This is a genomic window from Quadrisphaera granulorum (assembly GCF_003149145.1).
GTDB lineage: Bacteria > Actinomycetota > Actinomycetes > Actinomycetales > Quadrisphaeraceae > Quadrisphaera > Quadrisphaera granulorum.
The window spans coordinates 1-48,517 of the sequence record NZ_QGDQ01000036.1 but is presented as its reverse complement, the minus strand read 5'-3'; the positions used below and the strand labels follow the sequence as shown (position 1 = coordinate 48,517).

The 48,517-nt window shown below is 71.1% G+C and carries 53 protein-coding genes, 1 tRNA gene and 1 pseudogene; 35 read left to right on the top strand and 20 right to left on the bottom strand.

Going from position 1 to position 48,517, the window contains the following annotated elements; genetic code table 11:
• Positions 1-360 precede the first annotated feature (360 nt).
• The 3 genes from BXY45_RS20360 to BXY45_RS20350 form a co-directional block, all read right to left on the bottom strand.
• Positions 361-876 carry a GNAT family N-acetyltransferase gene (locus BXY45_RS20360; protein ID WP_109776359.1) on the bottom strand — a complete coding sequence of 172 codons (516 nt, stop codon included), beginning with the start codon at positions 874-876 and terminating at the stop codon, positions 361-363.
• A 60-nt stretch (positions 877-936) separates the two neighbouring features.
• A complete protein-coding gene (locus BXY45_RS20355) occupies positions 937-1,554 on the bottom strand; it encodes a LysE family translocator (RefSeq protein WP_109776365.1) in 618 nt (205 codons plus the stop codon).
• Positions 1,555-2,200: 646 nt separating this feature from the next.
• Positions 2,201-2,539, bottom strand: coding sequence for an antibiotic biosynthesis monooxygenase family protein (locus BXY45_RS20350; RefSeq protein WP_109776358.1), 339 nt, complete (start codon positions 2,537-2,539; stop codon positions 2,201-2,203).
• Between the two features lie 65 nt (positions 2,540-2,604).
• Here BXY45_RS20350 and BXY45_RS20345 point away from each other — a divergent pair, with 65 nt between their 5' ends.
• The 9 genes and pseudogenes from BXY45_RS20345 to BXY45_RS20305 all read left to right on the top strand — a co-directional run bounded on the left by BXY45_RS20345 (position 2,605) and on the right by BXY45_RS20305 (position 9,096).
• On the top strand, positions 2,605-3,180 hold the full coding sequence (locus tag BXY45_RS20345; RefSeq protein WP_170131646.1) for a MarR family winged helix-turn-helix transcriptional regulator: 576 nt from the start codon (positions 2,605-2,607) through the stop codon (positions 3,178-3,180).
• 21 nt (positions 3,181-3,201) lie between these two features.
• Positions 3,202-3,987 (top strand): TSUP family transporter, encoded by a 786-nt coding sequence (locus BXY45_RS20340; protein ID WP_109776356.1) that lies wholly within the window; start codon positions 3,202-3,204, stop codon positions 3,985-3,987.
• A gap of 143 nt (positions 3,988-4,130) precedes the next feature.
• Positions 4,131-4,781 carry a gamma carbonic anhydrase family protein gene (locus BXY45_RS20335; RefSeq protein WP_109776355.1) on the top strand — a complete coding sequence of 217 codons (651 nt, stop codon included), beginning with the start codon at positions 4,131-4,133 and terminating at the stop codon, positions 4,779-4,781.
• Positions 4,782-4,939: 158 nt separating this feature from the next.
• Positions 4,940-5,209, top strand: a pseudogene (locus BXY45_RS20330) (carboxymuconolactone decarboxylase family protein); the annotation flags it as partial.
• A 99-nt stretch (positions 5,210-5,308) separates the two neighbouring features.
• Positions 5,309-6,028: a dienelactone hydrolase family protein gene (locus BXY45_RS20325; RefSeq protein ID WP_109776353.1), complete on the top strand. Its 720-nt coding sequence runs from the start codon at positions 5,309-5,311 to the stop codon at positions 6,026-6,028.
• Positions 6,029-6,163: 135 nt separating this feature from the next.
• Positions 6,164-6,910, top strand: a complete 747-nt coding sequence (locus tag BXY45_RS20320; protein WP_109776352.1) for a transporter substrate-binding domain-containing protein — start codon at positions 6,164-6,166, stop codon at positions 6,908-6,910.
• Positions 6,907-7,119, top strand: coding sequence for an antibiotic biosynthesis monooxygenase (locus BXY45_RS20315; RefSeq protein WP_109776351.1), 213 nt, complete (start codon positions 6,907-6,909; stop codon positions 7,117-7,119). The genes BXY45_RS20320 and BXY45_RS20315 overlap by 4 nt, the downstream gene beginning before the upstream one ends.
• Positions 7,120-7,417: 298 nt before the next feature.
• Positions 7,418-8,050, top strand: a complete 633-nt coding sequence (locus tag BXY45_RS20310; protein ID WP_170131645.1) for a LysE family translocator — start codon at positions 7,418-7,420, stop codon at positions 8,048-8,050.
• A 131-nt stretch (positions 8,051-8,181) separates the two neighbouring features.
• The gene (locus BXY45_RS20305) at positions 8,182-9,096 is read left to right on the top strand and encodes an arginase family protein (RefSeq protein WP_109776349.1); all 915 of its coding nucleotides are present in this window, start codon (positions 8,182-8,184) and stop codon (positions 9,094-9,096) included.
• Between the two features lie 43 nt (positions 9,097-9,139).
• Here the strand turns inward: BXY45_RS20305 and BXY45_RS24950 are convergent, their stop codons facing one another.
• Complete coding sequence (locus BXY45_RS24950) at positions 9,140-9,586, bottom strand: GDSL-type esterase/lipase family protein (protein WP_484283104.1); 447 nt, start codon at positions 9,584-9,586, stop codon at positions 9,140-9,142.
• Between the two features lie 636 nt (positions 9,587-10,222).
• Between BXY45_RS24950 and BXY45_RS20295 the strand changes: the two genes are divergently transcribed.
• The 4 genes from BXY45_RS20295 (at position 10,223) to BXY45_RS20280 (ending at position 12,576) form a co-directional block, all read left to right on the top strand.
• Positions 10,223-10,669: an OsmC family protein gene (locus BXY45_RS20295; RefSeq protein ID WP_109776347.1), complete on the top strand. Its 447-nt coding sequence runs from the start codon at positions 10,223-10,225 to the stop codon at positions 10,667-10,669.
• On the top strand, positions 10,669-11,040 hold the full coding sequence (locus BXY45_RS20290) for an amino acid-binding ACT domain-containing protein (protein ID WP_109776346.1): 372 nt from the start codon (positions 10,669-10,671) through the stop codon (positions 11,038-11,040). Before BXY45_RS20295 ends, BXY45_RS20290 begins: the two co-directional genes overlap by 1 nt.
• 64 nt (positions 11,041-11,104) lie before the next feature.
• Positions 11,105-11,848, top strand: a complete 744-nt coding sequence (locus BXY45_RS20285; RefSeq protein WP_109776345.1) for an ArsR/SmtB family transcription factor — start codon at positions 11,105-11,107, stop codon at positions 11,846-11,848.
• 482 nt (positions 11,849-12,330) lie between these two features.
• Entirely contained in the window at positions 12,331-12,576 is a 246-nt protein-coding gene (locus BXY45_RS20280) for a helix-turn-helix domain-containing protein (protein WP_109776344.1), read from the top strand.
• An 83-nt stretch (positions 12,577-12,659) separates the two neighbouring features.
• Here the strand turns inward: BXY45_RS20280 and BXY45_RS20275 are convergent, their stop codons facing one another.
• Positions 12,660-14,105 (bottom strand): site-specific integrase, encoded by a 1,446-nt coding sequence (locus BXY45_RS20275; protein WP_109776343.1) that lies wholly within the window; start codon positions 14,103-14,105, stop codon positions 12,660-12,662.
• A gap of 190 nt (positions 14,106-14,295) precedes the next feature.
• Positions 14,296-14,383, bottom strand: a tRNA-Leu gene (locus tag BXY45_RS20270).
• Positions 14,384-14,467: 84 nt separating this feature from the next.
• On the opposite strand from BXY45_RS20270, the gene BXY45_RS20265 reads away from it, so the two are divergent.
• The gene (locus BXY45_RS20265; protein WP_109776342.1) at positions 14,468-15,208 is read left to right on the top strand and encodes a tyrosine-protein phosphatase; all 741 of its coding nucleotides are present in this window, start codon (positions 14,468-14,470) and stop codon (positions 15,206-15,208) included.
• A gap of 95 nt (positions 15,209-15,303) precedes the next feature.
• On the opposite strand, the gene BXY45_RS20260 is transcribed toward BXY45_RS20265, so the two are convergent.
• Positions 15,304-16,395 carry a SpoIIE family protein phosphatase gene (locus BXY45_RS20260; protein ID WP_342799590.1) on the bottom strand — a complete coding sequence of 364 codons (1,092 nt, stop codon included), beginning with the start codon at positions 16,393-16,395 and terminating at the stop codon, positions 15,304-15,306.
• Positions 16,396-17,976, bottom strand: a complete 1,581-nt coding sequence (locus BXY45_RS20255; RefSeq protein WP_170131643.1) for a PAS domain-containing protein — start codon at positions 17,974-17,976, stop codon at positions 16,396-16,398.
• 154 nt (positions 17,977-18,130) lie between these two features.
• Here BXY45_RS20255 and BXY45_RS20250 point away from each other — a divergent pair, with 154 nt between their 5' ends.
• Positions 18,131-19,423 carry an ATP-binding protein gene (locus BXY45_RS20250; RefSeq protein ID WP_109776339.1) on the top strand — a complete coding sequence of 431 codons (1,293 nt, stop codon included), beginning with the start codon at positions 18,131-18,133 and terminating at the stop codon, positions 19,421-19,423.
• 66 nt (positions 19,424-19,489) lie between these two features.
• Here BXY45_RS20250 and BXY45_RS20245 read toward each other — a convergent pair whose 3' ends face one another.
• Positions 19,490-20,179: a hypothetical protein gene (locus BXY45_RS20245; protein WP_146211298.1), complete on the bottom strand. Its 690-nt coding sequence runs from the start codon at positions 20,177-20,179 to the stop codon at positions 19,490-19,492.
• A gap of 120 nt (positions 20,180-20,299) precedes the next feature.
• On the opposite strand from BXY45_RS20245, the gene BXY45_RS20240 reads away from it, so the two are divergent.
• Positions 20,300-21,160 carry a CPBP family intramembrane glutamic endopeptidase gene (locus BXY45_RS20240; protein ID WP_109776337.1) on the top strand — a complete coding sequence of 287 codons (861 nt, stop codon included), beginning with the start codon at positions 20,300-20,302 and terminating at the stop codon, positions 21,158-21,160.
• Positions 21,161-21,260: 100 nt separating this feature from the next.
• Entirely contained in the window at positions 21,261-21,800 is a 540-nt protein-coding gene (locus BXY45_RS20235; RefSeq protein WP_109776336.1) for a CGNR zinc finger domain-containing protein, read from the top strand.
• A 378-nt stretch (positions 21,801-22,178) separates the two neighbouring features.
• Here BXY45_RS20235 and BXY45_RS20230 read toward each other — a convergent pair whose 3' ends face one another.
• Entirely contained in the window at positions 22,179-22,937 is a 759-nt protein-coding gene (locus tag BXY45_RS20230; RefSeq protein WP_109776335.1) for a GntR family transcriptional regulator, read from the bottom strand.
• A 145-nt stretch (positions 22,938-23,082) separates the two neighbouring features.
• On the opposite strand from BXY45_RS20230, the gene BXY45_RS20225 reads away from it, so the two are divergent.
• The 6 genes from BXY45_RS20225 (at position 23,083) to BXY45_RS20200 (ending at position 29,436) form a co-directional block, all read left to right on the top strand.
• Positions 23,083-24,435: an ABC transporter substrate-binding protein gene (locus tag BXY45_RS20225; RefSeq protein ID WP_170131642.1), complete on the top strand. Its 1,353-nt coding sequence runs from the start codon at positions 23,083-23,085 to the stop codon at positions 24,433-24,435.
• 53 nt (positions 24,436-24,488) lie between these two features.
• The gene (locus BXY45_RS20220; protein WP_109776364.1) at positions 24,489-25,388 is read left to right on the top strand and encodes a carbohydrate ABC transporter permease; all 900 of its coding nucleotides are present in this window, start codon (positions 24,489-24,491) and stop codon (positions 25,386-25,388) included.
• 1 nt (position 25,389) lies between these two features.
• The gene (locus BXY45_RS20215) at positions 25,390-26,199 is read left to right on the top strand and encodes a carbohydrate ABC transporter permease (protein WP_109776333.1); all 810 of its coding nucleotides are present in this window, start codon (positions 25,390-25,392) and stop codon (positions 26,197-26,199) included.
• A 67-nt stretch (positions 26,200-26,266) separates the two neighbouring features.
• Positions 26,267-27,046, top strand: coding sequence for a 6-phosphogluconolactonase (locus BXY45_RS20210; RefSeq protein ID WP_170131641.1), 780 nt, complete (start codon positions 26,267-26,269; stop codon positions 27,044-27,046).
• 93 nt (positions 27,047-27,139) lie between these two features.
• Entirely contained in the window at positions 27,140-28,441 is a 1,302-nt protein-coding gene (locus BXY45_RS20205) for a family 4 glycosyl hydrolase (RefSeq protein WP_109776331.1), read from the top strand.
• Positions 28,438-29,436: an N-acetylglucosamine kinase gene (locus tag BXY45_RS20200; RefSeq protein ID WP_109776330.1), complete on the top strand. Its 999-nt coding sequence runs from the start codon at positions 28,438-28,440 to the stop codon at positions 29,434-29,436. The genes BXY45_RS20205 and BXY45_RS20200 overlap by 4 nt, the downstream gene beginning before the upstream one ends.
• A gap of 122 nt (positions 29,437-29,558) precedes the next feature.
• On the opposite strand, the gene BXY45_RS20195 is transcribed toward BXY45_RS20200, so the two are convergent.
• Entirely contained in the window at positions 29,559-31,280 is a 1,722-nt protein-coding gene (locus BXY45_RS20195; protein ID WP_109776329.1) for a hypothetical protein, read from the bottom strand.
• Positions 31,281-31,290: 10 nt separating this feature from the next.
• Here BXY45_RS20195 and BXY45_RS20190 point away from each other — a divergent pair, with 10 nt between their 5' ends.
• Complete coding sequence (locus BXY45_RS20190; protein ID WP_109776328.1) at positions 31,291-32,127, top strand: LysE family transporter; 837 nt, start codon at positions 31,291-31,293, stop codon at positions 32,125-32,127.
• A 72-nt stretch (positions 32,128-32,199) separates the two neighbouring features.
• On the opposite strand, the gene BXY45_RS20185 is transcribed toward BXY45_RS20190, so the two are convergent.
• Positions 32,200-33,831: a methyl-accepting chemotaxis protein gene (locus BXY45_RS20185; RefSeq protein ID WP_245961949.1), complete on the bottom strand. Its 1,632-nt coding sequence runs from the start codon at positions 33,829-33,831 to the stop codon at positions 32,200-32,202.
• 40 nt (positions 33,832-33,871) lie between these two features.
• A complete protein-coding gene (locus BXY45_RS20180) occupies positions 33,872-35,722 on the bottom strand; it encodes a peptidoglycan D,D-transpeptidase FtsI family protein (protein WP_109776327.1) in 1,851 nt (616 codons plus the stop codon).
• 415 nt (positions 35,723-36,137) lie between these two features.
• Here BXY45_RS20180 and BXY45_RS20170 point away from each other — a divergent pair, with 415 nt between their 5' ends.
• Complete coding sequence (locus BXY45_RS20170) at positions 36,138-36,629, top strand: DUF952 domain-containing protein (RefSeq protein WP_211319783.1); 492 nt, start codon at positions 36,138-36,140, stop codon at positions 36,627-36,629.
• A 32-nt stretch (positions 36,630-36,661) separates the two neighbouring features.
• Here the strand turns inward: BXY45_RS20170 and BXY45_RS20165 are convergent, their stop codons facing one another.
• Both BXY45_RS20165 and BXY45_RS20160 read right to left on the bottom strand, forming a co-directional pair.
• A complete protein-coding gene (locus BXY45_RS20165; protein ID WP_146211297.1) occupies positions 36,662-37,228 on the bottom strand; it encodes a DUF402 domain-containing protein in 567 nt (188 codons plus the stop codon).
• Between the two features lie 31 nt (positions 37,229-37,259).
• Positions 37,260-38,684 carry an MFS transporter gene (locus tag BXY45_RS20160; protein WP_109776324.1) on the bottom strand — a complete coding sequence of 475 codons (1,425 nt, stop codon included), beginning with the start codon at positions 38,682-38,684 and terminating at the stop codon, positions 37,260-37,262.
• 119 nt (positions 38,685-38,803) lie between these two features.
• Here BXY45_RS20160 and BXY45_RS20155 point away from each other — a divergent pair, with 119 nt between their 5' ends.
• The 5 genes from BXY45_RS20155 (at position 38,804) to BXY45_RS20135 (ending at position 41,456) form a co-directional block, all read left to right on the top strand.
• Complete coding sequence (locus tag BXY45_RS20155; protein ID WP_109776323.1) at positions 38,804-39,055, top strand: hypothetical protein; 252 nt, start codon at positions 38,804-38,806, stop codon at positions 39,053-39,055.
• A gap of 98 nt (positions 39,056-39,153) precedes the next feature.
• The gene (locus BXY45_RS20150; protein ID WP_109776322.1) at positions 39,154-39,390 is read left to right on the top strand and encodes a FitA-like ribbon-helix-helix domain-containing protein; all 237 of its coding nucleotides are present in this window, start codon (positions 39,154-39,156) and stop codon (positions 39,388-39,390) included.
• The gene (locus tag BXY45_RS20145) at positions 39,387-39,800 is read left to right on the top strand and encodes a type II toxin-antitoxin system VapC family toxin (protein ID WP_109776321.1); all 414 of its coding nucleotides are present in this window, start codon (positions 39,387-39,389) and stop codon (positions 39,798-39,800) included. Before BXY45_RS20150 ends, BXY45_RS20145 begins: the two co-directional genes overlap by 4 nt.
• Positions 39,801-39,842: 42 nt before the next feature.
• A complete protein-coding gene (locus BXY45_RS20140) occupies positions 39,843-40,493 on the top strand; it encodes a class I SAM-dependent methyltransferase (RefSeq protein ID WP_109776320.1) in 651 nt (216 codons plus the stop codon).
• A gap of 84 nt (positions 40,494-40,577) precedes the next feature.
• Positions 40,578-41,456 (top strand): MerR family transcriptional regulator, encoded by an 879-nt coding sequence (locus BXY45_RS20135; RefSeq protein WP_109776319.1) that lies wholly within the window; start codon positions 40,578-40,580, stop codon positions 41,454-41,456.
• An 18-nt stretch (positions 41,457-41,474) separates the two neighbouring features.
• Here BXY45_RS20135 and BXY45_RS20130 read toward each other — a convergent pair whose 3' ends face one another.
• Genes BXY45_RS20130 through BXY45_RS22995 form a run of 5 tightly spaced genes read right to left on the bottom strand, consistent with a single transcriptional unit; the run spans position 41,475 to position 44,022 of the window.
• Positions 41,475-41,756, bottom strand: a complete 282-nt coding sequence (locus BXY45_RS20130; RefSeq protein ID WP_109776318.1) for a hypothetical protein — start codon at positions 41,754-41,756, stop codon at positions 41,475-41,477.
• 46 nt (positions 41,757-41,802) lie between these two features.
• On the bottom strand, positions 41,803-42,342 hold the full coding sequence (locus BXY45_RS20125; RefSeq protein ID WP_109776317.1) for an MFS transporter: 540 nt from the start codon (positions 42,340-42,342) through the stop codon (positions 41,803-41,805).
• The gene (locus BXY45_RS20120) at positions 42,343-43,077 is read right to left on the bottom strand and encodes an MFS transporter (RefSeq protein WP_170131640.1); all 735 of its coding nucleotides are present in this window, start codon (positions 43,075-43,077) and stop codon (positions 42,343-42,345) included. It abuts the gene before it with no gap.
• On the bottom strand, positions 43,074-43,646 hold the full coding sequence (locus BXY45_RS20115; RefSeq protein WP_109776316.1) for an ArsR/SmtB family transcription factor: 573 nt from the start codon (positions 43,644-43,646) through the stop codon (positions 43,074-43,076). Before BXY45_RS20115 ends, BXY45_RS20120 begins: the two co-directional genes overlap by 4 nt.
• Positions 43,647-43,692: 46 nt before the next feature.
• Positions 43,693-44,022 carry a hypothetical protein gene (locus tag BXY45_RS22995; RefSeq protein WP_146211296.1) on the bottom strand — a complete coding sequence of 110 codons (330 nt, stop codon included), beginning with the start codon at positions 44,020-44,022 and terminating at the stop codon, positions 43,693-43,695.
• Between the two features lie 177 nt (positions 44,023-44,199).
• On the opposite strand from BXY45_RS22995, the gene BXY45_RS20110 reads away from it, so the two are divergent.
• From BXY45_RS20110 to BXY45_RS23945, 5 genes are all read left to right on the top strand, one after another.
• Entirely contained in the window at positions 44,200-45,474 is a 1,275-nt protein-coding gene (locus BXY45_RS20110) for an MFS transporter (protein ID WP_211319782.1), read from the top strand.
• A gap of 349 nt (positions 45,475-45,823) precedes the next feature.
• Positions 45,824-46,144 (top strand): hypothetical protein, encoded by a 321-nt coding sequence (locus BXY45_RS20105; protein ID WP_146211295.1) that lies wholly within the window; start codon positions 45,824-45,826, stop codon positions 46,142-46,144.
• Positions 46,145-46,252: 108 nt separating this feature from the next.
• Positions 46,253-47,479 (top strand): L,D-transpeptidase, encoded by a 1,227-nt coding sequence (locus tag BXY45_RS20100; RefSeq protein WP_146211294.1) that lies wholly within the window; start codon positions 46,253-46,255, stop codon positions 47,477-47,479.
• Entirely contained in the window at positions 47,458-47,964 is a 507-nt protein-coding gene (locus BXY45_RS20095) for a hypothetical protein (RefSeq protein ID WP_109776313.1), read from the top strand. The genes BXY45_RS20100 and BXY45_RS20095 overlap by 22 nt, the downstream gene beginning before the upstream one ends.
• Positions 47,965-48,062: 98 nt before the next feature.
• Positions 48,063-48,517: hypothetical protein (locus BXY45_RS23945; RefSeq protein WP_211319781.1), on the top strand; the 455-nt coding region annotated here is incomplete at its 3' end.

The following is a 48,517-nucleotide window of genomic DNA, read 5'->3' as shown; positions in this document are numbered from 1 at the left end:
AACAGCGCTGCAACGCTGATCTTCTTCTCGTTGGGTGTGGAGATCACCGGGAAGGTACGACCCGCCCGGTCATCCACAGGTTCTGATCATTCCTCACGCTCCGCTGCCGCACGCTCTGGGTAGGTGATCTGCGGGGAGGGGTCTGCCGACGTGACCATCCCTCTGCACCGTCACAGCAGCCGCTCAGGGCAACCGCCCGCCGGCGGCGGGCAACCAAACGGGCAACCGCTCCAGGGCCTCGGCCGCTAACCGGCTCAGTCCCGCTTGGCGGCCCATCGCATGCCTCCGCCCACGCCCTCGATCCGCGTCATCAACGACGACGGCCCCTTGGCTGCGTCCGAGCATCTGTGGGAGCAGCCGCTACGCCTCGACGTCCTTGGCGAAGAAGACCAGGCGGCGGCCGTCCTGCTCGGTGCGATGCGTCTCCCGGAATCCGCGGCGGGGGTAGTAGGCGACGTTCTCGTGCATCGCCGCGTTGGTGTAGAGGCGCACCTGACGTACGCCGGCTGCCTGCGCCTGCTGCTCCGCCCATTGCAGAAGTCGGATGCCCAGACCTCGGCCACGGACGCTCTCGTGCACGGCGACGTTCTCGATGAGCAGGTGGTCGGGGGCCCACTCGCAGACCAGGACGCCGACGATGCGCCCCTCATGCTCGGCGACCCAGGCACACGCGGGCTCACACAGCTGGGTGTAGTCAGCCACCATCGGCGCCGGCTCACGCCCGATCCTTTCGACGTACCGCTGATAGGCATCGCGCGTGAGGCGCATCATCGCCTCGGCATCGCGGTCGACGGCCCGCCTGATGTTCACGTTCTTCGCGGCGTCGAGGTCAGCGCGAGACATGACGAGGCTCGCCCTCCTGGATCCGGATGGCATGCCAGCACGTGGGCCGGCCCGTCTTTCGAGCCCACCGCTGCGGCGCGGGGCAGCGAACGTTCAACCCCGTGCTGCTACCGCGACCGCAGCGCCCCCGAGCGCGGTGGCTCCGGCGCGGTTCGCGATGCGCACGGCGCGAGGCGTCCGCAGCAGTGAACGGGCTCGGTGAGCCAGAAGGATCCAGGCGGCATCGACGCTGGCGAGAACGATCATGGTGACCGGGGCGAGGACGGCCCACTGGGACAGCCGCGCACTCGACAGGTCGACCAGCGACGGCAAGAGCGCCACGTAGAAGACCATGATCTTGGGGTTGCCCAGCGTGAGCGCCATTCCGGCTCCGAACATGGACAGTCGCGAACTGCCCTGGGGTAGTGGGGCGCCCTGCTCGACCTCGGTGGGCTGCTTCCACATCTTCACGGCCAGCCAGCACAGGTAGGCGATCCCTGCCCACTTCAAGACCAGGAAGGCCGGTTGGAAGGCCTGTGCGAGAGCTGACAGTCCCGCCATCGCCGTGGTGAGCCAGATGACCTCCCCGATCCACATCGCAGCGACGAAGGGGGCGACGTCGCGCCAGCCGTTCGTGATCACACGAGAGACCAGCGCGGCGATGCTGGGACCCGGTGTACCGGAGTTCAGCAGCAGAGCTCCGGCGAAGATCAGGACTGCGGACAGCTCCACGTGGGCCTCCTGCGGATCGACGGCACTCATGGCCGGTGACGAGCAACGCTCTTGTCGAGCGAACGAGGCGCTGGCGCCCCGCCCAGTGGGCGCCGCCGCGTCGGCTAGGCGGGAGTCAGACCCTCACTCTCGGTGGATCTTGTCAACAGGCCAAGGCGCCGACAACCCCCTCACGTCGCGGTCGCGCATCAGGGAAGGAGTTCTTTGAGTAGCGGGCCGATGCAGGAGGGGGCGCCGACAGCGGGCACCGACGGTCGCAACTCTGGCTCGACGGCGAGGACCCCCGATGTCCAGCCGGTCAGTGTCCGGGCAACCGCGTGATGCTCCATCGACAAGATGCCAGCTAGCGCATCGGTCTGAGGTGCATCGAGGGGCCGGGCTGCCGCCGCTGGTCATCGAATAGGCGATGACCCAGCGATCGGCCTGGGCTCTTGGTGATCAACATGTGGTCGTCCGCGGTGACGGCGACGAAGCGATCACGTTGAGCGACCACCGCGCGACCGTCAGCATGCCGCCGACCGAACGGGGAGGGTGGGCGAAACGCGGTCGCGAGACATGGCGATGACGGTTTCGAGGGCCTCGGATGTGCCGGTGAACAGCGTTCCGGGACATCACCGGATCGAGCTCCGCCTCCCGTACTTGCAGATCAGTGGTCGCCGTGACTACCCGCGGCATTGAAGGCGTAGCGGCGCTCCACGCGAGCCACCTGGATGTCGTAGGAGCTGTACCAGCGCTCCTTGCCCAGCCGCTGTGCCGTCAGGTGCTCAGCGTCAGCCTTCCAGGCCCGGATCGAGGCCTCATCGCGGTAGTAGATGACCGTCAGCTCCGCGCCAGCCTCATCGCTCATCGACGTCCGCCCCAGGTAGCCCGGCTGGGACTGCCCCAGCGTCGCCATCCGAACGGCCATCTCGAAGTAGCCCTCCTGGTCGGCGGAGTACACCGTATTGATGATCACCGCGTAGTACGGCGGCTCAAGATCCAGCATCCCGGGACCGTAACGCCTACCCAGCCTTCTTGACACCCAGTCATATGACTCAGCACGATGATGCCGTGCCACGACGCCCGTCCAACCTCCTCGGCGCCTTCGCCGTCGCCGTCGACGACGCCGTCCGTGACGCCCTCACACGCACCCTGCACCTAGACCACACCGCCGCAGCCGCACTCCTGGTGGTGCGCGAGCGACCAGGGCGTCCCATCGGAGATCTGGCCGCATCACTGGACCTCACCCACTCCGGGGCGGTGCGCACCGTGAACCGCCTGGCCGACAAGGACCTGCTCGAACGAGGCGCCGGACCTGATGGGCGCAGCCGCGGCCTGACCCTCACCCCCGCTGGGCGCGAGGCCACCGAGCGAGCGTTGGAGGCGCGTGGACAGCTGTTGGATGAGCTGCTGGGCACCCTGTCAGCGAGTCAGCAGGAGGCGTTCGTCGCTGGGTTGGAGGTGCTGCTGGCCCGGATGCCGCACACCCAGCAAGAGGCGTGGCGGATCTGCCGGACCTGCGAGCACGACGCCTGCCGCGGCGTGGACTGCCCCGTCGGCAGCGCCATCCGCGCCCGCCTCGCCGGCACCTCGGCGCCGGCTGCCGTCTCGGATGGGCCACCGGCGCCGTGCGCCGGCTGCTCATGACCGTCGCCACCAGGTGCCGCGATGAGCGACGTCCTGACCAGCTCCATCAGCAACCCCCTCGGCAGTCCTGTCGGCAGCCCCCTCGACTGGCCGGTCGCGAGCTTGGCTGCAGTCGCTGCGGCCATGGCCGCGGGAGCCTTCGCCCAGGGCGTCACCGGCATCGGTCTGGTCCTGATCGCTGGGCCAGCACTCATCCTCACCCTCGGCCCCGACCAGGGGGTACGCGTGGCAGTGCTCGCCTCCCTGGTGCTGAACGCGGCCATGTTGACTCGCGGCTGGCGCGCGGTGCGCGTGCGCGACGGTGCACGCCTGTGCCTGCCCGCCGTCGCGCTCACCCCGGTCGCGGCCTCACTGGCAGGTCAGCTCACGGGTCGCACCTCGCTGGCTGCTGCCGGGCTGGCGATCCTGGCCGCGGCGGGACTGCTCGCCGCGGGACGCTCCTGGCCTTGGCTGGCCAGCAGCTGGGGCGCCCTGGGTGCTGGCACGGCGGCAGCCGTGATGAACGTGCTGGCCGGGGTCGCCGGTCCAGCAGCGGCGCTGTACGCGGTGAACGCCCGCTGGGCGCCAGCTACTGCCACCGCGACGCTGCAGGCCTGCTTCGCCGCCATCAACCTGACCGCTCTGGTCTTCCTGGGACCGCCGACCCACGCAGGTCCGGTCGCCGCCGCGGCCGTCGGAGTGCTGGCGGGCTTGGCCACCAGCGTGCCCGTGACACGCCGCGTCTCGGCACGAGCTGCGCGGGGGCTGGTGCTGGTGCTGTGCGCCTTCGGCGGGGCGCTCCTGCTGGGACGCGCCCTTTCCCCCTGACCAACTGACGACTGACCGCCGAGCCGCCGAGCCCGGCCGTCACCGGAGCGCAGCCCTCCTGCCGCTGACAGCCCGCTGACCCCATCACCAACCGCTCCCCGCAACGCCTTCAACCCGCCCAACACCCCACGGAGGACGACCTCATGCCGACCTACGAGCACCGCGGGCAGCGCCCGCAGATCCACTCCAGCGCCACCATCGCCCCCACCGCCGTGATCAGCGGAGACGTGCGCATCGGCGCCGACGTCCGGGTCCTGCACGGCGCGGTCCTGACCGCTGAGGACGGCGTCATCACCATCGGCGAACAGTGCGTCGTCATGGAGAACGCCCTGATCCGCGCCCGCAAAGGCCACCCGGTGAGCGTGGGCCGCGACGTACTCATCGGCCCCCACGTGCACCTCAACGGCGCCACCGTCGAAGACGGATGCTTCCTGGGCACCGGGGCAGCACTGTTCCCCGGGGCCACGCTGGCTGAGGGGGTGGAAGTGCGCATCCACGGCGTCGTGCACGTCAACACCCACCTGGACGCCGGGGCGATGGTGCCGATCGGGTGGGTCGCCGTCGGTGCTCCAGCGTCGATCCTTCCCCCGGACCAGCACGAGGCGATCTGGGCGGTGCAGGAGGGACTGGACTTTCCCGGCACCGTCTACGGCGTCCCCCGCGGCACCCCAGCGCGCGTCACGATGGCTCGTCAGAGCCAGTGGTACGCAGCCCACAGCAGCGACCAGCTCATTGACGGGGCTGAGGACGCCGATGCCGTCGGGGCGGCTGAGACCTCCGACGTCGCTCACTGACGACCCGACCCCGAGGAGTCGGCATGTGCCTACACCGCACCCCCGCGGACTTCGATGACGAACGCAGGTCCGGTAACGCCCGCCTGCTGGCATTCAGCAGGAGCGCGCGAGCCGTCGCGGCGCCGGACGAGGAGGCCTACTGAGGCGGGACCCTCAGCCGGGAGCAAATGGAGTTGATGGGGCTGGCGATCTCCTTCGCCACCGCCTGCGGAGACTGCGTGGCCTACGACCTGCAGCAGCTGGTGCAGTTGGCCGCTGCAGGCGAGCAGCTCCACGAAGCGCTCGTCGTGTTGCTCATCGGTGGCAGATCGGTGACCTTGCCGCTGGCGCGCCAGGCTCTGCGGTTCCTCGAGGAGCTCAGAGGCGAGGAGCTCGGCGCTCCAGCAGGGGCGAACCGACCGAACAGTCATGGCGCAGCGGCGCCGTAGTGCGCCTGAGGCAGGCCGGTCACCTGCCTGACTCAGGCGAGCGTGATGGCCCCCGGCGGGAACGCCGCCGGCCCTACCGGACCTGCCCACTGAGCCAAGATGCTGCACGTGTCAACGGCCAGCACCCAGCACGTGCTCATCCTCTGCCACGAGATCTGGGGCATCACCCCCGCGCTTCGAGCCAAGGCGGCCACCTGGCGCCAGCACGGCTTCCACGTCGTGGTCCCCAGCTTCTACGAGACCGTCGGCCTGCCCGCGCACGCGCCCGACGAGGCAGCGGCCTTCCGAGCGCGCGCAGCGCTGTCACGCTCATCGATCACCGCCACGTTGACCGCCGCCATCACACCCCCAGGCGGCCTCCCCGGTCCACCGCCGTGCACCAGCGTGCTCGGTTACTCCATGGGAGGTTCCATCGCCTTGTGGGCGGCCACCACTGACCTGCCCCTCGCAGCATCAGTCACGTTCTACGGGGGCGGCTTGGAGGTCTCCCCGTGGCCGGACCTGGCACCAGGGGTGGAGCTGCTGGACGAGCTCAGGGTCCCGTGGCTGGGGCTGTACGGCGGACGGGACCCTCTCACTCCACCAGCAGCGCTGGCGAGGGTCATGGAGTGTCGACGCGTCGGTGAACCCACGGTCGAGGTGCACGTCTATCCCGAGCTGGAGCACGCCTTCGCCCTCGATGCGACTGATGCGCGGCACAGCGCTTCGGCGACCGAGGAGTGCGAGCGGCTCACCGTCGAGCACCTGCGCAGCGCCGAGCTCCTCCACAACGAGAAGCACTTGGGACCTACGCGGTCCTCGGCGACTCGTCAGGTGTGATCAGCGCGGCATGATCGACGCTCGTCGGCGAGGCCCGGATCGACAAGCGATCAGCAGTCCCGGAGGGCAGGCACCTTCCTCACCTCGCCGTCTGATCGCCTCACCGCTCACCACCACGAAGGAGATCGGAGCCCCATGCGCTTCGCCTGGATCGACGAACGGCCCTTCGGCTACCTCGACGACGACGGCAAGCCCACCGGGTGCGACATCGCCCTGGCCCGTGCCGCCTTCTCCGAGATCGGCGAGCCGTTCGAACCGGTCCACACCACCTTCTCCGAGCTCCTCCCCGGGCTGCTCGACGGCCGCTGGGAGGTCACCACCGGCATGTTCATCACCGCCGAACGCAGCCGCCGGGCCCACTTCACCCGACCCATCTGGACCCTGCGCGACGGGTTGTTGGTGCGCGTGGAACCCGAGGAGACGACCAGCCGCGGAAGCACCAGCGCGCAGGCCGTGCTGGGGTATCGCTCGTTGGCCGTTTCAGGCGATCGTGTCGCGGTGCTGCGAGATCAGGTGCAGGTCAGCCACGCCCTCGACAACGGGATCCTCAGCGAGCAGCTCGTGGTGCTGGACACCTACGAGCAGGCGCGGGCAGCCCTCCTGGCAGGAGACGTCGACGCCTACGCCAGCGTGGCGCTGGCCCACCAGCAGCACCTCAGTGCCCATCCCGGTCAGGGTCTGCGGTGCGTGGTGGTCGGCGATGAGGAGACGCCGCCGGCCGTCGGTGGTTTCGCCTGCGCAGACCCTGCGGTGGCCACCGCCCTCGATGCCGCGATGAAGGGACTGCTCCCGGCAGGTGCGCCCGGTGAGCCGTCTGCGGACCCCGGCTGCTGGCCCGTGCCACGAGTGCGGGCCGTCGAACGGGGAGGGGGACCGCGGTGATCGTCAGGGTGTCGCAGGCCTGGGTGCGAGGCGACCGGGTCGAGGAGTTCATGGTCCGGTTGCGCGAGCTCGTCGCCGACTTCCCCCAGATGCACCCGGGGCTGGTCCGCCACGAGGTGCAGGTCGACCTCGACGACGTACCGCGCGTCCAGTACGTCAGCTGGTGGCGCGACGAGGCCGCCCTGGTGCACTACGCCGGACAGCAGTAGCGCCAGCAGCCGGTGGCCTTCCCTGACGAGGGCTCGCTGCTGCGGGAGCCACTGGCCCTTCGGCACTTCTTGATCGCTGAGTGACGAGCAGCGGGCAGCGCTACCTCGCTGGTCGCAGCCCGCTCAAGGATCCAGCACCGGCACGCCGCTCCCGTCAGAAATCTCCTGAGTGAGATGAGCCTCGGCGTCCAGCAAGGTGGCAGGTTCTTGATCGTCGCCGTCTGATCCGCTGCTGGTGGCGTAACTGCCCGCGGCCGCACGATGGAGGATCGCGCGCCATCGACTCCTGGAGGGCCCCGTGCTGGAGCTGACCGCTCTGCTGACCATCTGCATCGCGCTGCTGGTCGGCGCCATCAGTCCAGGCCCCAGCTTCGTCGTCACTGTCCAGACCTCTCTGGCCACCTCCCGCGCGGCGGGGTTGCGCGTGGCACTCGGCATCGGCACTGGAGGTCTGGTCTTCGCCTGCCTGGCCCTGGGCGGTCTGATCGCCCTCCTGCAGAGCGTGCACTGGCTGTACGTGGTGCTGAAGGTCATGGGAGCGCTGTTCATCCTGTGGTTGGCGCTGAAGGTCTGGCGCGGAGCGCGTTCACCTTTACCGCAGGTCAGCGACGCGCCCACCGAGCTGCTGCGCTCACCGTTCCTGCGGGGGCTGGTGGTGCAGCTGTGCAACCCCAAGACGGCCATCGTCTACGCCAGCGTCTTCGCCTCGCTGCTACCTGCCTCATCCGCTCGTTGGCTCTACGTCGTGCTACCGGCGGCGGTCTTCGCCGTGGAAACCTCGTGGTACAGCGCAGTGGCGATGGGTATGTCCGTGCGGCGAGCCCGCGGCGCCTACGCCCGGGCGAAGGTGTGGGTGGACCGTGCCGCTGCTGGCGTGCTGAGCGCGCTGGGTCTCCGCCTGCTCTTCACCGCCTCCGCCAGAGGCATCTGAGCGGTCTGCTGGCTGGGCCCGGCAGACCTCCTGGGCAGCCGTCCGGACGACCATCCGCAGCAACACGCTGGAGCCCGATCCGCAGCGGCACGGTCGTGCACGGAGGCGGCGACGTGCGCTAGAAGTTGGGCGTGATCACTCCGGCGTTCGACGCTGACCTGCTCCTCGTCGTCCCGCTCTGGCAGGGCGGGGGCCACCCCGGGGTCGCCGACGGCGCCACGGCCCTCGCCGACCTCGTCGATCCCAGCGGCGACCACATGCTCGTGGACGCTCCCGCCAGGCCGGCCCAGGCACCCGACCCCACGAACACCGCGGTGTCTGAGCCCGACGCCCACGGCGCCGTCGTCGCCCTGCACGCAGTCAGCGAGCACCTGCACCTCACCGCCGCCGCGCTGCGCGAGAAGAACCCCCAGCGCCTGCTCCTGCTCGGCGGTGACTGCAGCACCGACATCCCCGCCGTCAGCCACCTGCACCGCCAGCACCCCGACCTGCACGTGGCGTGGGTCGACGCCCACGCCGACCTCAACACCCCTCAGACCAGCCCCAGCGGACGCGCCCACGGCATGCCGCTGCGCACCCTGCTGGGCGAGGGACACCCCGATCTGCTCCCCGGGTCCCCGACCGACGCCACCAGTAACCACGCACCGCACCCCCAGCTGCACCCCTCGCGCTGCCTGCTGGTCGGGACCCATGACCTGGACGACGCCGAGGCCGACTACATCCGCGACCACGACCTGCAGCTGCTCTCCCCGCAGCGTCTGCGCGAGCTCAACGACCTGCAGCAGAGAGTGGAGCGCTGGCTGCCCGGAGGCGCCCCACTGCACATCCACCTGGACCTGGACGTGCTGGACCCGCAAGCCTTCCCCGCCGTTGCCTGCCCCACCCCGAACGGTCTGTCCGTCGCCGAGCTCATCGACGTCTTGACCGTGCTGCGCCAGCGCGGGGACCTGGTCGGGGTCACCATCACCGAGCACGTACCTGCCCTGCCCCACTCGGCCGAAGTCCTTCCGGCCGTCCTGGACGCACTCGGCATCACCCACCGCTGACGGCGCCGCCGGACCTGGAATCGCCGGGTAGCGAGGCCGTCGGCTACCCGGCCAGCCAGCGCTGCCAGTGCGGCCACAGCAGATCGGCTATGACCTCATAGCCCCGCACGCTTGGGTGGGCGCCGTCCCCGGCGGCGACCTCAGCCATCCACACGTCGTCGTCCTGCAGGTGCGCCAGAGTGCTCACGAACGGCACCTCGCGCTGCGCGCACAGGGTCGCAAGGACCTCGACGACGGCGGTGCTGGCGTTGTGGGAGGCGTGCGCGATCGGCGCGGCCCCATCTGGTCCTGGTGGTGCGAGGACCAGTGAAACTCGCCGTCCCGGAGCGCCTTCTGGGTCTGCGCCGGCCCCCTCAAGGACCTGCTGTACGGGCGCCCCGATGTGAGCTCCGTCGTTGCCGAGCGGTGTCGACGTTCCGACCTCGCTCCAAGATGGCAGGCCGCACTGTCGACGGTCATCTGGGACGAGCGGCAGCTTGAAGAGCTTCACCGTTGCGGCCTTGGCTGCCACTGCCCTGACTTTGCACGTTTCGTGACGGTCAGCGACACGCTGACAGGACGGCAACCCAGCAGCGGAACGTCCCGAACGGACGGCCGCCGACCTGATCGCGACAGAGGCTGCGTCGGTTGCTGAGCAGCCGGCCAAGGCTCCAAGATCGGCCCGACGGCTGGTCGCTGTGTCACGGAAGGACGGTCGGCGATGTCGACGGTGGGGATCATCCTGCTCACCGCAGGGAGCTTCCTGCTTCTGGTCGGACTGCTCCTGGTCCTTGGCGTCGGCGCGCGCAACGCTGGCGTCGACGTCAGACTCCGGCGGCGGTTCCTTGTGGCGGCATTGTCCATGGGTGTCGTGCTGGCCGGAGTTGGAGCGCTTCTCCTGTAGGGCTGAGAGCCCGTCGGACGAATGCTTCGTTTAGTGACGCGCTTCCGGTAGGCGATCCCCTGCGGAACATGATCGCGACCGACGGCGGCGACGGGTTCAGGAGGCTCAGGCGTACCGACCAGCGGTGGGTTAGCGGCACAGTCTTCAGCGTCCATCCACAGGCCGATCGAGCTCTCGTCGGTGGCGAGTCGGCCCGTCACGCTTCGGGCCAGACCGAAGCTTCCCGCCCATACCGTCACCGCCATGACCACCCACACCTACAACAGCACCCTGACCTGGTCCGGGACCACCACCGACTACGACACCTACAACCGCCGCCACGAGGTCACCCTGGCCGCCACGGCGATGTCGCTCAGCGCCGACGCCGCGTTCCACGGTGACCCAGACCTGCCCAACCCCGAACAGCTCCTGGTCGCTGCAGCCAGCTCCTGCCAGATGCTGTCCTTCCTGGCCGTGGCCGCACGCAGCGGCATCACCGTGGTCGGCTACCAAGACCACGCCGACGCCGTCATGCCAGAAGACCAGAAGCCAATGCGCCTGACGACGATGACCTTGCGACCCCACGTCACCGCCACCGCGACGACCACCGCCCGCGTGGAGCGGGCGCTGCACAAGGCCCACCAGCAGTGCTACATCGCCAACACCCTGACCTGCGAGGTCCTCCTCGAGCCGACCATCGAGATCCTCTGATGCACGACATCGAGATCCCCGCCCCGCACGGGGCACAGTCCCTGCACGCCATCGGCCGCGTGCTTGGGGCAGCAGGCATCAGCCTCGAAGGGGGTGGGATGTGGTCCGGCCAAGCCCACTACCTCGTCGACGACGCAGAAACCGCGCAGCAGGCGCTGGAGCAGGCGGGCCTGGGACCGGTCACCGTGCGTCCAGTGTTCATCGCCGCTCTGGACGCAGACGTACCCGGAGCTCTGGGACGGATGATGCTGCAGCTCGCTGAGGCGCAGGTAGCCCTGCGTGCCCAGTACAGCGACCACGACAACCGCAAGGTCCTCGTCGTGGATCACCCCGAGCAGGCCGAACGAGCACGGACCGCGTTGACGCCGTAACCGGCGCCCTCAGCACCTGCATCGCTGCACTCGTCGTGGACCGGGCTGTCATGATTCAGCAGACATGAGCCCGGAGCCGGACATCGCCGTCCCCGCGCGAGCGCTCGGGGAGCCCGCACGTGCCCGCATCGCGGCGGCCCTCCTCTCGGGCAGGCAGGTCCCCGCCGGACAGCTCGCCCAGACCGCGGGTGTGGCCGTCTCCACTGCCAGCGAGCACCTTGCCGTCCTCCTGGCGGCCGGGATCGTCCAGGTGGAACACCAGGGACGTCAGCGCCTGTACCGGCTGGCCAGTGACGATGTGGCGCGCGCGGTCGAGGCGTTGCAGGTCATCGCGCCCAGCGCCCCGGTGCGATCACTGCGTCAGGCGCGAGTCTCGGTCGAGCTGCGGGCTGCCCGGACCTGTTACGACCACCTTGCCGGGGACCTGGGTCTGCACCTGACCGACGTGCTCGTCGAGGCGCACGTGATCCCCCCGCTGCACGTGGGGATGCGGGTCGATGCTCCTGAGCCCTTCCCCGCCGGGCCCCTCGTGGAGCTGCTGGGGGTGCACCCGGGGACGGGGCCTCGCCCATGGGCGCGAGGCTGCCTGGACTGGACGGGGCGCAGGGCGCACGTGGCCGGGCAGGTCGGCGCCCAGGTGCTGGAGGCCCTCGTCAGCAACGGCTGGGTGCTCCGCAGGTCTGACACCCGGGCAGTCAGGGTGACCGACACCGGGCAGGCCCGCTTGCTCGGGCTCACCGCCACGCGCCAGGCCGCGGCGCCGGACCATGCGCCGGGGGAAGGATCCGCAGCGGCAGGCTCACGGTAGGAAATGGCGACGGCACCCTCCCGTCCAAGCATCCCGACCGCGCCGGGCCCGCGCCCCGTATCCAGCCGACGACTGCATGAGAACGTCCTTGTAGCTGAAGGCAATCGCTGAGGCAATCGGTTCGAGGCGCCGACAATGCCTTGCTACGAGGTCGATGAGCAGCCCCAAGAGACCTCGCAGTACCGGGCTACTGGAGGAGGCGACGCCGACAGCGGGCCCCGGCCGTCACGCGAGCACAGAGCCCCAGAAGCCGGGCCGGTAGAGCGTCCAGGCAACCGCGTGATGCTCCCTGGACGAGATCCGGCTACCGCCTCGACCCGCGGTGCCGCCGGGCTGTCACCGCTGGTCATCGAACGGGCAACCGCTCTCTGCTCGGGCCTCAGCACTCCGCTTGCCGGGCGCAGCATCGAGGCAACGGGGTCGGGTCAGGCTCGACGGGTCCGCTGCCGTGCTCCACGGCGCACCTGCTGAGCGGAGGCTCCGTGAACCCCAGGATCGCCACACCGTCCCTCGAGCCACTGCTGACCGCCCGAGAGGTGGCACACCTGCTCGGAGTGCCGCTGAGCTGGGTCTACGACAACGTCGGCCAGCTTCCGACGTTCCGGATCGGCAGGTCGCTGCGCTTTCGCGCCGTTGAGATCGAGGACTGGGTCGAGGCGCAGCGCCAGCCGCAGCCCGGCCCGCGACAGGAGGACGCACGACGGCCCGGTGAGCGACGGGTCAGCTGACCCCTCGCCCACCGGGCCACGCGTCGCGCGATTCGGGCGCGGACCGGCGGCGCAGTTCAGCGCCGCGGTTCAGGCCCGCAGCGCTACGACGTCGCGGATCGTCGTCGCAGGCTCCGGGGCCTGACGGCCTCGGCTGAGGCTGCTGCAGCGACACCACCCGGCGTCGGCGCCGTCCCCGCATCGACGTCGGCGGAGCTGTCCTCACCGCCTTCAGCGGAATCGTCGTCGGCATCGTCAGCGAACAGGTTCGCCACGGTGGCTGCCGCATCGGCGTCCATCCCGCGCACGACGTGGGAGTAGATGTCCAGCGTGATGGAGATGCTGGAGTGGTTCAGCCGCTCCTGCACGATCTTGGGGTGCACGTCCGCGCCCAGGGCGAGCGTGGCCCAGGTGTGCCGCAGGTCGTGCAGCCGCAGCGGCGGCACGTCGGCGCGGGTGAGGGCCACCTTGAACGACATGGAGATGCGTTCGGGGTCCAGCGGCGAGCCGGCGCATGCCCCGGCGCGTAGCCACAGGGTCCCGCGGGCGAAGACGAGGTCCTGGTCGACCCACCGCTCACCGAGCGCGGCGCGGTCGGCGTCCTGGGCCGCGCGGTGCTCGCGCAGCACGCGGACGGTCTCGGGGTCGATGTGGATGACGTGGGAGCCGTGGTTCTTCACCGGCCCGAACACGAGCTGCTTCGGTTGCCCGATCGGTGTGTCGGCGTACCCCAGGGAGCGGCGCACGGACATCACGCCGTGCTCGAGGTCGATGTCGGACCACTTCAGGCCGAGCACCTCACCGCGGCGCAGGCCGGTCGCGGCCAGCACGTGCCAGATCGAGTAGTAGTGGTCGCCGCGGTTGGCCTTGAGGAACCGCCGCAGCTGGGAGGCGGTCCAGACGGTCATCTCCGGGCGGCGGGCCTTGCACTCGCGCTCGGTGGGCGGGTCCGCCCGGCGCGTGGGTGAGTCCGCGAGCAACCCTGCCTTGACGGCGTCGGTGAGCGCCGAGGACAGGATGTTGTGGACCTCGCGGACGGTGGACATCGACAGCGGCCCGCCGTTCGCGCGTCCGCGGGCCTCCAGGTGGCGGTACAGCTTGTTGAGCTGCAGGGGCCGCAGCTGGTCCAGCGGCAGCCGTCCCAGGTGCGGCTCGATGTGCAGGCGGATCTTGCGGCGGTAGCCCGAGATGGTTGCGGGCTTGAGGCGTTGGCCCTCGATCCACTCGGCCAGGTACTGGCCCACGGTCATCTGAGCCGGAGGGACGTAGCGGCCGGAGTCGACGGTGGCGGTCACCGAGCGGCGGTGCTTCTCGGCCTCCTTGGCGGTGGCGAAGCCGCGGGCCGAGCCGCGACGGCGCACGCCGTCGTCGTCGTAGTAGGTCCAGAAGACGTCGTAGACGGTGTCGTGGGCTCGTTGGCGCGCCACGACGCTGCCGGAGCCGTTCGCCGAGCGGCCGGTGCTCGCCGCACGAGGGGCCCGAGCGGCTCGTGCGCTGGGGCGCGTGGCAGTGCGAGGGGTGGTGGTGGGGGTGGTTGACCGGCGGGCCATGCGGGGCTCCTTCCGCCGCCGGCCTCGGCCGGCGGCGATCAGGCCACGGGCTCCAGGGACGACGACGGACCGAGCGCAGCTCGGGGCAGTTGCCCGGACGCTCCCAGGGCACAACTGCACACGAAATTGCACACGATGCGGATATCGAGGGCTTCCCAGCGGAGAACCTGCTGGTCAGAGCATGATCAAATGGTGTCCGAGGGGGGACTTGAACCCCCACGCCCTATACGGGCACTAGCACCTCAAGCTAGCGCGTCTGCCTATTCCGCCACCCGGACGAGTGCGGTGATGACATTAGCACCTGGTCCGGGGGCTCCTTGGCCCCACCCACCGGTACGGCGCGCCCCGCCTACCGTGCTGCCATGGCCGACGCCGAACAGCCAGCCGACCGGGCGCTGCGAGCAGAGGGACTGGTCAACGCCCGCGACCTCGGCGGATTGCGGCGGGACGACGGCACCCTGACGCCGACAGGGGTCTTCTACCGCTCCGAGAACGTGGACTGGCTCACCCCGGCGGGCTGGCAGCAGCTGTACGCCGCTGGAATCCGGACCATCGTTGACCTGCGCCAACCCGCAGAGCGCGCGCGGGATCTCGCCGAACGGCCTGACTGGGTGACGACGGTCGAGGTCGACCTCGACGGGCTCGAGAACCACGAGTTCTGGAAGGACTACTGGGACAACGGTCTCGTCGGGACGGCGCTCTACTTCCTTCCGCACCTGGAGGCGATGCCCGAGCGGGCAGCGGCGGCCCTGTCAGCTGTCGTTTCCGCTCCGCCCGGTGGAGTGCTGTTCCACTGCATGGGCGGACGTGATCGCACCGGCTTGATCGCGCTGCTGCTGCTCAAGGCCATCGGCACTCGAGATGACGAGATCGTCGATGACTACCTCGAGACTGTGCGTCTCGGGGACCTGCGCGCCGCGTCGATGAAGCGCAACAACGAGGAGGCGTCACTCGAGGCGCTGTGCCGAGCGCACGGCACGACGACCGAAGGCGCGTTCCGGCATGCGGTGGAGAACGTGGACCTCGACACGGTGCTGTCGGGGGCCAACGTCAGCGCAGATGACCGTCGGGCGCTGTTCAGCTGGCGAGAGACGGTGACGTAGCGGTTGCCCTGAAGGTTGACGTGGCGGCCGTCCAGGGGTCTCGCCGATGGACCGCTTTCCAAGACGATCTCCGCGTGCCCGTCGTCCCGACGACCTCACGAGCCCTCCGACGGGGCGTCGTTCTCGGGTCTGGCCGCCTGGACGGCCTCGTGCCCCGCGGGCACGTGGGAAGGGCCGGCTTCAGCAGGGCGGGGCTCGTCCTCGGCGTAGGCACGCAGCGCCAGCAGCGCTACGTCGTCGTCGAGGTGGTCACCGACGAGCTCCAGCAGCGCGTCGCACAGCTCCTCCAGCGGCGCGTCCGCGAGCTCCGCGACGGCGCCGGCCAGCCACGCGAGACCGTGCTCGAGGCTGGCGCCGCGGCGCTCGACCAGGCCGTCGGTGAACAGCAGCACCGTCGCCCCTACGGGCAGGACGAGCTCGTGGTCGTGCCGGTCGGTGCTCGGGTCCCAGCCCAGCACCACGTCCGAGTCGTCCGGCTGAAGGTAGGAGACAGCGCCCTCGGCGGTCAGGAGCAGCGGAGGAAGGTGCCCGGCGTTGGACCAGCGGAGCAGCCGCGTGCCCGCCGCGCGGTGGGCCTCGTCGACTTCGATCTGGGCGATGACCACGGTGGCTACGGTGTCGATGCCCAGACCGGCGGCGGCCCGGTCCAGGGCCGCCAGCGCCCGAGCGGGGGGCTCACCGAGGGTGAAGGCGATCCCGCGCAGCAGGTTGCGCAACTGCCCCATCACGGCGGCAGCGCGCATGTCGTGGCCGGTGACGTCTCCGACCACCAGCGTGGTCAGCCCTTCGGAGGTGACGAAGGCGTCGTACCAGTCCCCACCGACCTCAGCAGCGCTGGATGCGGCCGCGTAGCGGACCGCGATCTGCAGGTGGTCCGGTTCGGGCGGAGCGGTGAGCATGGAGCGCTGCAGGGTCTCGGCGATGCCGGCGACTTCAGCCAGGGCGGCATGCTCGGCCGCGTGCGCGCCGATGCGGTCCAGCGCCTGAGCGGTCAACGCCGCGAAGGCCTGCAGCAGCTCACGCTCGGAGCCGCTCCAGGAGTGGGGTTCGGTGAAGCCGAGCGTCACGCACCCCAGCAGCTGGCGGCGTCCCTGCAGCGGCACCGCGGCCCAGGCATGCACGTTTGCTTCGGCGTACAGCGCCGCTGAGCCGGGGAAGGCGGCTTCGGTCTGCTCCCGGTCGTCCAGCTAGAAGGCAGCTCCCGTGGTGGCTGCCCGGATGACGGGCAGGGGGAAGTCGGCCGGGACACGCTGGAGCCTGGTGCCCACCTCGGCGTAGGTGTCGGTGACCGAGGTGAGCACATGGGCTCCGTCGGCCTCGCGCAGGCACAGTCCGCACCCGTTGGCGCCCAGCAGGGACGCGCCCCAGGTGGACAAGACCGTCAGCACGCCGTCCCGGGTGTCGGCATCGGCCAGGGCCTGCGCGATGGCGACCAGCGTGGCCTGGCGCTGGCCGCTGGCGCGCTCGGCCAGAGCGGCTGCCTGCGCCTGCTCCGCTGCGGCGCGCTCGGCCTTGCGGGCCTCCAACCGCTGCAACGCCTGGGCGCACTGGGCGGCGTAGGTCTCCAGCAGCTCCAGCTGTTCACCCTCGAACTGCTGCGGCTGCTTCCAGCCGACGCTGAGGACCCCCAGCAGCCGGCCGCGCGCCACCAGCGGCAGGCATGCCCAGGCCTGGCACCCGGTCGTCACGCTGACCTCTTCCGGCACCGGGCCGAAGGCGACCCCTTCGGCGAGGTCGTGGATGAGCACCCTCGTGGCGGTGCGGGCAGCCTGCGTCACCGGCAGGTGGGCGTCCAGGGGCATCCGGCTGTACTGCGCGCGGGTCCGCTCACCCAGGCTGGAGGAGATGTAGGACACCAGCTGCTCGGCATCGTTCGGGTCCGGCACCGCGACGGCGCCGCCGTCGGCGTCCAAGGCCGCCTGACCCTGCTCGGCCATGATGACGGCGAGCTCCTCGAGGCTCTCGGCGTCGTTCAAGGACAGCGCGATGCGGCCCAGGGCGGCGAGCCGGGCGCCGGCCCGTTCCGCGGCGGCGCGGGACTGGACCCGCTCGGTGATGTCCAGGAAGTACAGCGCCAGGCCGTCGGGAGCGGGGACGGCGCGCACCTCCACCCACACGTCCAGCGGCGCGGGGTAGTAAGCGTCGAAGCTGACTGGTTCACCGGTGGCCACCGCGTGGCGGTAGCTGCGCTCGAACTCGGTGCCGACAGTGGCCGGGAACACCTCCCAGAAGCTGCGCCCGACCAGGTCGGCTCTGCTCGCCTGGGCGATGTGCTCGGCGGCAGCATTGACGTAGGTGACGGACCAGTCGGCGTCCAGGGCCAGGTACCCCACTGCCATCGTCTCCAGGACGGCGGCGGTGCGGGCGGTGGCCTCACGGGACTCGGTGACGTCATACACCGCGCCCACCAGCGCGGTTGTCGCACCCTGCTCGTCGGTGAGGATCCGCCCGCGCGCAGCGACCAAGCGATGACCCCCGCCGGGCAACACGATGCGGTACTCCGCGGCGTAGGTCCCGGCGCTGGCGATCGCGCGTTGGACACGGGCGACGACGTCGTCGACGTCGTCGGGGTGCACGTTGGCGTAGACGTCAGCGGGGCGCCCGCTGAAGGTGGCGCGGCTCAGCTCGGACAGCTCCAGCAGGCGGTCGTCGACCTCGAGCTGCTCGCCGGGCAGGTGCAGGACGTAGGTGCCGATGCCCGCGGCTGCCGCGGACAGGTCCCACAGTGCCTGGCGCGTCGTGGGCCCGTGGGCCGGCTCGCTGCTCATCGGACACATCCTCTCCGCGCGGGGCCGCCGTGATGGTCCCCCCTGCGGGTGACCGCCATGAGGCCAGCTCGTCAGAACCCACCCATGCGGTCCCCTATGGCACCGAGCCGCACCTGGTAGCCCCCGACGTGGCCGACACCGCAGGATGACCGCCATGAGCCGCGTGACGATGCGCCCCTTTCATGCCGACGACGTCGAGGGGGTGCTCGCGCTGTGGGAGGCCAGCAGTCGCTCGGCGGGGCAGCCTGTGTACGGGCTGGCGGAAGTGCTGGCCTCCTGCGAGAAGGACCACGCCGTGGTCGCCCACGACGCGGGCCGCCTGGTGGGTGCGGTGGTGGGGCGCGCCGCGCACGCGCAGGGTTGGGTGGTGTTCCTGGGCACCGCCCCCGGTCACGAGGCGCTCGGTCCGCGGCTGCTGGCCGCACTGGAGCGGGAGATGACCGGCACCGGCCTCACCAAGCTGTCAGCGCTGCTGGCCGATGACCAGGTGGCCCTGGAGGCCTTCGCGCGGCAGGGCTTCACCATCCAGAAGGACCTGCACTACCTCGAGCGTGACCTGCCGCTGCAGCGCGCCGAGGTGGCGCTGCTGGGGGAGCTGGGCGGGCGGATGCTCTCCCGCGACCGCTGGGACGCCATCGGCGGGATGACCGAGGAGAAGTCGCTGCTGGAGCGGCGGCTGGTGGTCCCGCTGGCTCACCCCGACGTGGCCGACAGGTTCGGGGTAGCGCCGCCGCGCGCCGTCGTCCTGTTCGGTCCTCCCGGCACCGGCAAGACCACCTTCGCCAAGGCCATCGCCTCGCGGCTGGAGTGGCCGTTCGTGGAGGTCTTCCCCTCGCGGCTGGCCGCTGACCCGGCGGGGCTGGCCGGGGCGCTGCGGGAGACGTTCACGAAGATCGCGGCGCTGGAGCACGTCGTCGTCTTCATCGACGAGGTCGAGGAGATCGCCGGGCGCCGCGGCGGGGAGCCGCCCTCGCCGCTGCAGGGGGTCACCAACGAGCTGTTGAAGATCATCCCGGCGTTCCGGGAGCAGCCGGGTCGGCTGCTGGTGTGCGCGACGAACTTCATCCGTGCCATCGATGGGGCGTTCCTGCGGCACGGGCGCTTCGACTACGTGCTGCCGATCGGCCTGCCTGACGCCGCCGCCCGTCACGCGATCTGGCAGGCGTACTTACCTGCGGGTGCCGTGGACGTCGATCTGGCCGAGGTGGTGGCCCACAGCGAGGGGTTCTCACCGGCTGACATCGAGTTCGCCGCGCGCCGCGCTTCCCAGGCGGCGATGGAGCACGCGCTGGCTCGGGCGGCGGAGTCGGGATCGAGCGGGGACGTGGTCGGTGACGGTCCGACCACGCAGGACTACTTGCGAGCCGTGGCCAGCACCCGTGCCACCGTCTCGGCGGAGACCGCCGCGGAGTTCGCCGAGGACATCACGACCCTGGCGCGCCTGTGACCGTGCTCGGGGCAGGCTGAGCCGGAGCTCATCAGGTCAGGGCGCGCGGAGCCGCGCGCCCTGACCTCACAGCGGCGTGAGGAAGAGCCCGCACAGGTGCGTCGGAGCGCCCGTGGCGACGGGTTGCTCGGCGGCCAGGTCCAGCAGCGTCTGCTGGAGGCGGCGCGCCTGGTCGGCGTTCAGCGCGAGGGGGAGCCACGACAGCACCACCGGCGGCGCCTGCTCCGCGCGCTCGGTGGCATCGCCGGGCAACCACCGCGTTCCCTCGGGTGAAACCGAGAGCCGCAGCCCGCCCTCCTCACCGTCTTTCCGATGGACGACGACGTCCCAGCTCAGCAGCCCTCGTTGCACAGCAGCTCGCGCCAGTGCCTGCAGGAAGGGCTTCCGTCCGGCGGCGTCGACCTCGTCGAAAACGGCGGTGACATCGGCCTCGGGCAGCAGGTCCAACGAGCCGCGCAGCACCTGCGGTGCGGTCCAGGTGACGACGGCGCGCCCGGAGTGCTCACGACGAGACACCTCCCGCAGCACCCCGGCGCGGTGCAGCCTGGCGACGTGGTGGGCGGTGCGCTCGGTGCTCCATCCCAGCTCGCGGGCCGCTTGCGCGGTCTCCACCGACCGCCCGCAGAAGATCGCCAGCACCTGCCGGGTCAACGGGTCCAGCAGGGAACGCACCGTTGAGGCGTCGCGCAGCCGGACCTCCCGAGCCTCGGGATCACGAGCCGGAGACGTGTTCGTCGGACCGTCCAGCGTCCCCATCGCAGCCGCCCCTTCGCCGTCACCGCTGTGCGCCACACGTCGCGGCCCCGCGACGGTAGCCGTCGGTCGACTCAGCAGAACCCCTGGTGGGCTGAGTCGACTGCCTCTGACCCTGCGGCCATGACGACCGACACGATGCTCACCGGGGACCAACCCGGAGACCACGCCGAGGACGACGCCGCCGCGCCCGTGCGACGCCCGTCCGCCGTCGGGGTCGTGCTCGCACACCACGCGGTGATGGGTATGGCGATCGCGGTGCCGTGGCTGGCGCTCGCGCCCACGGCCACCCGGTGGGGGATGCCGCCGGTGTTCCTGCTGCTCGTCCTCGTGGGCACGGTGCTGCCCGTGCTGGCATGGGCGGCACTACGACGGCGACTGGCCGCCGAGGGCATCGTCTGTGCTCACGGGGGTGACCGCACCCCGCTGGACGGGGTCACGGTCCCGATGAACCCGGTGAACCCCGTGGACCTTCGTGACCGGCTGGGCCTGCGGCGTCCGCGCGCCAGGCAGGTGCTCGTGGCGGGCCTCCCGGCCATGCTTGTCGCGGTAGTGCTGCCGTTGGCCGGACTGCCGGTGGAAGCTGCCGCGCACCGCTGGGGCTGGTTCGCGACGTGGCCGTCCACGGGGGTGGCCGACCTGCTCGCCGCTCCTTCCGCTTCCCCCGTGAACCTCGCCCTCGTCCTCGGCATGTGGGTGGTCGTCGCCGTCGTCGTCGGTCCCGTCGTGGAGGAGGTGATCTTCCGCGGCTTGCTGCAGCCGCTGCTGCCGGGCGGCCCCTGGGCGAGGGTGATGCTGGGGAGTGCGCTGTTCGCGGTCTACCACCTGTGGCAGCCGTCGTCCTGGGTCACGGTGTGGCTGGCCACCCTGCCTGTCGCGTGGGTCCGGGAGCGGACCGGCTCGACATGGCTGGCGGCGGGGGTGCACATCGGCGTCAACGCCGCGGCGCTGGGGATGCTGCTCACGGGAGCGCTGGTCCGCTGAGGCGTCGTCGACGACCTGCCCCCCCGCCCCCCGCATCCTTCGGTGCCGGGCTCGGACACCGGCACGTGGCCACGGCCGCTATCGCTGATGTAATCCCTGGATGCACCTCAACCCTTACGGCGAGTACGCGGTGCTCCTCGCCGCCTCCTTGGCCAACGACTGGCCCGCCACGCGCGAGCAGCTGGTGGCGCGCACCCGTGAGCACGGCATGACCATGCCCTTCCCGTCAGCGCCGGGGGACCTGGAGCAGACCCGAGCGGTGCTCGACAGCTGGTTGACGGTCGTCGATGCGGACGACGACGACGAGCGCGCCCGTCTGCTCAACGCGCAGATGGCGGCGGTGGCGGCCTACCCGCGCCTGACCGACCACGACAGGGAGGGCTGGCACCTGCACTACCGCGACCCCGGTCAGTCGCTGCCGGCGGTGCTGGCGGCGGTCATCAGCGTGGGTACCGCGCTCCACCTGACGACCCGGGGGATGCACCGGCTACGGCGCTGCGCCGCCGGGCCGGAGGTGGGTGACGCGTGCGTCAACGTCGTCGTCGACGTCACTCGCAACGGGCGTCAGCGGTACTGCTCGGTGCGGTGCGCCAACCGCGCTGCGGTTCGGCGCCACCGAGCGCGAGTGCCGCGTCCGTGATGGGTTGCGGGTCGACTGCCCGACCCCTGTGCCTGAGCCCGCTGGTGTCATGGTTGAACTGGTCAAGGGCATGACGTCATCGTTCGCGGATGGAGCAGGTGCAGCACTCGTGGGCCACGGTGTCGACGCACGCCACAAGTGAAGGACTCCTCAGCTACCAGCGGTGCCATTGCGGCCGTTGGCGGATCCTCGTCGAGTCGCGCACCGTTGCCGAGGCCGGCTGACGATGGAGCTTGGGGTGAGGTGGCTGATTCCCCGGGCCGCTGACTGTGGCCCTCCCTGCAACGCACGTCGTGGAGCGGGAGCCTTGGTATCGGGAGCTGTGCTCCGTGAGCCCCATCAGCGTGACGGCTTGATGACTCCCAAGGGGCCAACCATCTAGAGCCGCCCGCCGAGGGTGTGGACATCAGGGTGGCTGCGGAAGAGGTCGGCCTCGAACCGGTAGGCGTCGCCGCGGTACCGGTTGGAGCCGATGAGCACGGGCGCACCGTTCTGCTCGTACGCCACCTCGTCGCCGACGAGCACCGCGGCGCCGGGATTGACTCCCAGGAGTCGCGCGAGGGCTGCGTCTGCGTTCGCCGCGGTCAAGGCGTAGGCGCTCCGGAAGACGTCGATGCCGCACTGCTCGCGCAGCACCTGGTACAGCGAGGCGTCTTCGAGGTTGGCGTCGACCAGTGCCGGTGCCCGGTTCACGGGGACGACGACGACGTCGAAGCAGACCGGCACCTGGTCCATGCCGCGCAGTCTGTCGATCTGCACCACGGCGGCGGCGGGAGCGATGCGCAGCTTCTCGGCCTCCTCCAGTCCGGCGGGTCGAACCTCCTGGCGCAGCACCTTCGCTGTGGGCCGCAGGCCGCGCGCTCGCGCCATCTCGGTGAAGGACAGCAGGGTGCTCGGGGGCTCTCCCAGTACCCGTTGCGGCACGAACCAGCCACGCTGCGCGGACCGCTCAAGGAACCCCTGATCTTCGAGGGCGGCTAGGCCCAGGCGCAGGGTCGCGCGGCTGACTCCCAGTCGCTCGGCGAGGGCCCGCTCGCCGGGAAGTCGTGACCCTGCGGCGAACTGGCCCGTGGACACCGCCTCGAGGACGGCGTTGTAGACCTCCGCTGCGACTCCTGGCGGTGCGCTGCCTGCCATGGCGCCAGACCGTACCAGTGGTGATGACTGGTACGAACTTTGTTACCAATCGTCGACTACTGGTTCAACTGGACTGATCGTGGTTAGTGTCCACCTCGCTGCCTCGATCGAGCGAGCGGCGACAACCCGACCAGGTGGGGTGAGCATGAGACTCGGCATCCTGCGCAGTACTGCTGTCGCAAGCGTTCTGGGAATCGCTGTGCTGGCGAGCGGGTGCGCTCCGGGTGGCGGCGGAACGACAGGGCAGAACCCCTCACCGTCGACCGTCTCCACGGACATCTCCGGCTCCGGCCCCGTCACTCTCGAGCTGACCGACTTCTGGGCGGGCGTCGAGGGCGAGTGGATCGAGGCGGTGATCGACGACTTCGAGAAGAAGCACCCCGACGTCACCATCGAGCGGACCACGGAGGAGTGGGGGCAGCTGAACTCCACCCTCAACCTGAAGCTGCAGAGCGACGACGGCCCTGACATCGCCTCCGCCAACAACGGATGGCAGTCGCTCGGAACGCTGGCCCGCGGTGGCCTGGTGCGCAACCTCGACCCGTATGTCGAGGCGTACGGCTGGGGCGAGACGGTCCCCCCGACGATCGCCCGGCAGAACCAGTTCTCCACCGATTTCACGACCATGGGAACCGGCTCGTGGTTCGGCACACCGATGGCACGCACCGCGCTCATCGGCCTCTACTACAACATCGACGAGCTCAAGGCGTTGGGACTGCAACCACCCACGACCCTGGCCGAGCTGGAGTCCGCAGCGGCCGCCGTCAAGGCGGCCGGGAAGACCGTGTTCGCCTACGGCAGCCTCGACGGGGTCACCGCGCCGCTGCTCGGCGTGCAGGCCGCGCTGGCCGACAAGACCGCGCTCGGTAGTTATGTCTACGGCGACACCTCGGTGAAGGTCTCCGACATCGCCGTCGCCGAGGCCGCGAAGGTCGTCGGCGACTGGGCGAGCAAGGGGTACTTCCCCGAGGGCTACAACGGCATCGACTACAACACGGCCATCGCGAACTTCAAGGCCGGCCAGGGCGTCTTCAGGTGGGAGTACACCGGATCACTCGGTCTCGATGCGGAGCAGCAGAAGCACTTCGGCTACACGCAGCTTGCACAGTCGTCGGGGTCGGTCGTGGCGGTCGGAGCGGCACCGGCGGCGATGGTCATCTCCTCCAGGTCCGAGCACCCGGATGTGGCAGCGGCCTTCCTCGACGCGATGATGTCGCCCGAAGCCGGCCAGCGGGCGGCTGACCTCGGCCTGGTGCCGGCGCTCGCACCGGACGCCACCCTGCCCGCCACCTCGGGAACCTTGGTCGAAGAGGCGAACGCGGCCAAGACCCTCGACAAGGACGACGGCTACGTCCCCTACTTCGACTGGTCCAGCCCGACCATGTTCGACACGCTGACCCAGCAGCTGCAGCTCCTCTACGCCGGCAAGTCCACGCCTCAGACCCTGGCCGAGGCGGTCGAGCAAGACCGGAGCGCCTTCCTGGCAGGGCAGGGCTGAGCGTGCTGTCGACCGACGAGAAGACCACGGCGCCGCATCGGCCGGCTCCGGTCGTGACAGCCTCGACGCCTCCCCGGCGTCCCGGAGGTCTGGCCCGGCGGCGGCGCCTCACCGGACTGGCGCTCGCCGCCATCCCCCTGGCCCTGTACGGCGCCGTCGTCCTGATCCCCTTGGCGCAGTCGGTGCGGTACTCCTTCTACTCCTGGGACGGCGTCGGCGCGGCGACCTGGGTCGGCCTGCGCAACTACGCCTCCTTCGCGACGGACCCCGTCCTCCGGTCAACGGTCGGGCACGTGCTCGTGCTCGTCGTGTTCTTCTCCGTGCTGCCCATCGTGCTCGGGCTGCTCTCGGCTGCGCTCCTCGCCAGGGGGCGCAGCCGAGGGATGGCGGTCTACCGCTGGATCTTCTTCCTGCCCCAGGTGTTGACGAGCGTGGTCGTCGCTCTCGTCTTCCGCCGCATCTACGCGTTGGACGGGCCGTTGAACAGCGTCCTCCAGGCCGTCGGTCTCGGGTCCCTCGCACGGGCGTGGCTGGCGGACTTCACCTGGGCGCTGCCGGCGCTCGGACTCGTGGGCACCTGGGCCACCTTCGGGTTCTGCATGGTGCTGTTCATCTCCGGGACGACGGCGATCAACCCCGAGCTCTACGAGGCTGCCCGCATGGACGGCGCAGGTCCGGTGCGCGAGTTCTTCTGCGTCACCCTCCCCGGACTCAGGGGCCAGGTGGCCATTGCGGTGACCCTCACGGTCACCGCCTCGCTGCGCACGTTCGATCTCGTCTGGGTCACCACACGTGGGGGACCCGGCACCTCCACCCTCACACCGGCGGTGGCGCTCTACCGGGCGGCCTTCCAGAACCCGCAGGTGGGGCTGGCTGCCGCGATCGGCGTGACGATGGCGGTGCTGTGCCTGCTCATCGCCGTCGTCGTGACGCGCACTGCGGAGCGTGACTGACGTGAAGCGGAGCGGTGAGGTCGTCGTCAACCAGGTCGTCCTGGGGGTCATGGCTGTCCTCGTACTCGCCCCCGTCGTGGTGTTCCTGCTGACTGCGCTCAGCCCCGACATCTCCGGGCGCCCCGCGCTGACGCAGCTGACCTGGGGAAACTTCGTCGAGGCGTGGCACGTGGCCGACCTGGGGCGGGCGATGGGCGTATCGCTGACCATCTCGGTCTGCGCGGTCGCCGGGCAGCTTCTGCTTGCCCTCCTCGGAGGATTCGCGTTCGGGGTCCTGGGAGTCACCGGAGAGAAGGTGCTGTTCCCGGTGCTGCTCCTCGGAATGATGATCTCCACCGAAGCCATCATCGTCCCGCTGTACTTCCAGTTCAGGGACGTCGGGCTCGTCGGAACCCTGCCGGGGATACTGCTGATCCACCTCGGGATGGGCGTCCCCTTCGGCGTCTTCTGGCTGAGGGCAGCGTTCCGTGCGCTGCCGAGATCCGTGTTCGAGGCCGCCGAGCTGGACGGCGCTGGCCCTCTGACGACGTTGCGCCTGCTCGGGGCGCCGATGGTCCGGCCGGCCATCTACACGCTGGCCCTGCTCAGCTTCATGTGGACGTGGAACGACTACTTCCTCTCTCTGGTCTTCCTCCAAGGGGACCTGCAGCCGGCCACGGTGGCCTTGGGCTCGTTCCAGGGGCGCTACACCACGCAGATCAACCTCCTGGCCGCGGCCGGCCTCATCGTGGCTGCCCCCGTCCTCGGCCTGTACGTCCTCTTCCAGCGCCGGTTCATCGCGGGGATGCTCGCCGGCTCCATCAAGGAGTGACTCGGCTCGGTCCCCGGAAGCCGCTGCTACCTCCCCTGGCTTCCCCTTCTCACAGCTTGGAGCTGTCGTGTCCCTCGTACCCCTCATCAAGCCGGACGCGGAGTCGGTCGGCGAACACGTGGCCTCGCTCGTGGCGCAACGCCTGCACGCCAGCGGACCACACCCCTTCCTCCTCGGGTGCCCGAGCGGGCGCAGCGCCCACCCGACCTACCGGGCACTGGCCCGGCGAGCGGCCGCCGGGCTCGACGTGTCGCGACTCGTCGTCGTCCTCATGGACGAATACCTGCAGGTGGACGCGTCGGGCTTCTCGCGGATCGACCCGCAACGGTCCTACTCGTGCCTGGGCTTCGGCGAGCGGGAGATCCTCGCGCCGCTGGCCGCGGCTTGCGCCGCCGCGGGGACCACACCACCCCGGGAGATCTGGGTGCCCGACCCCAACGATCCGGACGAGTATGACCACCGCATCAGCGCGGCCGGTGGGGTCGACCTCTTCCTCCTGGCGACGGGAGCGACCGACGGGCACATCGCCCTGAACCAACCTGGCACGGCCCGCGCCGCGATGACCCACGTCGCGGCGCTCGGCGAGGCCACCCGCCGCGACAACATGGGCACCTTCGCCGAACTGACGAGCCTCGAGAAGGTGCCCACCCACGGGGTCACCGTCGGTGTCGACACCATCGCCTCGCTGTCCCGCGAGGTCGTGATGATCGTGACGGGCGAGCACAAGCGCACGGCGCTGCAGCGCATCGCGGCAGCCGACAGCTACGACCCGACGTGGCCTTCCACGATCGCGGTCGAGTGCAAGGCACCGACGCTGGTGGCCGACCTCGCCGCCGCGACGGGTTGACGGGCTCCGACGGTCCAGCCCCTCGCTCACGCCCGTCCCCTCAACCCCACCTCCCACAGATCCCACCCCCTCACATCCGGAGGATGCACAACCATGGCTTCCATCAAGCTCGTCTACATCGGTGGAGGGTCCTCGCGTGGCGCGGGGACCATGGCTTCGTTGCTCGCCCACGGCAAGGAGTTCGAGGGCTCCGAAGTGGTCATCCAGGACGCCGACCCGACACACCTGGAGGCGGTGGAGACCATCTCCCGCAAGCTCGCCGCCGCTCAGGGCCTGGACATCACGATCTCCTCGACCACGGACCGACGCGCGGCCTTGACCGATGCCGACGCCGTGCTGTCGAGCTTCCGGCCCGGTGGCTTCGAGGCCAGGGCACTGGACGAGCGGATCCCGCTCAAGCACGGCGTGATCGGCCAGGAGACGCAGGGGCCCGGTGGCTTCTTCATGGCGCTGCGGTCCATCGCGGTCTACCAGGACCTCCTGCGCGACCTCGACGACGTCGCACCCGGTGCCACGATCTTCAACTACACGAATCCCGTCAACATCGTCTCCCAGGCGGTGAGCCTCTACAGCGATCGGACGATCTGGTCGATGTGCGAGGGCCCCATCACCTTCCCGCTGACGGTGCTGCACGCCGCGGGTCTCGACCCCGCGCGCGCCGAGGTCACCATGGCCGGCGTCAATCACAACTGCTGGTCCACGGAGCACCTCTACGACGGCGAGGACCTCATGCCGCTGCTCGACGCAGCCTGGGAGGCGCGTCGTGACGACCCTTCGCTCGACGTCCACTCGCGGCGCATGCTCCACCTGGCCACAGCCATGCGCTCGGTCCCATCCGACTACTTCCAGTACTACTACTTCTCCGAGGACGTGCTGCGCGACCTGCGGGGACGTCCCACGACGCGCGCGGAGGACCTCCTCACGGCGCTGCCCGGCTACTGGGAGCACTACGACGAGCAGGTCCGGGCGGAGGTCCCCGCGCTCGACCCCAGTCGTTCCCGCGGCGGCATCCACGAGCTCGAGCTGGCCATCGACGTCATGAGCGCCCACTTCAACGACACCGGTGCGCGTCTACCGGTCAACCTCCCGAACACGGGCGGGTTCCTCCCCGGCTTCGACGACGACGTCGTCGTGGAGGCCTGGTGCACGGTCGACGCAGCTGGCGTCCACCCCCTCCCGCAGAAGCCGCTGCCGCACTCCGTCAAGGGACTGGTGCAGCAGCTCGCCGAGTACCAGTACCTGGCCGCCGTGGCGGCGTGGGAAGGCACCCGCGCCGACGGCCTCAGGGCTCTGGCCGCCAACCCCATGGTCCCCACGCTGGCCGTCGCCGAGGAGCTCTACGACGAGATGGCGCGCGCTCACCGCCACTACCTGCCCGAGCGCCTGCTCGCGTGAGCAGCCACCTCGCGGTCGACGCCGGCAACTCCAAGACCGTCGCGGTGCTCGTCGACCACACCGGAGCGGTGCTGGGACGCGGACGCGGCGGGTGCGGCGACATCTACGGGGCCAAGTCTCCCGAGGACGCCGTGAACGCCGTCGTCGGAGCCATCGGCACCGCCCTCGGAGCAGCCGGGGTGCCCACCGGCCAGGTGGCGTCGGCGGCGCTGCGCCTCGCCGGTGTCGACTTCGAGGAGGACGCCGAGTTCTGGTGTACCCACCTGCGGCGCAGGTTCCCCGAGCTCGGTTCGTTCAGCGTGAAGAACGACGCCTACGCGTCGTTGCGCCTCATCGACGGCAGCGGGACCGGGGTGAGCATCACCGTCGGCACCGGCCCGGCGGTCGCCGCTCGCGCCGCCAGCGGGCGCGAGGAGTGCTCCGGCATGTTCGTCTTCGACGACCTCGGGGGTCAGGGACTCGGCCGCTCGGCCCTCGAAGCGGTGTGCCGCGCGTGGATGGGGCTCGGACCGCCGACCTCGCTCACGCGATCGATGCTCGCAGCGTTCGAGGCGCGTGACGGCTGGGAACTCCGGCACCTGTTCGTGCGGCGTTTCGGAGCCCTACCACCGCAGCGGCTCTGGGGCGCCGCACGCCTCGTCCTCGCCGGCGCCGACGAGGGCGACGCGGTGGCGCAGCGCATCGTCGAGGACCAGGCGAGGGCGTTCGCCAGGTACGCGGGGTGGTGCGCCGAACGTGTCGGCGTCGACCTCGCCAGTGGAGAGCTGCCGGTGCTCCTCAACGGCTCTGTGGCGACCTCCGAAAGCCCCGCGATGCGAACAGCCCTGGTCCGCGAACTGCAGCGAGTTGCTCCAGCCGCGGCGGTGCGGGTCTCCGACGCACCGCCGCTGGCCGGAGTGGTGCTCGACGCGCTCGCCGAAGGCGGTGTCTCGGTGGACCGCGGACTCCTCGCCGTGATCGGTCGCGACCACCCCGAGGAGTTCCTGCTCACCTGAGAACCACCGGTCCGTGGCGTGTTCGCGCACTGCCCGTGGTGCCTCCAGCGAGAGTCCTCGCCTCCCGCTGGGAGGTGCGGTGCCGAGCCGTGCGGCGTGCACCTCCCAACGTCAGCTCACTGTCAGCGCGCGACCTCCCAGACGACCGGTGGTGACGGCGCGTAACAGCAGACGGTGCCGAGGCGCAGGCACGCCCGTAGGTGCTCCTCCAGCTCCGGGTGGCGGTCGCGGAGGAGGCGCAGCACCTGGCGCACCCGCCAGCCGACTGCCGACCTCGCCCGCTCCAGCGCCGCCGCATCATCACTGTCGGTGATGGTCGAGGAGTCCCAGCGGCCAGCCGCCAGGTGCTGCCCGAGCTGGAGCAGCTCCTCCGCCGCAGCCCGCGACTCCTCGACGTCACCGCGACGGTCGGCGGCGTCCAACGCCGCGCGCAGCTCGACGCTCCGCGCGCGCAGCGCGTCGTGCCGGGCGGTCAGGGCGTTCGTCGTCCCCGCGTCCGCAGTGCCCACCGGCATCTCGGGTCGACCGTCGCGCAGGGCTGCAGCGGAGACCGGCACACCAGGGGCACCGAGGAGGACGACGAGGTCGTCCATCCCCTTCGACGGCGGCAGCTCCACGCTCTGCCCGCGCCAGGTGACGAGCCACCCGTCGGAGGTCCTCGCCAGGCGGGCGACGACGCCAGCGCCCGGACCGAGGCACTCAGGGGCATCGCGACCGGCGACGTTCCCGCCCGGCGGGGGAGCGTTCCGCATCGGCACCCGCTCTACCCGGTCCACACGGCGGAGCTGGTTCAGTGAGCGAGTTGCCAGGTGCACCTCCAGCCGGCTGCGTGCGGTCTCTTCGTCCCCGTCGGTGAAAGCACGCGCCACGAATTGATGCGGTCCCGGCACTCGGTAGCGCGTGATGGTCCCGTGTGCCTCGGCGTGCACGAGCGACCCGTCGACGAGCTCGTCGAGGGCGTCGAGCAGTTCGTCGTCGTCCAGCTCGTCGTCATCATCACCCGCGACCAGCGCCTCGACCGCGGCGAAGTCGAGAGGGCGCGCGGTGACGGCCATGAGCCCGAGCACGCGGCGAGCAGGGTGAGACAGCGCGGCGAGCGACCCGGCCAGGGCGGCCTCGATGCTGCGGTGTCGGGCGAGCGCCGGACCCTTGCGGGGCGCCGGTAGGGGAAGGCCCCGCTGCCACCGGTCCAGCGCCTCCTGTGGCGTCAGCGACCGCAGCCATCCGGCGGCGAGCTCCAGGGCCAGGGGTGACCCGTCGAGCAGACGCACCAGCTCCAGCAGCGCCTCGAGGTCGTCTCGACCCGGCTGCCCGTCCTGCGCGGCCTCTCGAAGGTGCACCGCAAGAGCGGGCTCCCGCGCCTCGAGGCGCTCCAGCACGAGTCGCGCCGCAGGTGAGGTCAGCGCTTCGACGAGGCTGGCCTCCCGGCCCGGGACCGCCAGCGGTCCGACCGGCAGGAGCTGCTCCCCGGGCAAGCCCAGCGGTACGCGCGAGGTGACCAGCACCCTCAGCGCGGTGTCGTGCCGGAGCACCAGGGAGGCCGCCTCACGGGCCGACGTCGGTTCCGTGTCGGCGCCGTCCAGAAGCACGACGTCCCACCTGCCGGGCACGCGGTCCGCGAGGGCCTCGGCCGTCCGACCGACGATGTCCTGATCGTCGACGCCTTGACCAGCAGTGTCCTGGCCGACGACGAGCACCGGACCCGGCCCGCCGAGCAGCCCCCGGCTGGAGGCCGTGCAGGCCAGGTGCGTCTTGCCGATCCCCGCAGGGCCTGTGAGGGTCACGAGCCGGCACGACGACACCGTGCGCACCAGGGCCGCCAGCTCCTCCTCACGGCCCAGCACGGCGCACAGTATGGCCGCCTTCCCGCGTGAGGCGGGGGCTCCCGCGACCGAGGTGATCACCCCGACCGCCGGAGGAGTTCCCGTGCTCGCGCCCGACCTCACCGCCGTCCACGTCGCTGCCCTCGACGTCGCTGCTCTCCACGTCGCCGCCCTCGACCTGCACGCGCTGGTCGACGGAGCCTCCCTGATGGGACCCGTGGGGGGTGCGGGACCGACCGTGGTCACGGGCCTGGCCGTGGGCGTCGCCGCTGGGCTCGTGCTCTCGATCCCCTTTGGCGCCCTGAGCGCCATGCTCGTCGAGGTGGGCATGCGCTCCACGCCCCGCGTGGCGATGTCCGCGGCGGTCGGGGTGGCCAGTACCGACGTCGTCTTCGCGCTCGTCGCCGCGACGACCGGCAGCGTCGTCAGCGCGGCCTTGGCGCCGTGGCGGATGCAGGTGCAGGTGGTCGCCGCCGTCGTCGTCCTCCTCCTAGGCGCCCATGCGCTGCATTCCGCCCTGCGCGAGGAGTCGGGGAAGCCGACGGGTCGGCATGTCGCGACCCGGAGCGGCCCGCCGGGGCAGCAGGTCCGCTCGACGTGGCTGCGGTTCGTCGTGGCGGCGGCGGCCAATCCGATGACCACGCTGACGCTCACGGCGCTGGCGGCGTCGCTGGGTCCGTCGACCACACCCGCCGTCGTGGTCGCCTTCGCGGCCGGGTGCGGGGTCGCGTCGATCGTCTGGCACTCGTGTCTGTCCCTCGGCGGCCACCTGCTGGGGCGCTGGCTCACCGTGCGGGCCCGCCGCGCCGCGGCGTGGGCGGGCGCCGTCGTCACCGTGGGGATGGCGGCGCAGATGGTGATGGCGTGAGGGTGTCGACCTGCAGCCTTCGGGGAGCCGGCATCAGCGCAGCTCGGAGAGATCGGGCCGGCGCAGCCCGCGTCAGACCGTGAACCGGCTCGTCAGCTCCCGCAGCCGACCCGCGGACGCTGCGAGGGTGTCCGCCGTCGAGGCGGTGTCTCCGGCGCTCTCGCGGTTGACCTCCGCGCCTGCGGCGATGTCGGCCACGTTGGCGGAGATCTGCGCGGAACCCGAGGAGATCTCCGTGATGTTGCGGACCATCTCTGACGTGGTGGCGGACTGTTCCTCCACGGCGGCGGCGATGGTCGCCTGCACGGCATCGATCTGGGAGATCACCTCGCCGATCCCCGTGACCGCCTCGGCGGCGGCTGCGGCGTCGCCCTGGGTCGCGGCCACCTTGCTGACGATCTCGTCGGTGGCCTGCGCGGTCTGACGTGCCAGCTCCTTGACCTCTCCGGCGACGACGGCGAAGCCCTTGCCCAGCTCCCCGGCGCGAGCGGCCTCGATGGTGGCGTTCAACGCGAGAAGGTTGGTCTGCTCGGCGATGCTCGTGATGAGCTTGACGACGTCGCCGATCTCCCGGCTTGAGGTGCCCAGCCGCTCGATGGCCTGACCGGCGGAGGCGGCGGCCTCGACAGCGGAGTTCGCCTTGGACGAGGCCTCGGCGGTCGCTGACGCGATCTGGGTGATGGCAGCGGTCATCTCTTCACCGGCGGCGGCCACCGTGGTGATCGACACCGTGACCTCCTCGGAGGCGGCCGCCACGACCTGCGTCTGCATGGAGGTCTGCTGCGCGCTGGACGCCATCTGCGTGGACACACCGGTGAGGGAGCCGGAGGCCGACGCCAGGGCGTGGGCCTCCGCGCTGATCTCCCGCATGGCCGAGGCCAGGGAGTCCAGAGAGGCGTCGGTGGACGATGCCAGCTGTCCGACCTCGTCACGCCGCGCCAGCGCCACGCGGCGGTCCAACCGGCCCTGAGCGACGGCGGCCATGACGTCCACCACGCGCTGCAGCGGTCGTGTGACCGAGCGGGCCACGGTGACCGCGATCGCTGCCGCGAGCAGGACGGCCACCACCGCGCACCCGACGAGCAGCGCCACCGCGGAGCGGTAGCTCGACTCGCCGTCAGCAGTCATCCGCGCGGCGGCCGCCACCTCGGCCTCGGTGATCTCCTTCAGTGCCGCGGACGCCGCGGTGGAGTACTTGCTCGTGGTGGTGGGCCGCATGGCCGCGTAGCCGGCGTAGTCCTTGGCCACCAGAACCGGCACCTGCTGCTGCGCCCCGGCGAACCACTGCTGCATGGCCGTCCAGAAGGCCTCCTGCTGTGCCCGGCTACTGGCGGGCTCGCTCGCGAGGTACGCCTTCCAGTCCGCGTTGAACGCCGCGACGTCGGCCGTGTACTCGTCCACTGCCTTCGCGGTGGAGGCCGCGTCGGGAGCCATGCCGATGTTGCTCAGCTGGAAACGCATCTGGAGCAACGCCGTGGCGGTCTGGTCCGCGGTCATCACGGAGGTCAGGCCGCTCTCCGAGAGCAGCTTGAGGTTGGCCTGCGCCTGCCCCAGACGGATCACACCCACCCCGCTCACGAGCACGAGCAGGGCGCTGATCACGCCGAACCCGGCGTACAGCTTGTGCGCGATCTTCAGGTCTGCGAGGTGGCGCATGTCGACGTTCTCCCCCAAGTCGTCGTTCGGTGCCGTGGATATCGGCACCGCCATCGGCGTCCTGAACAGTGGATGAACGACGGGTAACTCAACGCCAGGTGAGAGGTGCCAGCTCGGCGGGGCGACCGCTGGGCGCGATGCCCTGCTGCGCCAGCGCGTACCCCATGACGTCGGAGAACACCGGGGCCGCTGCCACCCCGCCGAAGCGGTGCGCGTAGTCCGGGTGCTGGACGATGACGGCGACGACGAGCTGCGGGTCCTCCGCGGGCGCCATCCCGATGAACGACGCCGTGTACTGCTTGGTCCCGGTCTTCACCTTGGCCTGCAGGTCCTCGGCGGTTCCGGTCTTGCCGGCCACGCGGAATCCGGGGACGGCGGCGTTCAGGCCCGTGCCGTCGGACGTCACCACGCCTTCGAGCATGGACGTGACCTGCGCGGCGGTCGTCGGGCTGACCACACGGGTGCCGGTCGGCACGGGGGCGGGGGTGTAGACCCCTGACGCGTCGGTGGTGCCGGCGATGACACGCGGCGGCACGCGCACACCGCCGTTGGCGATGGTCGCGTACACCTGCGCGGCCTGGAGGGCGTTGACGGCGTAGTTCTGGCCGAAGAGGACGACGTTCTCGTCACGGGAGTTGGTCGCCCACTGCTTCGGGGTGGTGAGGATGCCGCGGGTCTCCCCGGGCAGGCCCAGCTGCTTCTGGCCGAGCCCGAAGGCCCGCAGGTAGTCGTAGCGCTGCTGCAGCGTGAGCTTCCGGCCGACCATGACCGTGCCGACGTTGGACGACTCCGCGAGCACCCCCGCGAACGTCAGCTTCTGCGGCGCATGGTCGTGGGAGTCCTTGACGATGCCGCCGCCGCGTGGGAGCTGCAGGCGGTCGGGCACCACCAGCGGCGTTACCGGCGTGGCCAGGCCTTGCTCGATGGCCGCGGCCGCGGTGATGACCTTGCCGGTGGACCCGGGCTCGAACACGTCCTCCAGCGACCGGTTGTGCCGCTCGGCCTCAGGCGTGGCTCCCGGGTGGGCGGGGTCGATCGAGCCGGACTCCGCCAGCGCGAGCACCTGCCCGTCCTTCGTCATCGCCACCACGGCCACCCACGACGCGCGCGTCGCTGCGGCCTGCGCGGCCGCGGCCCGCTGGGCGTAGAACTGCAGATCGGCGTCGAGGGTGAGCCGGACGTCCCGCCCGTTGACGGGAGCGACATCGATCGATTCCGCCAGCGGGATCCGCTGGCCGTCCTTGCCGCGCTCGTACGCGCGGCGCCCGTCGACGCCGCGCAGCACGTCGTCCTGCGCCAGTTCGATGCCGGCCAGGGCCTTCCCATCCGTACTGACCCAGCCGAGGAGGTTGCCTCCCGTCGTCCCGGCCGGGTACGTGCGCAGCACCTTCCGGTCGCTGCTCAGCCCGGGGATCTGCAACCCCTGCACCTGCCGCCGCACGGCCGGTGTCACGCCGCGGGCGAGCACCGTCCACCGCACCTGCTTGCCGTCGGAGCCGGTACGTGGCGTGAGCAGCGCGGTGAGCTCCGCCTCGGACGTCCCGAGCACCGGAGCCAGCTTGGCGGCTGCCGCGGCGGCCGTGTAGAGCTTCGGCTCGCGCGGTGTCGGCCCCCCGAAGAGCTTGGGGTCGGCGGTGATGTCGCGCCGCTCCACGTCCTGAGCGAGCACCTGACCGTCGCGGTCGGTGATGGCGCCGCGCGCCGCGGGCACGTTCTCCTTCTTCAAGCGCTCGCCGAGCGCTTGCTCGGCGAGCGGGGCTGCGTCGGTCACCTGCAGCTGCACGAGCCGCCCGGTGAACAGCCCCGCCAGCAGGACGATGACGACGACGACGGCCGCCGAGCGCCTCCCGGGCGAGCCCGCACGTGCCGCCCATCGCGTGCTCAGGCGGCGCTCCGGTCGCTTCGCGCGTGGCGGACGGCCAGGCCGTGCTGGCCGCACGGGACGAGCTGGGCGGGCGGGGCGAGCCGGCCGGGTCGGCGCGGTGACGCGCGAGGTACGGGCGGCTGCCGCGGTCCGCTGCGACGGGCGGGCCTTCCGAGTTGTTGTCGCGGGCTGGCTGGCAGCCGCGGTCCGGCCCTGAGCAGGCTTTGCCGGCGTCCCCTGTGCAGTCCGGCCCTGCGCTGTTCGACCCTGCGCCGTTCGAGGCTGAGCGGTGCGGCCCGGGGCCGAGCGTTCGCGCCCCTGAGGCTCCGTCTTCGCTCGTGCTTGGGCCGGGCGCGGGGCAGGAACCGGAGCTTTCCGCGGAGCCGGCGCCCCGGTGCCGCGTGAGCGGGGCGCGGCGGAGCCGCCCGGCTGGCGGGCTCCGGGCGTTCCGGACGGGCTCACGTCGCCGAGTATGGAGCGCGAGGTGATCGTGTCTGGGGTATTTGCGCTGGTCGGCGCGTCGGAACGCGTCGATGCCCGTGGGGTTGACGCCGCCGCCGCGGCAGCAGAACGTGGGGTGGTGGTCGCGAGAGTGCTTCACCTGGCGTCGAGGTCGCTCTGGGTGCGGGCCCAGGCGGAGGGCGCCTACCGGGGGTCCACCCTCGGGGCGGACCTCGACGAGGTGGGCTTCGTGCACGCCTCGGCGGCGAGCCAGCTGCCCGGCGTGGTCGCGGCGGTCTACGGCGAAGAGGACCTCGTCGACCACGTGCTGCTCGTCGTCGACGTCGACGCCTGCGAGGCGGCCGGTTCACCGGTGCGCTGGGAAGCACCGCCCGGTGGCGACCAGGCCTACCCGCACGTCTACGGTCCGGTGCCGCTCGCTGCGGTGGTGGCCGCTCTCGACGTCGGCCGCGACGCCGCGGGCGCGTTGCGCCTGCCGGACCTGGCCGCGCTCGACGTCGTCGTCGTCCCGCCGAGCTGATCAGCTTGCCTGTCGAGTGTCACAGTCAGCCTTCACGAGGAAGGGGGTGGGACGGGCGGCCACGTCGGGTCGGCGAGCGCGAGCCAGCGGCGGGCCGTCACCCCGTCGAACGGGGGCGTGCGCCAGGTCACGGCCGCCAGCACGGCGGCAGCAGCGGATCGCGTGGCGGTGACCAGCTCCTCGGGGTAGCCGTACGCGATGCGGTGGAGGTCGAACTCGTCTTTGTCGTCGATGAAGGGCTCCTCGCCGCCGCGCTGGACCACGTCGAGGTCGACGTCGACAGTTGTCACCCGCCCCGCCGACCACACCGCAGGCGTCGTGATGTCGACGTAGGTCTCCATCGCGCCCGCCGGTGCGGTGTCGTACAGCGTGGCCACCCAGTGCTGGTCACCGTCGCGCTCGCGGCGCTGGTGGCGCGGGAGGCAGACGACGGTCGGCCTGTCGTAGATCAGCTCCAGCCCGGGCCGCCACGTTCGCGTGCCGGCGGGGGAGTGCAGCCAGGTGCCGTGCTCGTCGTCGCCCAGCAGCCGAGTCGGCACGTGCCAGTGCGGTGAACCGTCGTACTTGGTGAACGCCAGCTGCACCTCGTCGCCGATCACCTCCACGACGCTAGCTGTGCTGCGCCCCGTCCTACGACGCCGTCCCGGCTGCTGCGGCCGGGACGGCAGGGGCCCACACCCGGCTGCGCCCGGTGAGCATCCACGCGGCGACGCTCACCGCGGTGAACACCGCCGCGAGCACCGCCACCGCGGCGTTCCCGGCGCCCACCGCGAGGGCGGCGACCCCGGCGACCACGCTGACGCCCACCGCCGTCCCGACGTCCTCCCCGAGTTCGAGCACCACCCCGCCGTGGGTGGTGGTCGTGCCCTCGCGCTCCTCGAAACCCTCCAGGGTCTGCGCCATGACCTTGGGGTAGGAAGCGCCCACCGCCACGCCGCTGAGCGCCGACACGACGCACAGCAGGGCGCCCCCGACGACGACGTCCCCGGTCAGCGCCACCGCGAACACCACGAGCAGCGCCCCGCACCCGGAGAACGTCAGCGCGGCCAGGCGGTGCGCCGCACGCGCCGACAGCCGCTCACCCAGCCCCGTCGAGCTGACCACGGCCCACAGCAGCGAGCTCACCGCCACGAGCACCGCGGCCAGCACGCCCCCGCGGTCCAGGTAGGTCACCGCGAGCAGCGGCAGCAGCGCGTTCAACGAGAAGTAGCTGCCGCACACGAGCGCGAGCACCCAGCCGCCGGACTGCGCGCGCCGCTGCCCGGGCACGGTGAGCCGCAGGGCCCGCCGGAACGGCAGCATCAGCACCATCCCGGAGACCACCACGGCGACGACGACGCTCGCCGTCACCCCCAGCTGCGCCTGCGCGCCGAGGGCCACCTGCACGACGGCAAGCCCCACCGCCACCGCCAGGAACGCGCCCGGACCGCGGACCTTCGCCGGCGTCTCGGGACGTTGGACGTCGACCACCGTCAACGCTCGGGAAATCAGCAGGCGGCCCACCAGGAGCAGCAGCGCCGGCCACGCCATCGTCGTCCTCCAGCCGAGGCTGAGCAGCAGCGCGCTGTTCACCAGAGGTGCGACGAGCGACGGCACCAGCCACATGAGCGCGTACAGGCCGAACGCCCGCTCGCGCTCGCGGGCGTCGGGGTAGAGCTGCGCGAGCACGCCCATCCCCAGCCCCGCCATGAGGCCCGCGGCGACACCGCGCAGCGCGAGCCCCGCCACCACCCAGCCCATGCTCGGCGCGGTGACCGTGACGGCGACGCCGAGGAGGAACACGACCGTCGACGTCCACAGCTGCACCTGCGGCCCGAGCCGCCCGTAGAGATAGGCACCGACGGCCATGAACGCGATGCTCACCACGCCGGACGCGGTCACCGCCGGGCCGTACAGCGCGGTCCCGCCGAGCTCGTGGGCCGCCACGGGCAGCACCGCCGAGTAGCTCAGCCCGCCGACACCCGCAGCGAACTCCGTCAGCAGGAACGCCGCCAGCAGGCGCCCCCGCGGGCCACGGAACAGCGGCGCCAGCCGGGCTCTCGTGTCCTGCGACATCCGGCGGAGAGTACTGACAGCGACCGTCCGGCGGCGCTGCGCCGATCACCCGACCGGGCGGACGCTCACTGCCCCCACCGAGTGCTTGTGCTGGAGCGGCATCGGACCCACCCTGGGGCGTGCTCGTCGTCGCCATCGTCCGGCTCGCCGCCCGGTTGATCGCTCGGTGGGTCACCGGCAGAGAGCGGCCGTGGCCCCCGGAGCTGGTGGACCTCGAGCGGCAGGCGTCCGTGGCGATGGCCATGTGCCGGTGCGGCCACATCTGGCACCGGCACGAGCGGCCCCACCCCAGCACCCGCTGCAGCGAGTGCCGGTGCTCGCGGTTCCGGCCCGCGGAGCGCCCCGGGCGCTACCCGGTCGTCGGGGGATGAGGTCAGGACGACGCCTCCGCGGCGTCACGCCTCCAGACGTCGGTGGATCGACGGTGCTCCAGCGCCGCAGCCACACACCTTCGCGCTAAAATAGCGCTATGGCGACCATTCAGATCCGTGACGTGCCCGAGGAGGCATACGAGGTGCTCCGCAGCCGAGCGCGCACGTCGGGCCGTTCCATTCAGGCGTACATGCTGGAAGAGGTGGTGCGGCTCGCCTCTAGGCCGTCCAAGGCCGAGCACCTGGCGGCCATCGAGGCTCGCATAGCTCGCGGCGAGGTAGAGCCGATGACACCGGCCGAGGCCGTCGAGCTCGTGCACGCCGCTCGCCGGTGAGTTCGGTCGACCTCGTCATCGATGCCTCGGCCCTCGTGCTGGCGCTCACCTCCGCCGCCCCAGATGCTGCCGACCTGCGACGCCGATGTGGCCAGGGCGTCGTCCACGCTCCCCACCTCCTCGATGCTGAAGTGGGGAGCGCTCTGCGTGGCAGGGCGCTGGGTGGGCACGTCCAGGAGCACCAGGTGCCGCGCCTCTTGGCGGACGCGGCCGCGATGGTCGACCATCGCTATCCGCACCACGGCGCGCTCGGACTGGGGGCCTGGGCTCTGCGGCACAACGTCTCCTTCTACGACGCCCTCTACGTCGCCCTGGCTGCCCACCTCGACGCCGTCCTCGTCACGGCCGACGCCAAGCTCGCACCGGCGCCAGCCATTCCGTGCCGGGTGGAGGTGCTTCGAGGCGACTGACCGTGCCCTGCCGGCGACGGTGCCTCCCTAGGGTTGAGCGCCGTGGACCAGAGCGGCGAAACGCGGTGGATAGCCAGCACGCGTGACTCCTACGACACGGTGGCCGAGAGCTACGCGGATCTGGTCAGCCATCATCTCCGTGACGACCCACACGATCGAGCCGATCTGCAGCTCTTCGCCGAGCTGGCGGGCGAGGCCGGTGGCGGTCGAGTGCTCGATGTCGGGTGCGGCCCCGGGCACTTCACTGCTCACCTCGCTCGGCTCGGCGTGGATGCCGTGGGAGTTGACCTGTCGCCAGGGATGGTGCGGCGGGCGCAACGCGATCACGCGGACGTGCACTTCGAGGTCGGCTCTATGGCATCTCTCACTGCTGGCGACGGAACGCTGGCAGGTATCCTCGCCTGGTACTCGCTCATCCACGCCCCTGATGACGACGTCGTCGCCGTCCTCGGCGAGTTCTACCGAGCGCTACGACCGGGCGGCATCCTCCTGGTCGCCTGGCACGTGGGCGACGAGGTGAGGCTGAAGACGCAGGGCTACGGCGGGTTGCCGATGCACGTCAACGTCCACCGGCGTTCGCTGGAGACCATGTGCGCTTGGCTGATGGACGCCGGCTTTGACCTCCTGCAGTCGACGTTGCGCGAGCCGACGGCCGAGGTACCTCAGGGCAGGCTGCTCGCGCGTAGGCAGTGACGCTCGCCCCGTCGACAGGGGCGCCCGCTGACGTGCACCGCGAGGCTGGACCTTGCCGCGCGGCAAGGTCCTACCGTCCGCGACATGGACGGCAGGCTCACAGTGGGGCAGATCGCGGACGCAGCCGGGATGACGGCGCGGGCCATGCGGCACTACGACCGCATCGGGCTCTTCGTGCCGGACGAGGTGGACGAGGACACCGGCTACCGCTGGTACGCAGCCGACCGGCTGCCCCAGGCGCGGCTCGTGGGCGCGCTGCGCGCGGTGGGCGTCCCGCTCGACGGGATCGCCACCTGCTTGTCCGCGGCCGGTGACCCCGACGTCGTCGACGACGTCCTCGCCGACCACCGCCGCAGGCTGGAGAGCCGGCTCGCCCGCGTCCGCGGTGACCTCCACCGGCTCGCCCACCTGATCGAAGACCTCGGGTGCGGCCACGACGAGCTCGGCGGCGGTGCGGGGACATCGCTGGCTCCGGAGCTGCCGGCGCCCGTACCGACGCTCGAGGCCCCGACGAGGACCCCCGACCGCCAGCTGGCGGTGGACCTGTTCAACGGCGTGTGGCGGCTCATGGAGACCGAGGACCGGACGCCCGCCCAGGACGACCGGATGATCCACGCAGCGCACGCCTCCCGCTACCACTGGGAACAGGCCGGTACCGCGGTGAACCTGGCCCGCGGTGAGTGGCAGTGCTCGCGCGTCTACGCCGTCCTCGGGCGCGCCGAGCCCGCGTTGCACCATGCCCGCAGGGTGCTGGAGATCTGCCAGGAGAACGGCATCGGAGACTGGGACCTCGCGTTCGCCCACGAGGCCCTTGCCAGGGCGTCCGCCGTCGCCAATGACGACGACGCGGTGCGGCGCCACCTTGCGGACGCCCAGGCCGCGGCCGAGCACATCGCCGACCCAGAAGACCGCGCGCTGCTGGAGAGCGACCTGGCGTCGATCTCGTCGCCCGGCGCACGGTGACCGCCGCCTCCGTCGTCGTCAGCCGTGCAGTTCACCAGGGCACGAGCCGGGGACGTGCTCGGCGGGGGCGCGCTCGAAGACCTCGGAGTGGCCGCGCTCGTCCTCGAACCGGAGCCGGTCGCCGTCCTTCGACACCCAGCCACGCTGTTCGGGCCGGTTCCAGCCGGCGGGCGCCCCGCCGTCCGGTCCGACGAGCGGGCCGCCGACGCGGGTGTAGACCACAGGAGGGTTCGACCTCACAGCGAGCAGCAGCGCGGCAGCGCTGACCGCGATCAGCGAGGTGGTGGCGCGGTGGTCCACGGGGCTCCGTCGGGTCGGCGACGAGCGCGATGCTCGCCGATCACCCTCAGGACGCCGCTGGGGCGCGCCGTGTTGCAAGCGCCGGTGCTGTCGCCGCAGCGGCGACGGCGATGACTGCGGCGCTCATCCAGAACACCGCCGGCAGGTTGAGGTGATTGGCGACGACGCCGGCCACCAGCGCGCCGACCGTGGCAGACCCGACCGCCGCCACTGAGAACGCCGAGCCCACCCGCCCCAGCAGCTCGTCAGGGACTACACGTTGCCGCAGGGACACTCCGACGACGTTCCACACCAGCACGCCCACGCCGTTGACCACGAGCAACGCCGCCGCCACCACTCCCGAGCCCGTTATCGCTAGGCCGGCCATCGACAGCACGATGAGGGCCGCGGCGGAGTACATCGCCCCGCCCACCCCCAGGCGAGCGCGCACCCACGGAGCTACCTGGCTGCCGATCAGCGCCCCGACAGCTCCGACGGCCAGAATCACGCCGAAGCCCGTCGGTCCGAGACCCAGCGTGTCATGGACGTAGAGCGCGATGACACCCCAAAACGCCCCGGAGGCGAAGCCGAGCGCGGCGAGCACCACCTAGAGCGACCGCACCAGCCGCTGCCCCAGCAGCCAGCGGATGCCCTCGGCGATGCCGGCGTACGCCTGTCGCAGTGCGCCGCCCGCTGGCGGCGCAGCGGCACGGGTCCTGCCGAAGGCGGTCCCTGGTAAGCGCCCTGACAGGACGAGCGCCGCCACCGTTGCCACGAGCAGCGCCGCGGCGTCGACGGCGAAAGGAACCACCACCGCGACGGCGAAGAGCGCCCCGGTGATGCCCTGCCCGACGAACTGCCCCGTGACCACCTGCGCCCCGTACAGGTGGGCGTTGGCGCGCTCGAGCAGCGGCTCGGGCGCGCAGCGGGGGACCAGCGCGATGGCGGCGTCGTCGACGAACGCCTCCCCGATCCCCAGCAGCAGCGCAGCGCCGATGAGCAGCCCGATGCTGGCGTGCCCGGTGGCCAGGGCCGCCACGAGCACCATGACGACGACGGTGCGCCCGGCGTTCACGGCCCACAGCAGCCGCACGCGGTCCACACGGTCCACCACCAGCCCGGCCAGCGGCCCGACGAGCAGCCACGGCAGCGTGGTGGCCGCTGCCACCGCGCTGACCAGCACTGGGTCGCGCGTCAGCGAGACGGCCAGCAGCGGGAACGCGACGCGGCGCACGCCGTCGCCGAGGTTCGCCGCGGTCGAAGCCGTCCACAGGTGCCAGTAGTCGGCGCCGAGTCGCCCCGATGAGCCGGGGGAGGACGACGACGGTGGTGCGGCGCTCACGAGCGGGCGCGATCGTCGTCGTCCTGAGAGCGGTGAGGGACAGCTGACGTCCGGTAGAGCGCCACCGTGAGGTTGGCGATCGGGGCGTCGGGTGACTGGTCGGCCTCGGCGGCGGACACCAGGGCCGCGATCTGCTCCGACAGGCGCTGATAGGCGGCGGCGTCGAGGCGGAGCCTCGTGACGAGCAGCTGCTGCTCGGCCTCCGGTGGGGCGGCGTCGAGGTCTTCGGTCACGGTGCGCAGGAGCAGCCCGCGGCGTCCGTGGGCGGGGTTGGTGGGCGCCACGTCGAAGGTGCGCGCCACGCGTCCCCAGTAGCGCTCGGTGCCGCCGCGGACCTTGGCCGTGCGGACTACGCGGACCAGACCCGCCGCGGCGAGAGTCTTGAGGTGGTGGCTGGCGCTGCCCTTGAGGAGGTCGTGCTCGGCGGCGAGTTGGGTGACCGTGGCCGCGCGCACCGACAGCGTCTCGAGGATGCGGAATCGGGCGAGGTTGCCGATCGCGGCGACCTGGTCGGCGGTGGTCAGCTCGAGGACGTCGTCGAGCTCGTAGTCGGGGATGCCATCGGGCACCCATCAAGAGTGCTTGACTCTTTATGGGTCAGTCAAGGCCAGCTACTCACCACCCGTCGCAGCCCGTCCACAGCGATTGGTCGAGCCAGTGACGGTCCCGCAGGCTCGTCCCCGAACTCGCGCCGGTTGAGCGCCAGCGTCCGGAGCGGTCACGGGGCACCACGTGGACGTCGTGGTCGAGGCCGTCCTCGCCGCGGTAGAGGACGACGACGCACCCGAGGTCGTCCCAGACGCCAGCGGAGGCGACCACCGACCCGGTTCCGGGCACGCTGGTCAGTCCGCCCGGCCAGGTGATCCCGCGCTCGAGCTGTTCATCAGTCACGTCAGGCGTCCACGTCGGTAGGTCGCCGTCGTGGCCCTCGTCGGTGGTGGCCATTCGCCCATGATCACCGCGAGGGCAAAGAGGTTGGCCGTGACGGCGGACGTGCAGAAGTCTCCCGGAGGCCGTGTGGGGAGGCCCTCGTGGGACTTCTGCACGTCGGTCGTCACGGGACCCCTACGCCACGCGCAACCGCCGCAGGCCAGCGGCCAGGCCGCCGGGGAAGATGAGCGCGTGAGAGTGCTCGACGCGGTGATGAGCGGTGTCGACGGGCGGTTCGCGCGGCTGTGGGCGTCGTCGTCGGCATCCGCGCTCGGCACGGGGCTCGTACTCATCGCTGCGCCGCTGCTCGTGGCGACCTATTCGGACGACCCGGTCGTGGTCTCCGCGGCGTTCGCCGTCGCGTGGCTGCCCTGGCTGCTGTTCGCGCTGCCCGCAGGGGTGCTCGTCGACAGGGTCGACCGGCGCCGCCTGCTGGTGGTGCTGGACGTCGTGCGAGCCGCAGCGCTGGTGGTGCTGGGCGCCGTCGTCGTCGCCGGATCCGGGGGAGTGGCGCTGCTCTACGGGGTGCTGTTCGCCGTGAACGCGTGCGAGGTGGTCAGCCGCATCGCTGGGTCGACGATGGTGCCCGACGTCGTAGGCGACATGTCTCTGGAGCGCGCCAACGGCTGGCTCTTCGGCTCGGCGACGCTCATGAACGGTGTGCTGGCGGGGCCGCTGGCCGGCGCGCTGTTCGCGCTGGCAGCCGGGGTGCCGTTCCTCGTGGCAGCCGCGGCGATGGCCGCGGGGGCGGTGCTGCTGGCGGTGATCCCCGGCCGGTACCCGGCGCCGGCGCGGCCGCAGCCGGCCGGCGGCCCGGCTGAGGAACCGGGGCGGTTGCGGGTGGCGCTCGGAGAGGTCGGCGAGGCCTTCGGGTGGCTCATGAGGCAGCAGATGCTGCGGACGATGGCGCTGCTCATCGGCCTGCTCAACCTCACGTACTACGCCGCGCTCGCGCTGCTCGTGCTGGTCGCGCAGCAGCGGCTCAGCCTCGGATCGGTGGGGTACGGCGCGCTGCTCGGCTGCATGGCGGTCGGGGGTCTGGCCGGAGCTGCCGCTGGAGACCGCATCATCGGCTGGGCCACCCCCACCTGGACCATCCGGATCGGGCTGCTGATCGAGGCGTGCTTGCACCTCGTGCTCGCGGCTTCCACGAGCGCCGTGTTCGTCGGGGTGGTGTTCGTGATCTTCGGGATGCACGCCTCGCTGTGGGGCATCGTCGCGACGACGCTGCGCCAGCGCCTCACTCCACCGGAGATGCTCGGCCGGGTGGGCAGCGCCACCACGTTCATCTCCGCCGGGGGCAACTGCGCCGGAGCCCTCCTGGGTGGGGTGCTCGCCTCCGCGGCGGGCATCACCGCGCCGTACTGGGTGGGGTTCGGGCTGGCGCTGCTGGTCAGCGCGAGCACGTGGCGCATTTTCTCCCGGGCCGCAGTAGCCCGCGCGTACACCGATGGTCGCGCTGCCTGACACTGCTGCTGGCCGTTGATCGACGACGACGACGGCCTCGCTCCGCCCAGCGGCTGACGCCGAGCGGGAGACGGTCCGACGAGGACGTACACCCCCGGGATGACAGGGCCACAGACGAACCCGCTCTCCGGCTGATCCGCCGCACACGGCGGACGCGGCAGCCTGGCGCTGCCGGACGATCAGATCGTGACGCCGGCACCACCGGAACCTCAGGGGGAGCCTGCGATGCCGACAACGGAGCAGGTGCGCCGCTACAAGCGCCGCACCGCCTACCTCCAGCTGACCGTGGTCACCGCTGCCGTGGCCGTCTTCGTCCTCGCACTTCTCTTCCCACAGAGCTGAGGGAAGCGTGCAACAGCACAGCCGACGGCAGCGTCTGAGCACCATGCACGTCCTCGACCTGCCCCGTCCCCGCAGGCACCACCTCGCCGGTGATGCCGGTGAGCTGACGCTCACGGCGCCCGTGCTCGGTCACGGTGAGGACCTCGGCACCTTCGCGGTGCAGGTCCGCCGGGCCATCCAGCAGGGAGCCACGTCCCTGGTCGTCGACGAGTCGGCGTGCGTCACGTGGTCTCCCGGTCAGCTGCTCGTGCTCGAGCACCTGCGCCGCCTCGCGCAGCGATGCGGTACCGCCTGGTCGTCCATCACTCCCGAGGATCGGTGCGCCTGATGATCGTGCTGATAGAGATCGCCGTTGCGCTGTGGGCCGGGTCGGCGGTGGTGGTGACGTCGCTGTTCGCCTCCGCGGCTCCGCTACGGCGCCGGAACGACGGCGGGCATGGCCACTGAGCAGCCTGCCGTTCGGCGGAGGGTCTTCCTGCTGGCGGTAGCCGGTGGCGCCGCAGGCGTCAGCGGGATGCTGGCCGGCTGCCGTTCGTCGTCGTCCTCGGCTGCACCGGGGGGAGCGACGTCGACTCCCTCGGTGATCTCGAAGCCGCCCGCGCCGGCGGCTCAGGTGTCGTTGGTGGCTGATGGGGTGGCGGCGGGTGGGGTGACGTCTCCGGTGCCGGTGCTGCGTCCGACGGTGTCGTCGGGGACGTTGCAGGGGGTGGTGGTGACTGCCGCTGACGGTTCTCAGATCACGGGGGCGGGGGCTGCGGATGGTTCGTGGAGCCCGGAGGAGCCGTTGGAGTTGGGTGCTTCGTATACGGCGGTCGCGTCGGCGGTGAACGCTGATGGGCAGGTGGTGTCGGTGTCGTTGCCGTTCTCGGTGACCGGTGAGGACGGCGCGGTGCGGGCGAAGTTGATGCCGTTGGATGGTGAAGTGGTGGGGGTGGGGATGCCCGTGGTGGTGATTTTTACGCGGGAGGTCCCGAAGGCTGAGCGGGCGAAGCTGGTCGAGGCGATTCAGCTGGTCACGAAGGCTCCTGATGGGTCGAGTGTTGAGGGTGCGTGGCGTTGGATCGGGGCGGATCGGGTGCATTGGCGTCCGAAGGTGTATTGGCCTTCGGGGACGAGTGTGTCGGTGAAGGTGCCGATGACGAAGGTGCAGGTGGGTGGTGCGTGGGGTGCTGCGGATCGGGATGTGGCGTTCACGGTTGGTGATGCGCATGTGTCGACGGCGGATACGGATACGCATCAGATGACGGTGCGGGTCAATGGTGAGGTGGCCAGGGTGATCCCGATTTCGGCGGGTCGGGAGGATTCCGATCCGGCGTTTGTGACGCGGTCGGGGGTGCATCTGGTGTTGGAGAAGCATGCTGATTATTTGATGGATGGTCGGACGGTGGGTCAGGATTATGCGACGCAGGTGAAGTGGGCGACGCGGATTGCGAATTCGGGGGAGTTTGTGCATGGGGCGCCGTGGTCGGTGCCGTCGCAGGGTAAGCGGAATGTTTCGCATGGGTGTTTGAATGTGTCGGATGCGAATGCGAAGTGGTTTTTTGATTTGTCGCAGCGTGGTGATGTGGTGGATGTGACGGGGACGGATCGGGCGATGGAGTTGACGAATGGGTTGGGGGATTGGGTGTTGAGTTGGGAGCAGTGGACCGCACCCCAGGTCTGAGGCTCACGAGTTCCCTGGCGCAGCGACTCTCCCTGGGGGTCACGCTCGCCGCGGTGGGGCTCGTGTTCCTGCTGGCCGTCGGGTGCACTCACATGGGCGGGCGGAGTCTCGGGCAGGAGGCGCCGGCGCAGAGTGCTGGTGGGGTGGACGCCGTCGTCGTCCATGTCGTCATCGAGGCGTCCTGCCCCCGAGCGAGGGCCGGCTTCCGCGGCGCCTCGTCCGCTCTGGTGGGCGCAGGGCGCGCTCGCCTCGTGTCCGGATGCACGCAGAGCGGCGTCGATAGCTCCTTCACGTTTGAGGTGCACCTGCCGTCGTCGTCGACGGTGGTCCTCGCGCCCGGTGGACTGCAGGCGGTCGCCGTGGACGGTTCCCGGGCCTCGGGTGCGGGTGAGGTGACGCTGCGCTACGCCCCTGAGGGCGGCGACTTCCGGCCCGTCAGCACGGCCTACGGCGACGGTGAGGACGAGGCCGCTCGCCTCGCGTGAGCCGTCCGCGTGTCACGTTCCGTGAGTCTCCGATCACGCTTCTGAGCTGCTGAAACGACTCCGACCGGGCTGTCGGTGGTGGCCTCTACGTTGGGAACATGAGTTCGAGCGGGATCCCGGAGTGGGCCGTCGGTGACTTCGACGACGAGCCCGCCGTGCCGTTGCTCGATCAGGACGACGACGATCAGGACGACGACGGCGAGGGCCTGGTCCCCTTCAGCACCGCGTGGTGGACCCAGGCGTTGGTGCAGGAGCCGCTGACGGGGTCGGTTGCTGAGCGGCGTCGGATCCGGGCCTGTGTGGCGGCTGCGGTGGGGCTGGAGCCGGGGTCGGGTCAGCTGGCCGCGTTGGAGTCGTTGCTGATGGTGGTGAACACCAGCAGCTCCACCACCAGTGCCACCACCAGTGCGGCCACGGGCAGCACCACGGCCAGCGACGCCGACTCTGCTGGTGGTGGGTGTTGCGCGTCGCTTCTGATGTCGATGTTGGCGTCACCGCCGATGTCGACCATCGACGCCAGAAGGGCCCCACCGCGACTGCGGTGGGGCCCTTG

Excerpts from the sequence above, each read along its gene's own strand:
- BXY45_RS22995 (WP_146211296.1), bottom strand. The coding sequence starts at position 44,022 with ATGGCCACCACCGACGAGGGCCACGACGGCGACCTACCGACGTGGACG.
- BXY45_RS20295 (WP_109776347.1), top strand. The coding sequence starts at position 10,223 with ATGACCACCCACACCTACAACAGCACCCTGACCTGGTCCGGGACCACC.
- BXY45_RS20205 (WP_109776331.1), top strand. The coding sequence starts at position 27,140 with ATGGCTTCCATCAAGCTCGTCTACATCGGTGGAGGGTCCTCGCGTGGC.
- BXY45_RS20100 (WP_146211294.1), top strand. The coding sequence starts at position 46,253 with ATGGCCACTGAGCAGCCTGCCGTTCGGCGGAGGGTCTTCCTGCTGGCG.
- BXY45_RS20360 (WP_109776359.1), bottom strand. The coding sequence starts at position 876 with ATGCCATCCGGATCCAGGAGGGCGAGCCTCGTCATGTCTCGCGCTGAC.
- BXY45_RS20250 (WP_109776339.1), top strand. The coding sequence starts at position 18,131 with ATGAGCCGCGTGACGATGCGCCCCTTTCATGCCGACGACGTCGAGGGG.
- BXY45_RS20325 (WP_109776353.1), top strand. The coding sequence starts at position 5,309 with ATGCTGCACGTGTCAACGGCCAGCACCCAGCACGTGCTCATCCTCTGC.
- BXY45_RS20320 (WP_109776352.1), top strand. The coding sequence starts at position 6,164 with ATGCGCTTCGCCTGGATCGACGAACGGCCCTTCGGCTACCTCGACGAC.
- BXY45_RS20235 (WP_109776336.1), top strand. The coding sequence starts at position 21,261 with ATGCACCTCAACCCTTACGGCGAGTACGCGGTGCTCCTCGCCGCCTCC.
- BXY45_RS20160 (WP_109776324.1), bottom strand. The coding sequence starts at position 38,684 with ATGTCGCAGGACACGAGAGCCCGGCTGGCGCCGCTGTTCCGTGGCCCG.
- BXY45_RS20265 (WP_109776342.1), top strand. The coding sequence starts at position 14,468 with ATGGCCGACGCCGAACAGCCAGCCGACCGGGCGCTGCGAGCAGAGGGA.
- BXY45_RS20245 (WP_146211298.1), bottom strand. The coding sequence starts at position 20,179 with ATGGGGACGCTGGACGGTCCGACGAACACGTCTCCGGCTCGTGATCCC.
- BXY45_RS20230 (WP_109776335.1), bottom strand. The coding sequence starts at position 22,937 with ATGGCAGGCAGCGCACCGCCAGGAGTCGCAGCGGAGGTCTACAACGCC.
- BXY45_RS20150 (WP_109776322.1), top strand. The coding sequence starts at position 39,154 with ATGGCGACCATTCAGATCCGTGACGTGCCCGAGGAGGCATACGAGGTG.
- BXY45_RS20285 (WP_109776345.1), top strand. The coding sequence starts at position 11,105 with ATGAGCCCGGAGCCGGACATCGCCGTCCCCGCGCGAGCGCTCGGGGAG.
- BXY45_RS20275 (WP_109776343.1), bottom strand. The coding sequence starts at position 14,105 with ATGGCCCGCCGGTCAACCACCCCCACCACCACCCCTCGCACTGCCACG.
- BXY45_RS20340 (WP_109776356.1), top strand. The coding sequence starts at position 3,202 with ATGAGCGACGTCCTGACCAGCTCCATCAGCAACCCCCTCGGCAGTCCT.
- BXY45_RS20190 (WP_109776328.1), top strand. The coding sequence starts at position 31,291 with ATGGCCGCCTTCCCGCGTGAGGCGGGGGCTCCCGCGACCGAGGTGATC.
- BXY45_RS20240 (WP_109776337.1), top strand. The coding sequence starts at position 20,300 with ATGACGACCGACACGATGCTCACCGGGGACCAACCCGGAGACCACGCC.
- BXY45_RS20290 (WP_109776346.1), top strand. The coding sequence starts at position 10,669 with ATGCACGACATCGAGATCCCCGCCCCGCACGGGGCACAGTCCCTGCAC.
- BXY45_RS20135 (WP_109776319.1), top strand. The coding sequence starts at position 40,578 with ATGGACGGCAGGCTCACAGTGGGGCAGATCGCGGACGCAGCCGGGATG.
- BXY45_RS20255 (WP_170131643.1), bottom strand. The coding sequence starts at position 17,976 with ATGAGCAGCGAGCCGGCCCACGGGCCCACGACGCGCCAGGCACTGTGG.
- BXY45_RS20335 (WP_109776355.1), top strand. The coding sequence starts at position 4,131 with ATGCCGACCTACGAGCACCGCGGGCAGCGCCCGCAGATCCACTCCAGC.
- BXY45_RS20350 (WP_109776358.1), bottom strand. The coding sequence starts at position 2,539 with ATGCTGGATCTTGAGCCGCCGTACTACGCGGTGATCATCAATACGGTG.
- BXY45_RS20225 (WP_170131642.1), top strand. The coding sequence starts at position 23,083 with ATGAGACTCGGCATCCTGCGCAGTACTGCTGTCGCAAGCGTTCTGGGA.